Below are 57,671 nucleotides of genomic sequence, written 5' to 3' on the forward strand. Positions count from 1 at the left end.
CGACTGCCTCATCTTCGCCACCGGCTTCGAAGTCGGGATCTCCGGGGTCATGTCGGGCACTCTGCCCGTCACCGGTCGCGGCGGGCGCACTCTGCTGGAGGCGTGGGCGCGAGGCCCGCGGACCCTGCACGGGTTCTCCTCGCACGGCTTCCCGAACCTCTTCCACCTCAGCGGCATCCAGAACGCGAACTCCGTGAACTTCGCGCACATCCTCCTCGAGCAGGCCGAGCACATCGCCGCCGTCATCGCCCGCGGTCGCGAGGTCGGCGCCCGCTACCTCGAGCCGTCGGCCGAGGCCGAGGAGGCGTGGGTGCGCACCGTCCACGAGACCGCCAGCGACACCCGGGCGTTCCAGGCCGAGTGCACGCCCGGCTACTACAACGGCGAGGGCACCCGCTCGATCGCCGGCGCCGCGTACAGCCCGGGACCGATCGCGTTCCACCGACTTCTGCGCGAGTGGCGCGAAGACGGCATGCGGGACGTACTCGTCGGCGCGACGGTCGGAGCCTCCCGATGAGGCGCGCGCTCGTCTCCCTGGCGGTGCCGTCCGTGCTGCTACTCACGGGGTGCACGGCGGCCGCAACCCCGGACGACACCGACGCGCCAATAGCAGCGGAACAGATCGCTGAACGCGTCATGCAGGTGACGGACGTCCATGAGGCAACCGGGATGACCCTCTTGGAGGGGCCGACCTTCGGCCCCGACGGGAGCCTGTATGTCGTTGACGTGGTGGCGCCGGCGGGGGAGGGCAAGGTTCTTCGCGTGGACGTCGAGGACGAGAGCGTCGAGACCGTCTATACCGATGACACGAGCGTGTTGACCTCCGCGCAGTTCGGCCCGGCGGACGGCCGCCTCTACGTGACCGACTTCGTCGGCGGCGCGGTGCGCAGCATGACCACCGATGGCACCGATGTCCGCGAAGTCTTCGCCGGCCCGGTCGACGGGGCGCCCATGCAGCCCGACGACATCGCGTTCGGTCGCGACGGCGCTCTATACGTCACCGATGCGGCAGGTGCGACGGCGCCCTACTGGGAGGCGAGCGGTCGTGTCATCCACATCGATCCGGTGACAGCGCAGGCGACCGTGCTGGCCTCGGAGCTGCCCTCGCCGAACGGCATCGGCTTCTCACCCGAGTACGACGCACTCTGGGTGGGGCTGAACACCGGCAACCGCATCGATCGGCTGACACTGTCTCCTGGCGGGTTGGAGGTCGCTACTGCTCACCCCGCGATCTTTGCTTCCGCGGGCGTGGGCCAAGTCGATTCGATCGCGGTGGATTCGGACGGCAACCTCTACGTCGGGGTGCACAACCGTCCGGAGATCCTGATCTACAACGTCGACGGAGCCCTCGTGACCACGGTGGTGGTGCCGGCGGGGGAGGCATCAGGCCTCAGCTCCGCGACCAACGTCGCTATCGCGCCCGGCACTACTGATGCCTACGCGTCGGTCAGCGGCTCCGATGGCGGCTTCCTCTACCGCTTCGACGCTCTTGCGGAGGGGATCCCTCAGTCGAACGGAGGCTGAGCAGAGAAAAGGCTCATGCAGACCACCGCCGTGGTCGGCCAGCTGGCGCCGGGGTGCATCGACACGTTTCGGTTCGCGAAGGGCTAGTCCGTGGTGGCGTCGGGCGGCCGGCGCATACCCCGAGTAGAAGAAGGGTGACGGACAGGGGTCCCTCGCGCGCTCCAACTCTCCGACCCTCAGCGCTCGGTCTGACGAAGGACTTCGAGCCGACCGGCCCCGATCCGGCTGAGGAGACCAAGGCTCTCAAGCAGCGCTCCACTGATGATCGAGGCCGACGAGATCGCGATCAGGACGTGCTGAAGCGCAGCACGACCAAACGAAAGAGACCGTGCAGGAGCAGCGGGCGACGTGCTGGTGAAGGTGCGAGTGACGAAAGGGCTGGACATGGACATCGTGGCCTCCTGGGCTGCGGGGCCGGGCGCTCCGCGATGCCTTCACCCTCTCGCGGTCCGGCGGCCCGGTCGTCGTTCCGGTAGAGCGTTCGCTGTCGTCTCGCTGCAGTAGAGCACGCGGACGGCGATCGACAAGAGGACGGGTCTACTTCGAATGTAGTAGAGGTGACGGTCTCAGGGGACGACTCCTGGGAGAGCACTCAGCGGGACTCTGGATGCAGGCGGCGCTTCCGCTATCCCTCCCCGTCCTCTCTTCTCCCAGGAGCCACTATGTCCACATTTCTCGCCCGCCTCGGGCGGTACAGCGCACGTCACCGGTTGGTGGTCGTCGGAGCCTGGATCGTGATCTTCGCGGCCCTGATCGGCACCCTGGTCATCGGTTCCCAGAATGGCGGGAGTGAGGCCGCCAAGACATCGGTCCCGAACTCGCCCGCCTCGCAAGCTCTCGACCGGATGAACGATGAGTTCCCGGCCGCCGGCAACTCATCGGCCGCCGCGCTCCAGCTCGTCTTCCAGCCCGCCGGCGGGAACGTCGCAGACCCGGCGACATCGGCCGAGATCACCGCTTTCCTCGCTGAGGCCCGAACGCTGCCCGGAGTCGTGTCTGTCACAGACCCGTTCGACCCCGCCCAGCCCTACGTCTCCGCCGATCAGACCCTCGCCGTCGCCACGCTGGCCTACCCCGATCTCTCGGAGGACGACCAGAAGACCGACTACGAGGCGGCGCTCGCCCTGCAGGAGAACGCGCCCGCAGAGCTCGGCGTCCAACTCGGCGGCAATCTCGTCCCGATCGGCGCCCCTGCGCCGGGTCTCGGCGAGCTCGTCGGCGTCGTCATCGCCTTCCTCGTTCTGATCCTGACCTTCGGCTCGCTCCTCGCGGCCGGCGTCAACCTGCTGATCGCGGTGTTCGGTGTCGGAGTCGGCCTCGTCGGCGTCCTCGCCTACGGTTCGCTCTTCCCGATCGGCGACAACGCGATCATCCTGGCCTCCATGCTGGGGCTGGCCGTCGGCATCGACTACACCCTCTTCATCCTTTCGAGGTTCCGGATCGAACTGAGAGCCGGCAAGAGCGTGGAGGACTCCGTCGCTCGCGCCACCGGCACCGCAGGCACCGCTGTGGTCTTCGCCGGTCTCACCGTCATCGTCGCCCTGGTGGCACTGCTGGTCGCGAACCTCAGCTTCGTCACCGAGATGGGCTTCGCCGCCGCTGCCGCCGTCCTGGTGGCCGTGTTGCTGGCACTGACCCTCCTTCCCGCGCTGATGCGCACGATGGGCCTGCGCGCCCTGTCGAAGAAGCAGCGCGCCGAGGTTCTCGCGGGGCATTTCATGGTCGAGGGCGGCGAGCAGAAGCGCGGTGTCATGCGCGGCTGGGGCAGCTTCGTTGTCAACCGCCCGGTCATCTCCGCTCTTGCCGGCATCATCATCCTGGTGATCGTGGCGTTGCCGATGTTCAGCATGAAGACCGCGTTCAACATCCCCGGCGGCTCCAGCCCCGACTCGACCGAGCGCACCGCTTACAACCTGATCGTCGACGAGTTCGGCGGCACCCAGAGCCCGCTCATCGTCCTCGCCGAGGGCGACAACATCGCCGCGAAGACCGACGGCGTTCAGTCCCGCCTCACCGAGCTCGATGGTGTCCTCCAGGTCGCTCCGGCCGAGATCTCGGCCGATGGCACGATGGCGCGCTTCATCGTCATCCCCGACGGCAGCCCGATCGACCAGGAGACCAAGGACATCGTGCACACCCTGCGCGACGACGCGGACACTCTGGCCGGCGTCCATCTCGAGGTCACCGGCGAGACCGCGATCGGGATCGATCAGGATGCGGCGCTGATGAGCGCGCTCGTGAAGTACATCATCGTGATCGTCGTCATCTCGCTGCTGCTGCTGATCGTGATGTTCCGCTCGCTCGTCATCCCGCTCATCGCCACCCTCGGCTACCTGCTCTCGGTAGGCGCGTCGTTCGGCGCGAGCACCGCGGTGTTCCAGTGGGGCTGGCTCGACCCCTTCATTGCGGCTCCCCAGGGGGACCCCATGCTGAGCCTGCTGCCGCTGTTGCTGGTCGGCGTGCTCTTCGGTCTCGCAATGGACTACCAGGTGTTCCTGGTCTCGCGGATCAAAGAGATGCACGACAAGGGCATGGCACCCAAGGAGGCGATCCGCGAGGGCTTCGCCCGCTCCGGTCCTGTCCTCGTCGCGGCCGCGACGATCATGACCGTCGTGTTCGGAGGATTCGCCACCGGCGAGTTCGCGATCGGCGCCTCGATCGCCTTCGGCCTGATGGTCGGAGTCATGGCGGACGCCTTCATCGTCCGCCTGGTGCTCATGCCGGCCCTGCTGAGCCTGCTCGGCACGTCGGCCTGGTGGCTGCCGAAGTGGCTCGACAAGATCGTTCCCCACGTCGACACCGAAGGCCACGCTCTCGACGCGGAGCCCACCGCGAAAGAGCGCGAGCTCACGAACGCCTGACCCGCTCGATCCGAGGGGCCCGTCACCGAGAAGGTGACGGGCCCCTTCGTGCTTCGGTGAGAGAACCCCGGACCGCCGAGGGAGCTTGCTCCCGGAGGTCCGGAATTTCCTCACCGCTCGCTCACTCGTTTGACTGCGTTTCCCACTGAATTCCTCTGGGTGCGTCCTGCGCCCGGACCAGAACGAGGGCGACAACGTGAACAGCGACTCGAGCATCTCTCTGGCTCGTCGCTCGCTGAGCGCGGCGCGACTCAGTCAACCTCTCCCGGCGCTGAACACCGACATCGACCTGCTGGACTCGCTCCGGCTCACGTCGTTCCGCTGCGGCATCAAGTACGCGCGAATCGAGCCCACGCGATGTGACTTCCCACGTGCAGAGCCGGCGCACGAGCGCGCGATCATCCAATACTGCCTCGCGCAAGGCATCGAACCGGTCGTCACGTTGCACCACTTCTCGAGCGCGCTGTCGTTCGCGATGTCTGACGGCTGGAGCTCGGAAGCGGCTGTCGGTCGCTTCGGCGAGCGTGCCGAGGACGGCCGCACCGGTCCTCGGGGGCGCCACCTACGTCGTCACGATCAAGTAGCCGGACATGTTCGCCATGATGCAACACATGGCGGTACCGCTTCAGTTACCTGGATCCCGCGGCCGTAGTGGCGCGCAAGGGAGCGGGCCGCGAGGTCGGCATCAACGCGTTCTCCCTGCCGGAACCGAAGCGCGAGGCGAGGGACACCATCATCCGCGCGGGTGTCCGCGTCCGCGAGATCCGTCGCGAGAAGACGACCGTCGAAGTCGGCTGGCCCATCACGGTCCGAGTCTCCTGCCCGCGAGGGCTATGAAGACAGGCTCGTCCACTACGAGCGGATCCGGGAGGACACCTACCTCGAGACCTCCCGCGACGACGATTGGGGCGGCGTACAGTCGTACACGCGTCAGCTGGTCGGCCTGGAAGGGGTACCCGAGGGCGCCGAGCTGACGCCGACCGCCTAGGCCTACCGCACTGACGCCCTCAAGATCGCCGTCCGTCGCGCGTGAGCCGTGACCGGAAGCACCCCGATCCTGATCTCCGAGAGCGGCCTTGCCGCCTCCGACGAGGATCGCTGCTGCATCGCCTACACGGCGGGCGCCCTGCTAGGACTGTCGTAGGCGAGCGCCGACGGGATCGACGTCCGCGGCTACCTGCACTGGACCTCCTCGACAGCCTCAAGTGGATGCACGTCTTCGACATCACCTTCGGTCTCGTCGCTGTCGGCCGCGAAATAGTTGAGCGCACCCTCAGGGCAGCGCCTCTGGCCCTGCGCCCTGGCGCAGCGCAGCGGTGCGGGGCTGTGACCGCCTCGCTCAATGCGGGGTCATCACCAGCAGAGCCCCGGGGTCGACCCTCGCGCTGAAGGTGCTTGCCAGGCCCTCCGTGTCTCCGTCGAGCTGGTAGGCCATCGGCCGGTCGAGCTCGATGTCGACTTGTCGGCCGCGGAGGCGTCGGAGCGGTGCGTCAGGTGAGTCCTTGCGGGTGATGCTGAGCACCAACCGCAGCAGTCCCCGGAGGCCGCCTTCGCCAGAGGCGACGAGCACGTGCAGCAGTCCATCGTCGGGCTCCGCGGCGGGGAGCAGCGCGAGTCCGCCCTGGAGGTGGCCGACGTTGCCGACGAGCACCATGACCGCGTCGGAGTCGTGGATCTGCTCGCCGTCGATCGTGACCGTCGCTCGGAACGGGCGCATGCGACGCTGCTGCACGGCCGCCACGACGTAGGCGCCGGCCTTGATCACCTTCTTGAGGCGAGCATCAGTGTCGCGCATGATCTGCGCATCCAGTCCGACTCCGGCCATCACGGCGAAAGGAGCGTCCACTCCGTCGACGCTCCAGTGGACCATGTCGATCTCACGGACGCGTCCGTGCAGCGCGACGTCGAGGGCCTCGTCCTCGTCGAGGGAGATCCCAAGGTTGCGACCCAGCAGGTTGCCGGTTCCTGCCGGGATCAGCGCGACCGGAACACCGCTACCGGCGATGGCGGCGCAGACGGTCCGCGCCGTGCCGTCGCCACCCGCGACGAGGACACGGTCGACGTTCTGCGAGAGGGCGTACTCAGCCATCGCGCGCCCGGGGTCGTCCTGTCGCGTCTCGATCCAGAGGGGCGGATCCCAGCCGCTGCGGGCGAGGGCAAAGATCACTCGACGGCGGAAGAGGTCGAGGTCGAGGACCTTCGTCGGGTTGAAGATCACGGCGGCCCGGCCACCGGACTCGGGCGGAAGCTCACGAAGGCGCCAGGCGCGACCGATGGCCTCCACTCCGCTGATCCAGAGCGCACCCGTCGCGATACTGGTGCCGAGCAGAAGTCCGCCGATCAGATCTGTCAGCCGATCCGTCCCCATCGCCCACATGCTCGTGCCGACGAGGGCGACGAACAGCATCCCGAGGAGGCGGCGCTCGCGCTGGGCGCGCCGCGATCGGCGTCGAGCGTTGGCGAGGGTGACGACGACCCACGTAAGGACCGTCGCTCCGACGATGTGTCCAGAGGGGTAGGCCGCCCCGAGAGCCGAAACGGAGTCGTGGTACTCGGAAAAGGGATGAGGGCGGCCGATCAGGTTGCGCTGCAGCTCCCAGAACACGAGCCCGAGGGCGGCGATCGTCAGCGCCAGCGCAAGTCGGCGCTGACGCTGACGGAGGGACCTCAGTGCGGCCAAGACGGTGACCACTAACACCACGTAGGGGTGGGTCAGGAGCGCGAAGGCCTCGACCGACTGCCCTGCGGCGGAGCGCGGCGGCAGCGACGGCGTCCGGAGCAGGGAGTCCAGAGAGTCACCGGAGCCGTTCACGACGCCGAAGGTCCACCCGCTGTACAGCGCGAGGGCGCCCAGGAACACGACGAGCTCTGTTGTGCGGCGGGCTCTGGACGTCGTCACCTCGGTGAACTCGTCGGGGAGGAGTGCGGGCGGTTTCGCGGTCACGGCGGTTCTTCCGAGGGAGGAGGCGGGAGGAGTCAGTCGTTCTCGACGACGACCGAGCCGGTGCCGCGGGTGAGAGTGCGCTCCCCGAGCGGCTGAGCGGGTCGGGTGTTGCCGGGGTGGGCCTTGTCAACCTCTGCCAGTTGCTGGGCCGAGAGCTCGATCGGGGTGCTCAGCACGATCCATTGCACCCCCTCGCTGCAGGGCGGCGTGGTGAGGCTGCCCTCGTAGGCGTAGTGGTCGAGGGTGGCCGGCAGCATCGCGGCCACGTCGACGTCGATCTCGGGGTCGGCGTCCGTGCCCGAGGCCTTGGCAGCATTCTCGGCGAAGGCGTCGTAGGCGCTCGACTCCGCGCCCTCGACCGCGAGGACGCCCGCGACGAGCCGCTCGCCCGTCTCGCTCTGGTGCACGAAGTGGAACTCGGCGTCGGCCGCGACTCCGTCGACGGTGTGCTCGGACGGGGTGTGCACGTGCATCTGCGCGAGCTCATAGGTCATCCCGTCGTACTGCACCTCCGAGGCGTCCTCGGCGCCGACCTGCACCGTGTGCCCGGTGTCCTCGATCTCACCCTCCGTGCGCTCGCTGTCGAGCGTCAGGGGGAGGCCGGCGAGTGCGGTCGAGGACGGGAGGTCGATCGGCGACTGCTGCGTGCCGGTCGCGCAGGTCGCGAAGCCGTCCTCCAGCGCGCCCCAGCCGCTCGGGCCGGAGTCGCCCTCGTACGACCATTGCGTCGGCTCGGCGGCGGTAGTCGGGGTCGGTGTGGAGGCTGCGGTGCCGGAGCCGGAGGTGCATCCCGCGAGCAGGAGCGCGGCGGCCGCGGAGGCGGTGAGCAGGGGCAGCGTCTTGGAGAGGTTCATGCGCCGGGTCCCGTCTATCGCGCGGTGGTTGAGAGGCCGGCGAAGAAGAGCTCGATGGAGTCGCCGAGATCGATCGACGACGATCCGCGGGGCGAGTTGTCAAGAAGCATCACCGGCAGAGCAGCGGCGATGCGGGGCTCGGAGGGGGCGGTGCGCTGGGGCATGACGTGTCCTTCGGTAGGGCGATGCGGGGTGCGTCGCTGTCCTTCGAGGTTCGCGGAACCGGGAGCCGCGCTCGTCATCCAGCCGGACCGCCGGATCTACTGCGGATGGATGACGATGACCGCTCTGCGCACTTCAGGCGTCGCGTGATCGGGCGGTGAAGACCCTCGAGCGCGGCGAGTCAGCCGTCGTGTTCGAGATTGCGAGCGACGTCGTCGCGACGACGAGCGAGCTGCTCACCTCGCGGTCGGCGCGCCAGGTTGCAGTCGAGACCGTCGATGCGAGCATCTCGGCGCTCTTCGACTAAGCGATGACACCCCGGCCGGGTCATCTCGGCCAGGGTGCGCGTCTATGCGGTCAGGCCGGCGCGGTAGGCGAACGACACCAGCTGCGCTCGATCGCGCGCGCCGACCTTGGCCATCGCCCGGTTCGCGTGTGTCTTCACGGTGAACGGCGAGACGAACAACTGCTCGGCGATGGCCGAGTTGTCGAGCCCGGTAGCAATTGCTGCGACGATCTCGCGTTCGCGCGGAGTGAGGGCCGAGAAGCGGTCGAGCATCGCGGAGTCGACGGCTGGCGCCGCGGCCTGCGCCGAGACCTGGCCGATGAGCACAGCGCTGGCCGCGCTCGAGAGGGCGCCGCCTCCGGCAGCGACCTCGCGGATGCCGTCGGCGAGGGCCGTGGGCCCCACCCCTTTGCTCAGGAAGCCGTTGGCGCCCGCCCGCAGCGCCGCGAGGACGTTCTCGTCGTTGTCAAAGGTCGTCAGCACGACGATACGTAGGTCCTCCGCGGCGTAGCGCTCGCGGAGGCGGCGCGTGGTCTCGACTCCATCGATACCTGGCATGCGGATGTCCATGAGCACGACATCCACCTCGAGTGCATCGATCGCGGTCAGGGCCTCGAGTCCGTCACCGGCCGACCCGACGACGTCGATCCCCTCCTGCTTCGCGAGGATGGCCTGCAGCCCCTCGCGGATCATCTCCTGATCGTCGACGATCATCACTCGCACCATCAGATCCTGCTTCCCTCGATGCGCAGCTGTGCCACGACACGGTAGTCGTCATCGGTCTCCTCGATCCGAAGCGTGCCTCCGGCCGAGTGGGCGCGCTCGCGCATGCCGATCAGGCCGAAGCCTCGTCGCCCGGGTGCCCGATCGGGACGTCTGCGGTTCGAGATCGAAAGAGTGAGGAGCCGCTTCTCGGCGCGCACCGACACCGCGGCGGGGCCGGCTCCGTGCTTCTGTGCGTTCGTCAGCGCCTCCTGGACGATGCGGTACGCCGCTGTCGAGACCTCAGGATCGAGATCCGCTGGCGGGTCGATCAGCTGGGCCTCCACGACGACTCCGGCGGCGCGGTACGACTCAATGAGTGCGGGGATTCGCGCGAAGTCGGGCGTCGGGGCCGAATCGGTCGAGGACCCGGAGTCGGAGCGGAGAACGCGCAGCACCCGCTGCGTCTCGTGTAGGACTGACTGCACGTTGGCTCTGGCCTTCTCGAGCGATGCCCGAGATGTTCCGGCTTCGTCGGGGAGGTTCACCTCGGCGACCCCCAGGTGGATGCCGAGCACCGCGATCTCGTGTCCGACGACGTCGTGCAGGTCGCGGGCGATGCTGAGCCGCTCTTCCGCGACGCGCCGATGGGCGTCGGCGTCCCGCGCGGCGATCGCCTCGACCGCGCGGTTCTCGACCTCCTGCTGAAACTGGGCGTAGCTGCGCAGAGCCGTACCGGCGGAGGCGAAGGCGAACGACATCGCCAGCGCGACGCCCGCCGTCGGGTTCACCCAGCCGAGACCTTCGAAGAGCACGACGGAGGCGTAGCTAACCACGCCAATGAACGCGCCGACTACGGGCCCCGAGAGACCGCGCAGCGCGATCGCGAAGCTCGTGAAGACCGCCAGGTTCCACGGCACCAGCGGATCGGTGCCCAGCATGGCGGAGGAGACGGGTCCAAGGACGAGCACGACCGTGCCTAGCCAGAGGCGCGCGCGGTCGTCGGCGATTCCGATTGGGAGGAGGTCGCGGACGATGGCGACTCCCACGAGGGACACTCCTAGTCCTACATATCCGCCGATCCCCTCCTCAATCCCGCGGCCGTCGACGAAGCCGTTGACCACGAGCGCGACTAGGGCTGTGGCGCTTGCCCCCGCAGTGATGATGAGGCTTGCGAGATCGAGCCAGCGGAGGCGGCGTGTCGAAGCGCGGCCGCGCGCGCCGAGATCGAGGAGGAAAGTGGCCACGTCTCATGCTCACAGGTGCAGGGTCGTCACCCGTACTCCCAGCGCAGTAGTCGCGGCTACCGCACCACCACCCGTGCGCGCGCAACATTGTCGAGCCGCGCGTGGGGGCTTTCCGCCCGCCCCTCCGTCTGCGCGGTGACGCGGACGGCGAGCAGGTAGATGCCGGGGGTGTCGAATGAGCACTCCTGCACGGTGGCGATCGCGGCGGCTGGAGTCACCGGCTGAACCGGGGAGAAACGTCCCGATCCCATCAGATCGGCAGCCACCTCGACGAGGACACCGTGCTGGGTGGTCGCCTGGGCGCTGATCGCGACCTGGACTACCTGACCGACCGTGACTTGCGCCGACTCGGCGCCGTCGACCAACAGCGAGACGATCGGCTGAACGCCACCGCGCGCAGGGTTGGAGGAGTCGAGGGTGACCTGCCCGTCGACCACCTCGTAGACGGTGGAAGTGCTCGGCGCGATGCCGTCCTCGACCCACGCGCTGAGCTGACGCAACGCGGTCTGCAGCGCGCCTGCGTAGCTGACGGTCCGCGTCTCGTGCTCTTGCACGCCGCTCTCATCGCCGTGCAGCGCGTTGTCGGTGTACCAGAGGCGGAAGCGGTCGTCGGCGGCATCGCCGAGGAACTCCGCGACGCGGGAGCGGTACCAGTCGGCCTGCCAGGGGAAGGCCTCCCGGTCGAGGAGGGAGGCGACCACGATCATCCGGCCGCTGATGCGACCGGTCGGGACGGTGCCGGAGGCGCCCTGCGCGAAGAGCGGACCGAGCAGCAGGGGTCGCTGCGGCAGGACCGGCTCGCCGTCGGCATTCCGGAACTGGTCCCAGACGCGGTAGTCGGCGGACGGCACCTGGTGGCGGTGGTAGGTCTGGGCGGCGAGGAAGTTCGAGTTGTCGAGGGTCATCGCGTCGCCGACGGCGAGGACGGCGTCGCCCTGGCCCGGCTCGAGGAGCACCTCGTCGCCGTCGACGCCGGCGACGCGCAGCACACGACCGGTCGAGGGGCCGGAGCGGATCACGAGCTCGGCGCCCAGCGTCCAGCCGCGGGGGACGTCCGCGAGGCGGACGCCGATGACCGAGCGCCCACCGGAGACGGTGGCCTTGTACGACTCGTCGACACCTCCCGTGACCGTCGCCGTGCCGGTGTCGGCGGTGAGCAGCTCGACGACGGTGGTGTCGAGGCGGATGCGGTCCCGGTGCACGGAGGCGTCCGGGTCGCTGCCGAGGTAGCCCTCTGCGCTCCAGAAGTCGACGGCGTAGCCCGGGTCGGCGGCCATGATCCCGGGGTAGAGCACGCTGAAGGCGTGCATGCCCATGGTCTCCCAGCCGAACCAGGAGCGGAGCGGGAAGCCCATGCTGGTCACTTCGTCCAGTGCCGCGCGCTCCTCGTCGGTGAGCTCCAGCGCAGCGGGGTCTCCGCCGGCGTCGTAGGCGTCGACGATCCGGGGGAGCGCGTCGCGGAGGATCCGCTGGGCGTGCATCCGGACGGCGAAGACGTTGGGGATGGCCATCGGGCTGCCGATGACGTAGGGCACGAAGCCGTCCCAGACGCCGTCGGTGTTCTCGGAGGCGCCGATGGTGCGGTAGCCGCCGCCGCTGCCGCCGTAGAGGTAGCCGAAGATGCGCTGCTCGCCGAAGACCGCGCTCGCGAGCCGGCGCGAGAGCCGGGCGACGGCCGCGTTGGCGCGGTAGGCGCCGATCGTCGGGTCGACGCCGGACATCGGGCCGCCGGACGCCGAAGGGCCGCCGCCGTTGGTCTCGAGGTAGTAGCCGCCGCTGGCGAGGGTGAAGGGGATCGGGTTCTCGTCGTCGAAGCGCTGCTGCGCGAGGTTCTCGCTCTGTGGAACGGGGGTGACGTGCTGGAAGAACCTGCCCTCGAACTGCTCGACGGTCGGGAGGTAGAGGGAGAAGCGCGTGTCGCTGTCGTGGAAGCCGCCGTGCAGGTAGCGGTGGCGCACCGGCTCGTCGCGCCACTCGTCGATGTCGACGTAGGGCTGGGCGAAGGCGTCGTCCACCGGGTCGCGGTCGAGCGGCCGTCCGGCGAGCGAGTCGGTCGTGGCGGGGGAGGGGCGGCGGGTCATCGGGCGTCCTTCGGTTCGGGGGTGACCACGGCGAGGCCGGCGGTGATGGTGGGGAGCATCTTCTCGAAGCTCCGGTAGGAGCGCATGGCGAGCGCGACGCCGATCCAGAGGACCGCGGGGAAGGCGCCGGCGAGCAGCACGATGCCGGTGAGCGCTTCCGGGGTCTGGGTCGCGGCCTCGCCGTCGTAGCCGACGATCCCGAGGACCCAGCCGGTGGCCGCGCCGCCGAGACCGCCGCCGAGCCGGACGGCGAACGCCGTGATCGCGCCCATCGTGCTCTCGAGCCGTCGGCGGCCGCTCCACTGGTTGTAGCTCGCGTTGTCGATGACCAGCACCTGGAGGAGGAAGGTGATGGGGAGGATCCCGAGCCCGCTCAGCGCGCTGGAGATCAGGATGACCGCCAGGTTCCCGTTGGCGATGATCATCAGGACTCCGGCGAGGACTCCGCAGAAGGCGCCGGCGGTGATGATCGTGCTGACGGCGAAGCGCTTCATCAGCCGGGGGAAGAAGAGCATCAGCGGGAGGATCAGCACGGGCACGAGGCCGGTGAGGCTCATCAGGGAGATGTCGCCGACGACGTACTTGAAGTAGTAGACGGCGATCCCGGTGCCGCCGGCGAGGGCGCCGACGAAGCTGATCCCGGCGACGATCCAGATGTAGCGGTTCGAGACGAGGACCTCGCGGATATCGCGGAAGGTGACCTTGGGAGCGTCCGCGGCCTCCGTCTGGTACTTCTCCTTGAAGAAGAGGAAGCGGCCCAGCCCGATGAGGGCCAGCGGGATCGCGAGGAAGAGCGCGAGCATCGACCACGCCGAGCTGCTCGTGCCCGCCTGGGCGATGAAGAGCGGCAGGGCGACGTTGAAGGCGACGACTCCCACGGTCGTGAAGAAGCCGGTGCGGGTGGCGACCTTGGCGACGAGGACGCGGGAGTTGAACGTGCGGGCGAGGTAGAGGTAGTCGTTCGCTCCGAGGAGGGAGGTGAAGACGACGTTGGCCAGGAGGAGCCAGACGAAGAGCCACGCCGTCTTACCGGCATCGGGGAGATCGGGCGTGGAGAAGAGGAACCAGGTCGAGACCCAGACCCCGATGATCGCCAGCTCGTACGGCCGGGCCTTGCCCCAGCGAGTCTCGGGGGTGCGGTCGACGAGCCAGCCGGCGAGGACGACGACCGCCGCCTCGAGGAGCTTGCTCACCAGGGCGAGCGTGCCGAGGACGGCCGGATTCAGGCCGAGGACGTCGGTGCCGTAGAACACCCACATCGCGAGGAACAGGTAGTTGACCGCTCCGGAGAGCCCGGTGGTGGTCCACGCCAGGCCCGCTGCGGCGGAGAGGCGGTCGGGGTCGCTGCGCCGGTCGGCCTTGCGGGCGGCGCGGGCGCTGGCGGGTCGTGACGTCGTCGTCATCGGGGGGTCCTTTGGAGGAGGAGCGCGGAGATCTGGAGGGCGGCGTCTCTCGGCGCCGGATCTGAAACCAGAGTGAAGCACAGAGTTCAGGACGTCCACAAGAAGAACACTGCTCCTTCGCGAATCGAATTCCGAGTGCTCGGATAACTTCACTCGCTTAGGCTGGTCGCGTGACAACGACTGCACCGACGAAGCGCGGACCGTACGCCTCGACGCGGAAGCGCCGCGAGACGATCGTCGCCGCGGTGGTGGGGCTCGTCGACGAGCTCGGCCACGAGGGCGTGACCACGTCGCTGGTCTCGCAGCGCTCGGGGGTGAGCGAGACGACGGTGCTCTACCACTTCCCCTCGAAGGACCACCTGCTCGTCGCCGCTCTGGGAGCGATCGAGGACGAGCGGGGCGCCGAGTCGCAGCTGGACCTGGACGACACCGTCATCGACGCCCGCGCCTTCCGCCGGCTGCCGAACCCCGATTCCGCCGATCCTCGCTTCCGGCTCCTCACGGTGCTGCGGGGCGCAGCGGCGTCGCCGGAGCATCCGGCCGCCGAGTACTTCGCCGCGCGCAACGCCCGCCTCGTCGAGGTGTTCGCGCGCCTCATCGAGCACAGCCAGCAGAAGGGGCTCGCTCACCCCGCTGTGGATCCACGCATCACCGCACGTCAGGTCATCGCGGTCTGGGACGGGCTCATGCAGTTCTGGATCTCCGACCCGACGTTCGACCTCGGTGCCGCGGTCGAGGACGCGATCCGCCGATTGACGGGTCAGAATCTGATGGAGATCCAGCAGCTGCTCGGAGCTTCGTTCGACACGCCTCCCTCGCGGTGACGCCGAGGAACCCCTGATCCGTCGACACGCTCTCTCGTGTCGGCTGTCGCGACGGTCCAGGGGGACCGCGAGGCAGTCGGCGTGGCCGGCAGCGAACATCAGATCGGCACGGGCGCATCGCCCTGAGCCGCCCATGGCGACCGGAAGCTCGCCCTTCATGCTGACCATCGCCACTGGTGAGCTCGTTGCAGCTACTGCGGATGGACTACACCGGCCGCTCCTGAAGCACGACGGCAGCGCGATGGCGAGCCGGGAGAGTGGACCTACATCGCCCGGCGACAAGCGCGGGGCCTGATCGAGGAGCACTTCATGAGCGCAACAGCCCCCACCCGAACCATCCTCGCCGCGACCTTCGCTACGCCGGACGGCGCAGCGCGAGCCGCCGCGGCCGTCGTCGGCGCCGCTCCTGAGAAGATCGCCAACACCGCAGTCCTCCATGTCAAGGCCGACGGTACGCCCACGTTCACCGAGACCAAGGACTGGGGTGCGGGGCGCGGCGCTCTCGTCGGCGGGGCCATCGGCCTCATCGGCGGACCGCTCGGTGTCCTGGCGGGAAGTGGTGTCGGGATCCTGGCCAGTCGCCTCCGTGACGTCGGCTTCAAGAATTCGCAGCTCCAGGAGCTCGGTGAGACGCTTCAGCTCGGCGAGTCCGCCGTGGTGTTCGAGATCTCGAGCGACGCCGTTTCCCAGGCGTCCGAGCTTCTCGGCTCGCTCTCGGCGCGTCAGGTGGTCGTCGAGCCGGTCGATGCCGACGTGTCGGCGCTCTTCGATTGACCGTCAGCGTCGACCTGAACCTGGCCGGGGTCCGCTGATCCCGGTGCATCACCGTCTGAAGGAGAGAACCGATGGATCAGAACCCTGCGGGCGGTGATGAAGTGGTCCAGGCCGCGCAAGGCGGCTCGATCGGTGTCGACACCGCTGCCGCCCGTGCCCAGGCCTACATCTACGGCAATATCGTCGTCCTGGGCACCCTGGCGGTCATCGGTCCCGCCGAAGCGGGCACCGCCGAGAACCTGCTCTTGCTGATCGGCACCGTGGTTTCGACGTTCGTCGCTCATGTCGTCGCGGAGTCGTACGCGACACGGATTCGGACGAATCATCGGCCTGACCGGGCGGCACTTCGGCACTCGCTGCGCGACGGTCTGCCCGTGCTCAGCTCGGGCGCGATACCCGTGGTGCTCCTGATTGCCGCAGCCACCGGGCTTCTCGGCAGTACTGCGGCTTTCTCGCTCGCCGCGCTCTCCGTTGTGGCGAGGTTCCTGCTTCTCGGCTTCACGATCGGCCACCTCCGCGGCACTCAGAGTTCGTGGCGCACGGTGGGCACCGGAGTAGCACTGGCGGCGGCGGGAGTCGCGACCGCGGGGTTCAAGCTCGTCGTCGGGCACTGAACGCAGTCCGTCAAAGTCGCCCGTCAGGTCGTCCCGCCGACCACCAGCTCGAGCTCGAGAGCGTTGACCGGGCCATCGGGCGCCCGTGTTTCACCGAGGACCGACAGGAAGTTGGCGATCATGTTCTTCGTCGGCGCGGTGACGTCGTAGGAGATCGTCGTCAGCCGGGGCACGGTGACCTGCGAAAGAGGCGTGCGGTCCATGCCGATGATCGCGACCTGCCCGGGCACCTCGAACGAACGGATCCGGGCGGCCGAGAGCAGGCAGGTCGCGATGTCGTCGTTATAGCAGGCGATCCCGATCCCGGGAGGATTCAGGCTGTCGAGCGCCCCCACAGCCTGGTCCAGATCCACACCGAGGTGCACCACATCCGGATCGGCGAGGCCGGCTCGGCGGCACTCCTCACGAACGCCCTCCTCGCGGCCCTGACCGAACGGGTCCTGCCGCGCGTCCTGGAGGCGAGCCACTGCCAGGCGGATGCTGCCCCGCTCGATCAAGTGGCGCGCCTGGAGGCGGCCGATCTCCCGGTCGAACTGATCCTCGGAAGAGAGGTGGGGCTCGAACGCGCGCACCCCTCGGCGCTCGAGAAGCTCCCTCTCCTCGTCGGAGAACGGCGTCAGCGAGAGGATCGCCCGCGGGGCCATGCTGCCCACCAACCGCCCCAGCGCGGCGGTCGTCGTCGTTGCGAGCCGGAGGACGAGGGTGAGACCCTGCTCCGCGAGCTGCTCGGTCGCGGCGCCGAAGATGTCCTGCAGGTTGCCGCCGAACGTGGTGTTCGGAATGAGCGCGATCACGAAGTCGCTCGAACCCATGGCGAGGGCACGGCCGGCGGCTGAGGGCTGGTAGTCGAGCTCGAGGGCCGCCTCCTTGACGCGCTCGATCGTCGAGGCGGAGAACCGCTCGCCCCGCCCGTTCAGGATCTGACTCACGGCGCCACGCGACACTCCGGCCAGGCGGGCGACGTCCTCGCTCTTCACGATCACGCGGCTCCCCTTTCCACTCCGGCGACTGATCTTGCTCAGCAATTCTAGAACGGGTGTTGACGCGCGTTACCCGCTGTGTTTAGCTCTGTAACGCGCGATACCGGCGTGTCTTTCCCGCAATGAAGTGGAGTTCTCGATGACGAGCCTGACCGATCCCGCTACCCGCGACGACGATCGCGTCGCCACGCAGCGAATCACCGCACGTCCGAATCGGTCGCTCTTCAATCAGGGATGGTCCTTCCGCACGAAGGTCACGGCGTTCGCGGAGCTCGGCGGCTCCAGCGGTGCCGGGTGGACCGACGTGCACCTCCCGCACGACGCCCTGATCGGGCAGACCCGCCACCCGGACGCCCCGCGCGGCGAGACCAACGGCTACTTCCCCGGCGGCGCCTTCGAATACCGTCGCACGTTCGCGGCGCTCGAACAGGACGCCGGGTCGCTCGTCCTCCTCGAGTTCGACGGCGTCTACCGGGACGCAGCCATCTTCGTGAACGGGAATCTGGCCGGCACGCACGCCTACGGCTACTCACGCTTCACCGTCCGGATCGACCCGTTCCTCCAGTTCGGCGCCGACAATGAGATCCGCGTCGAATGCCGCACCTCTCTCGACAGCCGCTGGTACGCCGGCGCCGGCATCTATCGCGATGTGCACCTCGTCGTGAAGCGACCCGGGCGCATCGTGCACGACGGTGTGCGCATCACGACGCCCGAGGTCACCGCGGGCGAGGCGCTCGTCGAGGTCGAGGCGCTCGTCGAGAACGCGGGCCCGCTCACCCGCACCTACCGGCTGGAGGTCGCCCTCCGCGACGACGCCGGCGTCCCGGTCGGCAGCAGCGGCTCGCCGATCACCCTGCTCCCCGGGACGACCGGCACCGTCCGCCGCCGCCTCCACATCGAGGACCCCGCCCTCTGGAGTGTCGACAGCCCGGCACTGCACCACGCCCGTGTCACCCTGCACGACGGCGACGAGATCGTCGACACCGAGCAGGTGACCTTCGGCATCCGCTCGCTGCAGCTGGACCCGGCGCACGGCCTGCGCATCAACGGCGAGAGCGTGAAACTCCGTGGGGCCTGCATCCACCTCGACAACGGCCCGCTCGGGGTGGTGTCGATGCGGCCCGCGGAGGAGCGGAAGATCGCGATCCTCAAGGAAGCAGGCTTCAACGCCGTCCGTAGCTCGCACGCCCCGATGAGCACGGCGCTGCTCGATGCCTGCGACCGGCTCGGGATGCTCGTGATGGACGAGACCTTCGACGTGTGGACCCAGGCGAAGTCCGACAACGACTACGCCTTCGACTTCCCCACCTGGTGGGAGCGCGACGTCGAGGCGATGGTCGCGAAGGACCGCCACCACCCCAGCGTGATCTTCTACTCCATCGGCAACGAGATCCCCGAGACCGGTTCCCCGATCGGCTCGATCTGGGGACGCCGTCTCGCCGAGAAGGTCCGCTCGCTCGATCCGACCCGCTACGTCACCAACGGGGTGAACCCCTTCGTCTCGATGATCGACACGATCGTGCCGCAGATGAAGGCGCAGCGCTCCGCGGCCGCCGAGCAGCCCGGCGGCGGCGTGAACACGATGATGGCCGGCTTCGGCGCCATGATGGGCCGGATCCAGGCCTCTGAGCAGGCCACCCAGCGCACTGAGGAGTCGTTCGCCGTCCTCGACGTCGCCGGCATGAACTACGCCGACGCCCGCTACGAGCTCGACCGCGAGCTGTTCCCCGACCGGATCGTCGTCGGCAGCGAGACCTGGCCGTCCTCGATCGTCGCCAACTGGGCGCTCGTCGAGGCCGACTCGCGCGTCATCGGCGACTTCACCTGGACGGGCTGGGACTACCTCGGCGAGGTCGGCATCGGCGTCAACCGCTACGTCGAGCCGGGTGCGGAGGCTGTCTCCGGCTTCAGCGGCGCGTACCCCGCACTCACCGCAGGCTGCGGCGACATTGACATCATCGGCGAGCGACTCTCGGTCTCGTACTTCCGCGAGATCGTCTTTGGACTCACTTCGACGCCGTACATCGCCGTGAGCCGCCCTGAACGCCACGGGCAGGAGCTCGCCGTCGCCACCCCATGGGCGTGGACCGACTCCCTGGGCAGCTGGTCCTGGCCCGGCTTCGAGGGCCGGCCGATCCGCGTCGAGGTCTACAGCGACGCTGAGCAGGTCGAACTGCTGCTCGACGGCTCCTCGCTGGGAGTCGCGGAGGTCGGCGCAGAGCTGCCGTTCCGCGCGGTGTTCGAGACCTCCTTCGCGCCCGGTGAGCTCGTCGCCGTGGCTTCCGCCGGCGGAGCGGAGGTCGGCCGTTCCGCTCTCCGCTCCGCCGGCACGCAGGTCGGGTTGAACATCGTCGCGGATCGCGCGGAGGTGCGCGCCGATGGCTCCGACCTCGCCTTCCTCGCGATCACCCTCGTCGACGACTCCGGGACGGTGCACAACGCGAAGTCCCACGTCGTGACGCTGGCCGTGGACGGCCCTGCCGTCCTCGAAGCACTCGGCACCGGAGCCACCTCGACCAGCGAGCCGTTCACAGCCAATTACTGCACGACCTCCGACGGCCGCGCTCTCGCGATCGTTCGGCCGACCGGCCCCGGTGTCGTGACCGTCACCGTCTCAGCCAAGGGCCTCGCTCCTGTGGTCACGGCGATCGTCGCCGGCTGACCGATGGTGTCGACGACACGATGGCCGGCGTCCGCCGCGCTTCACGACAAGTCCGGCGTCGACCGGAGAACGCACCCGACCCGCATCGCCTCGAGGAGGATCACGTGAGTGACCGACCGGCACTGGCGGACGACGTTTCTGCGCCGACCGCCTTCGAGGCCGCGACGACGCGCGTAGTGGCCGGCGCTTCGCTCTACGACGCGACCGAGGCCTTGGTCGATGAGCTCTCCGACGAGGAGATGCTCGGTCTCCTGGACGGCGACGGCGAGTTCTGGTCGGGCATGAGCGAGATGGGTCGGCAGTACAACGCCACCCCTGTCGTGATGGGCGAGGTCGCACGCTTGGGTGTTCCCGGCCTGCGCTTCAGCGACGGACCGCGCGGTGTCGTGATGGGCGAATCGACCGCGTTCCCGGTGTCCATGGCTCGCGGAGCGACCTGGAACCTCACCCTCGAGGAGGAGATCGGCCGGGCGATCGGTGCTGAGATGCGGGCGCAGGGTGGCAACTTCTTCGGCGGGGTCTGCATCAATCTGCCGCGCCACCCCGCGTGGGGTCGGTCGCAGGAGACCTACGGCGAGGACCCCGTCCTCCTCGGCGAGTTCGGCGCCGCCCTCGTACGCGGTGTGCAGCGCCACGGAATGGCGGTCGCCAAGCACTACGCCCTCAACTCCATGGAGAACGCGCGGTTCGCAGTCGACGTGACCGCCGATGACGCCACGTTGCACGAGGTCTACCTGCCGCACTTCAAGCGTGTCGTTGAGGAGGAGGTCGCCGGGATCATGACCTCCTACAACAGCGTGAACGGCGAGTGGGCCGGCCAGAACGAGGCACTTCTCGAGGGCGTGCTGCGCGAGCAGTGGGGCTTCGAGGGCATCACCCTCTCGGACTTCATCTTCGGGCTCCGCGACCCCGCGATGTCCCTCCGGGCCGGTCTCGACGTCGAAGCGCCGTTCCGGCAGCAGCGGGCCAGAGCCCTCCCCGGGGACCTCGAAGCGGGTCGCGCATCGTGGAATGACGTCCGACGAGCGGCACGACGGATCATCGCGACGCAGCTGCGCTTCGCCGCCTCCGATCTCGACCCGCAACCCGAGCTCTCGGTCGTCTTCTCGCGAGAGCACCGCGCGCTGTCCCGCCGCGCCGCCGGCGAGTCGATGGTCCTTCTGCAGAACGACGCACTCGATGAGGTCCCTCTCCTCCCGATCGACCGCACGGCGGTCTCGTCGATCGCCGTGATCGGACGCCTTTCCGACCTGGCAAACACGGGTGACAAGGGCTCCTCGAACGTGCATTCACCGCGGGTGATCACCCCCCTCGAGGGTGTTCGCAGTGCCTTCCCCACTGCGATGGTCCTCAGCAGCGTCGAGGACGATCCGGTCGCCGCCGGGCACATCGCCGCGGATGCGGACATCGCCGTCGTGGTCGTCGGCTACACGGCCGCCGACGAGGGCGAGTACCTCGGCGACACCATGCTCTCGGCTCCAGGCCTCCTCAAGGTCTTCCCCCCGCTGCCACCCGGGGTCACGATGCCGACCGGCGACGACCGCAACGAGAACCTCATGGGCTCGGCGGCTGGAGGTGACCGGGCGTCGCTCAGGATCCGTCCCGTCGACGTGGAGATCATCCGAGCGACCGCCGCGGCGAACCCACGGACGGTGGTCGTGATCGTGACCGCCGGCGCCGTGATCATCGAGGAGTGGAAGGACCTCGTCCCCGCGATCCTCGTCAGCTGGTACGCGGGCAGCGAAGGCGGGGATGCGCTCGCTGACGTGCTGCTCGGCGAGGTGGATGCCTCCGGTCGGCTTCCCTACTCGATACCGCGGGACGAGTCGCACCTCCCCTTCTTCGACGTCGCCGCCACGTCCATCGTGTACGACCGCTGGCACGGTCAGCGGCTCCTTGATCGCGATGGCATCGAGGCCGCCTACCCCTTGGGTTTCGGACTCTCCTACACACGATTCGCCATCCGGGACCTCGAAGTGGGACCTGTCGACGAGGAGTCGGGCTCGTTCGAGGCGACGGTCGATGTCGTCAACATCGGCGAGCGGGCGGGGCGGCATGTGGTGCAGCTCTACGGAGTGGTCGACGCCGACGACTTCCCCGAGCGCGTACTCCTCGGATTCGAACCCATCGCCGTCCGTGCGGGCGAGTCGCGACGCGTCCGCATCACCGGGTCGACTGCGCCGCTGCGTCGGTGGACGTCGACCGGATGGAGTCTCGCGGCATCCCGAGCACTCGTCGAGGCCGCAGCGTTCTCGGGTGATCCCACCGCAGCGACCGTCCCGCTCGACCTCGCATAAACCACCACACCACGACCACTGATCACTGAACCAACGACGAAGGAGTCACCATGAGAGACCAGGACGCCCAGCACCCCCTTCCGAGCGGAGGAGCTTTCCCGATCCCGGGAGCCCTCGCCCCGGAAGACGCCGCCCAGCAGAAGGCGGCGGCCGACCTCGGAAGCACACCCGAGCCGCCGAAAGTCAGCGCGGGGTGGATCACCCTGCTCGCGCTCGGTCTCTTCGGCGCCTACCTGGCGTTCGTCACCCCGATCGCGATCTCGCTCGCCATCCAGGTGCAGGCGCTCGCGCCCGGGAACGAGGAGTACCTGGGCGTCCTCCTCGGCGTCGGCTCGCTCGCCGCACTGCTCGTCGGGCCCCTCGGCGGTCAGCTCAGCGATCGCACGCGAACCCGTCTCGGGCGCCGGAGGCCGTGGATCCTGATCGGCACGTTCATCGGCCTCGTCGGCCTGACCGTGATGGCAGCAGCACCGAACGTGCTGGTCCTCGGTATCGGCTGGGTCATCGCGCAGATCGGCTGGAGCCAGACGGTCAACAACTTCACCACCCTCCAGGCCGACAAGCTCCCCGAGAGCCAGCGCGGCAAGGTCGGAGCGATCACCGGCTTCGCGACGATGGTCGCACCCGTCTTCGGCGCCGTCATCGGAGGAACGCTCGCGAGCCAGCCGTTCCTGCTCTTCCTGGTACCCGGCGCGATCGCCCTGGTCCTCGTCCTGGTCTTCGTCGCTTTCATGAGGGAGGACGACAGCCGGAACGCCCCGACCGAGCAGACACTCACCGCTGGGATCGTGCTCTCGAAGTACGTCTTCAACCCGCGCAAGTACCCGGACTTCTCCTGGAACTGGCTGGGCCGCTTCTTCTTCTTCTTCGGCCTCACGCTGAACACCTCCTACACCGCGTTCTTCTTCTCCTCGAGACTCGACATCCCCGTCGACGAGATCGGCGGCACCGTCGCCACGGTCGGACTGCTCGGCATCGTCGGCACCATCATCGGAGTCTTCGCGGGCGGCTTCCTCAGCGACAAGCTGCGCCGGCGCAAGGCCTTCGTCCTCGGCTCCGGCATCCTCTTCGCCGCCGGTTCTCTGGTGATGCTCCTCGCCAACGATCTGCCGCTCCTCATCGTGGGCGCGTTCATGGGCAACCTCGCGATCGGCGTCTTCTCTGCCGTCGACCAGGCGCTGTTCCTCGACGTGCTCCCCGAGCGGGCGACCGAGGCGGGCCGCTTCGTGAACCTCACGCAGTTCGCGACCACCATCCCGCAGGCGCTCGCTCCCCTGCTGGCCTCGGTGATCCTCGCGATCGGCGCGGGTTCGGACGGTGCTCGCGACTACTCGATGCTCTACATCCTCGCGGCGGTGTTCACGCTCCTCGGCGGGCTCGTGGTCCTTCGCGTCCGCTCTGTGCGCTGAGCCGCATCCGCTCGATCCGACCTCGAAGAAAGCACGTCATGACAGCACTCCGTTCCGGTTTCCTCTGGGGCGCCTCCACAGCCCCGCACCAGACCGAGGGAGGCAACGTGAACAGCGACTGGTGGGTGTACGAGCAGCGCTCTGCGCACTTCGCCGCGAGCGGGGACGGGGTCGACTCGTACCACCGCTACGAGGAGGACATGCGTCTGCTCGCCGACGCAGGGCTCACCGCCTACCGCTTCGGGGTGGAGTGGTCGCGGATCGAGCCGCTTCCCGGGCAGTTCTCGCGGGCCGAGCTCGCGCACTACCGGCGGATGATCGACACCGCTCTGGGTCTCGGGCTCACACCGGTCGTCACCCTGCACCACTTCACGAGCCCGCGCTGGTTCGTCGAGGAGGGCGGCTGGCTGGGTGAGACCGCGATCGACCGCTTCAGCGCTTACGTGCGCGAGGTGTGCGGGATCCTCGACGGAGTCGAGTGGGTCTGCACGATCAACGAGCCCAACATGTTCTCGTTCATGATCCTGATGAGCCGGATGATCAATTCCACTGCGGTGCCGCCCCTGGAGACGCCGACCATCCAGCCGGAAGGCGGCTTCACGCTGCCGTCCCCGTCATCTGAGACGACGGCGCGGCTGGTCGAGGCGCATCACGCCGCCCGGGCGATCGTGCGGGAGCTGACCGGCTCGAAGGTCGGCTGGACCGTCGCGAACCTCGCGCTCTACCCGCTGCCCGGCGGTGAGTCGAGACACGCCGAGGAGCAGCAGGTCCGAGAAGACGTGTTCCTCGAAGCGGCGCGCGGCGACGACTTCCTCGGCGTGCAGGCCTACTCGACCCAGGGCGTCGACGCGAACGGCCTCGTGCCCAACCCGCCGAGCCCCGATAACACCATGGTCGGCACTCCGTACCGCCCCGACGCGCTCGGCATCGCCCTGCGGCACGCCTGGGAGGTGAGCGGAGGCGTCCCGCTCCTCGTCACCGAGAACGGCATCGCCACGCCCGACGACGCCCGGCGCATCGCCTACACGGAGGAGGCTCTCCGGCACCTCCGCGAGGCCGTCGACGACGGGATCGACGTTCGCGGCTATCTGCATTGGAGCCTGCTCGACAACTTCGAATGGGGCCACTGGGAGCCGACCTTTGGCCTGATCTCAGTCGATCGCGACACCTTCGAGCGGCATCCCAAGCCCAGCCTCGCCTGGCTCGGCCGGACCGCCACCTCACTCGGCTCCTGAGGCTTCGCGAGTCCGACATCCGCCGACCTCGACAGTGGAAGAGCACAGCATGACCGACGACAAGACCGCCCTGACCGCCAACAGCACGATCGGCGCATGGCTCGATCACCCCGCGGGTGCCGCGATCGTCCGCGGCATCGCGGAACAGGCTGGTATGGATGAGCACGCGCTCACGGTGCTCCGCAAGGTGACCCTCGGTCGCCTGATCGCATCGTCGCCGAACGCGCCGGCCGGACTTGCCGATTCGCTCGTCGCAAAGGCTAACGGCGGGCGCGTGCCCTCAGACGAGGAGGCGGCAGGTCTTGCCTGGGTCGAGAAGATCACTCCCGGGCGCTTCGAGGGCTCTACCGTGATCGTGACGGGCGCGGCCTCCGGAATCGGCCGGGCCGTCGCCTCGCGAGTGGCCCGCGAAGGCGGGCGGGTCATCGCCGTCGACATCTCAGCCGACCGGCTCGCCGGTCTCACTGACGAGCTCACCGGTCACGACGTCGTCCCCGTCGCCGGCGACATCACTTCGGAGGAGGGCGTCGCCGCGATCATCGCTGCAGCCGACGGGCGCGTGGACGCGCTTGCCAACGTCGCCGGGCTGAGCGACGACTTCGCTCCGCTGCACGAGGTGAGCGATGCCGTGCTCGAGCGGGTCTTCGCTGTCAACGTGTTCGGAGTCATCCGCCTCACCCGCGCAGTACTGCCGCTGATGATGGCGGCCGGCCGCGGATCCATCGTGAACATCGCCTCGGAGGCGGCGCTTCGCGGCTCCTCGTCCGGGCTCGTCTACACCGCGTCCAAGAACGCGGTCGTCGGCATCACGAAGAGCACCGCCTTCATGTACGAGCCGCACGGGATCCGCACGAACAGCGTCGCTCCCGGCGGCACGCTCACCGGGATGCGGCCGGTGAACACGAGCACGTTCGGCCAGCAGCGGATCGACAGCCAGCGAGCCGATGTACCCATCTCGGTCCCGGAGGCGCTGGCGGCGTCGATCACATTCCTCCTGAGCGACGACAGTGTCAACATCAACGGCGCGATCCTGCCGTCCGACGGCGGCGAGTCCGTGTACTAGGGCACGTCACGCCTCACGCCTCCGTCGCTCTTCACCCGCAGAATCGGCCGCAATCGGCCGGAAGGACCCATGCCATGACCACGCACACTGAACCCGCCGCCTTCGTCGGAGCCGACCGCACGTCAGAAGAGGGCGACCCCGCGGTGTACTTCCGCCGAGGTTTCACCGTCGGTGGCGGGCTCCGCCGAGCCGAGCTCGTCGTCACGGCGCTCGGAGTCGTCGAGGCGTACGTCAACGGCACTCGTCTCGGCGACGAGGTGCTCGCACCCGGCTGGACCTCGTACCGGCACCGGGTGGTGGCCCGTCGCCATGACGTGACGGAGCTTCTGGTTGCAGGGGAGAACGTGCTCGGCGCGATCGTCGGCGAAGGCTGGGCGGTCGGCGCGCTGACCTGGGAGAACAACCGACACAACTACGCCGATCGTCCTGCGCTCTTCGCGCGAGTCGAGTTGACCTACGACGACCGAGTAGAGGTGATCGGCACCGACGGTGATGTGCGAGTCGGCACGGGCGCGGTGCTGTCTTCCGGGATCTACGGCGGCGAGTCGTACGACGCGCGTGCCGAGCCGATCGGCTGGGCCGAGCCCGGTTTCGACACGTCGTCGTGGTCGCCGGCGGTCGAGGTGCCGTGGGATCTCGCGACGGTCACGGAGGACGCCACTCCGCCGATCCGTCGTTCCGAGGAGCTCGCTCCCGTCGCGGTCACCATCAGTCCATCCGGCCGAACCATCGTCGACTTTGGTCAGAACATCTCGGGCTGGGTGCGCTTGGCCGTGTCCGGTGAGGCCGGCACGACGATCACTCTCCGTCATGCCGAGCTGCTGACCCCGGAGGGGGAACTCGAGATCGAGACGCTGCGCAGTGCCGCCGCGACCGATCGGTACACCCTCGGTGGCGGCGGGCCGGAGTCGTGGGAGCCGCGGTTCACCTTCCACGGCTTCCGTTACGCGGAGGTCGACGGCTGGCCGGGTGAGTTCGCGCCCGACGCTCTGCGAGCGGTGGTCGTGCACAGCGAGATGACCCGCACCGGCTGGTTCGAGACCTCGAACCCGCTGGTGACGAAGCTGCACGAGAACACGGTCTGGTCGATGCGCGACAACTTCGTCGGAGTGCCCACCGACTGCCCGCAGCGCGACGAGCGTCTCGGCTGGACGGGCGATCTCAACGCGTTCGCGCCGACCGCGACCTTCCTCTACGACGTCCAAGGGGTGCTCGGCTCGTGGCTGCAGGACCTCGCGGTCGAGCAGGCGGACACCGGGACCGTCCCGTGGACGGTGCCGGACGTGCTGCCGACGGGCTCCTCCGCGACCGCGCTGTGGAGCGACGTCGCGGTGAGCCTGCCGTGGGAGCTGTACCAGGAGTACGGCGACCTCGCGATCCTGCGCACCGCGTACCCCTCGATGACAGCGTTCGTCCGCGAGGTCGAGGCCGCGCTCGACGAGAACGACCTGTGGGGGAGCGGCTTCCAGTTCGGCGACTGGCTCGACCCCGACGCGCCCGCGGACAACCCCGCCGGCGGGAAGACCGACCGCTACCTCGTCGCCTGCGCCTACCTCTGCCGGACCACCCGCCAGATGGCCGAGACCGCCCGACTGCTGGGTGAGGGTGCCGACGCCGAGCACTTCGTCGCGCTGGCGAAGCGGGTCCGCGCGGCCTTCCGGCGCGAGTTCGTCACCGAGACCGGGCGAGTCGTCAGCGAGTCGGCTACCGGCTACGCGCTCCCGATCATGTTCGACCTGCTCGACCCGTCCCAGAAGCGGAAGGCCGGCGCGAAGCTCGCCGGGATCGTCGCGCAGTCCGGCTTCACCATCTCGACCGGATTCGCCGGCACCCCGCTGATCACCGACGCCCTCAGCAGCACCGGCCACCTCGAAGAGGCCTACGAGCTGCTGCTGCAGACGAAGAGCCCGTCCTTCCTCTACCCGGTGACGATGGGCGCGACCACGATCTGGGAGCGCTGGGACTCCGTCCTCCCCGATGGCACGATCAACGCCACCGGCATGACCTCGCTGAACCACTACGCCCTCGGCGCCGTCGCCGATTGGATGCACCGCGTCATCGGCGGCCTCACCCGCACCTCCGCGGGCTGGCGCACCCTGACGATCGCCCCGCAGCCCGGTGGAGACCTCACCTCCGCCCGCGCCGTGCACGACACCGTGCTCGGCCGCGCCGAATCGCACTGGCGCGCCGAGGGCAGCGAGATGCTCTTCGACGTCGTCGTGCCCGATGGCGCGACCGCGACGGTCGTGCCCCCGCTGCACCCGGACCGCCTCAGCATCGAGGTCGGCCCCGGCGCCCACTCCTGGCGCTACCCGCTGCCCACCGGCTTCGGCGAGGAAGCGGTGCTCTCGCTCGAGACCCCGATCAAGGACGTGATGAAGCACGACGCCCTCTGGCAGGCCGTGCTCGACGTGATGCGCGCCTACTTCCCCGGCGTTCCCGTCGAGGCCGCCGGCAGCCACATGGGCGACCTCCCGCTCGGGATGCTCGCCTCGCGCCTGCCGCAGAACGGCGAGGCGATGGAGCGCGACCTCCTCGCTGTCCTGGAGACCGCACGATGACCGCCGAACCGACGGACGACACCGCGATGACCCAGACCTACGACTCCTTCCACCCCGGCCAGGTATGGCTCGACACGAAGGGCGAGCGGATCCAGGCCCACGGCGGCTCGATCCACTACGAGGACGGCGTCTACTACTGGTACGGCGAGAACAAGGAGAGGACCGTCCCCGGCAGCGGAATCTGGCACTGGGGCATGCGCGCCTACTCCTCGACCGACCTCTACAACTGGGAGGACCGCGGACTGATCGTGCCTCCCGTCCTCGACGATCCCGAATCGCCGCTGCACCCCTCGAAGGGCGCCGACCGGCCGCACATCCTCTTCAACGAGAAGACGAGCAAGTACGTCTGCTGGATCAAGGTCATGGACGAGGAGGCGAAGACCCAGTCCTCCGCCGTCCTCACCGCCGACGCCTTCCTCGGCCCCTACGAGATCGTGCGCACCGGACTCCGGCCGCTCGGCATGGACGCCGGCGACTTCGACCTCGTCGTCGACCCCGCCACCAAGAAGGCCTACTACTACTTCGAGAAGGTCCACACGGAGCTCATCTGCGCCGAGCTGACCGACGACTACACCGACGTCACCGGCGAGCACACCAGCCACTTCCCCCACCCCGGCCCGCCCTACACCCGCGAGGCGCCCGCCCACTTCGAGCGGAACGGCAGCCACTACCTCATCACCTCCGGCACCACCGGGTACTTCCCGAACTTCTCCGAGACTGCGAGCGCACCCGGCTTCCACGGACCGTGGACCGTCCTCGGCGACACCCACCCGACGGACGCCTCGCGCACCTCGTTCCGTTCGCAGATCACCTCTGTCTTCCGGCACCCGACCATCGACGACCTCTACATCGCCCTCGGCGACCGCTGGCTTCCGCAGCTGCCCGAGGACATGCCGAATGTCTACGACTCCGTCGCCGCGATGACCGCGGGCGGCGGCGAGGCGCGCGCCGGGGACGCTCGCGAGACGACCCCGGAGGACCGGGAGCGGATGGGTGCCGTCATGGCCGCCGGCCGTGGCGAGAACACGGCGATCGCTGACTACGTCTGGCTACCGATCAGCTTTGACGGGCCGTATCCCGTCATCCAGTGGCACGACGAGTGGCGCCTGGACACGAAACGCTGACGCCAGCGCGTGGTGCGGCTCGCTCTGGGTTCGCCGGTCCAGCGTGAGCGTCGCTGCGCTGGAGCCGACCGTCAGGCGTGGCGGACGTGGAAGACCGTCTTGAGGAGGTCCTCGTCTCGAGAGCTGCGTCCGACGAGGAGATCGAACGCGCCGAGTTCGACACGGCGGTCGCCGTCGGCGTCGACGAGCGAGCAGTCGGAGGCGGCGATCTCCAGCACGGTATCGACTGATTCCCCGGGCGGGACTGTCATCTGCACGAAGCTCTTGAGCTCCCGCTCGGCCCAGGTGACGCTGGTGATCTGATCGGCGATGTACGCCTGAACTGTCTCGAGCGCCGGCCGGTCTCCGGTGTTCGTCAGCGTCACGGTCGCCCGGATCAGTCCGTCGACGGGGACGGAGTCGCTCTCGAGCCGCAGATCGGAGTACTCGACAGTCGTGTAGCTGAGCCCTTCACCGAACGCGAAGAGAGGGTCCTGGGTGAGGTCGGCGTAGCGATCGCCGTGCTGCCCGCGGATCTGGTTGTAGTAAACGGGCAGCTGCCCGACGTGGCGGGCGAACGTGATCGGCAGGCGGCCGGAGGGTTCGATCAGGCCGAGGAGGAGTTCGGCGATCGCGGTCCCGCCCTGCATGCCGGGGTTGAAGGCTTCGACGATCGCGGCCGACCCGAGGACGGAGTTCGGCAGGGTCGACGGCTTGCCCTGAATGAGGACGACGATCACGGGAGTGCCGGTGGCGACGAGTGCGTCGACGAGCGCGACCTGGCCGCCCTGAAGCTCCAGGGTCGCGGTCGATTTCCCCTCTCCCGTGAGCGCGACGGTGTCGCCGATGACCGCGACCACGTAGTCCGCCTGCTCGGCGGCGGCGACGGCCTCGGCGATCAGATCCGCGTCAGGTGCTGCCGCTCGGAAGAGCGGCGGACGCGGCTGCCCGTCGGGGTAGGTCGCGCCGGCGGGGTCGGGGACGAGGTCGCCGATGTCCGCGCCGCGGGTGTGAGTGATGGTCCAGCTCTCGGGCGCGATGTCGCGGAGACCGTCGAAGACAGTCCGCGTCATCTCCCGCGGGTGGCCGTCGCCCATCCAGTCCACTTGGCCGGAGAGGCCGGCCCAGTCGCCGAGCTGCGCATGCACGTCGTCGGCGTTCGGGCCGACGACCGCGACACGGGTCGGCCTCGTCGGATCCAGGGGGAGCGTGCCGTCGTTGCGGAGGAGGACGAGAGAACGGCGGGCGGTCTCGAGGTTGATCGTCGTGTGCTCGTCGGAGCCGATCACGGCGGCTTGGCGCGCCGTGTCGGGGGAGCGGGGGTCCTCGAAGAGTCCGAGCTCGAACTTCAGCGCGAGGATGCGACGGACCGCGTCGTCGATGAGCGCCTCGTCGAGGTCGCCACGGTCGACGGCCTCCTGAGCTGCGTCGAAGAACTGCGGGGTGTTCATGATCAGGTCGTTGCCGGCGCCGACCGCGACGGTCGCCGCTTCGACGTCGTCTGCGGCGACCTTCTGCTCCCAGACCATGCGGCCGACGTTGTCCCAGTCGGTGACGAGGGTGCCGGCGAAGCCCCATTCGCCCTTGAGGACCTCGTTGAGCAGCCACCGGTTCGTGGTGATGGGGACGCCATCGATGGCCTGGTAGCCGAGCATGAACGTCGCGACGCCCTCGCGGGCGGCCTTCTCGAACGGGGGCAGGAACCAGGAGCGGAGCTTGCGGCGGCTGAGGTCCGCCTCGGAAGCATCGCGGCCGCCCTGGGTCTCGGAGTAGCCGGCGAAATGCTTTGCCGTCGCGAGCACCGCGGTGCGGTCCGTCAGCCCATCACCTTGGTAGCCGCGGATCATCGCTGCTCCCAGCTCACCGATGAGGTGCGGGTCTTCTCCGAACGTCTCATCGACTCGCCCCCACCGCAGGTCGCGGGTGATGCAGAGAACGGGGGAGAACGTCCAGTGCAGGCCGGTGGCGGCGATCTCGATCGCTGCGGCGCGGGCACCTCGTTCGAGCAGTCCCGGATCCCAGGTGCAGGCCATGCCGAGCTGGGTGGGAAAGATCGTCGCGCCGGGCCAGAACGAATGGCCGTGGATAGCGTCATCGGCCATGAGCAGCGGGATGCGCAGTCGCGTGGTTGCGACGAGATCGCGGGCCTGCAGCATCCGCTCGGGAGAGGCGTGCAGCAGCGACCCGCCGAGTTTGCCGGTGACGAGGTCGGCGAGATCGCCTCTCGCGTCGAGCTGCAGCATCTGCCCGACCTTCTCGGCGAGCGTCATCTGCGCGAGGAGGTCGTCGACGCGCTCGCCGACGGGCAGTGCAGGGTCGAGATAGGGGGCGCTCATGTCGATTCCGTTCGGGGTGTCAGAGGGCGCTGAGCCGGTCGGCGATACCGTCGAGTACGCCGGCGGGAACGCCGTCGAGCTCGGTGCGGAGGGTGCGCTGAGGGACCCACCGGGTGCGGTGACGGATCCGATGTACTGACTCCGGCGCGTGGGTGGTCAGCTCTTCGACGAGGACGTCGTAGGCGCCCGGACGGTCGATCACGTCTGAGAGGGCGCTGTCGGGGGAGACGGACGGTACCGGTGAGGACTGTCCCGCGGCGATGCGCCAGGCGTGGAATCCGGAACCGACCTCTTCCGACTCCAAGCCGGGAACGTCGACCTCAGCGACGCAGTTCGCCGGGACGGTCACCTCGAGGATGACGTCGCCGCCGTCACGGCGCCACGAGACCTCGGCGCGACCGTAAGGGGTGTCGTGGACGGCCGCGGCGTGGTCGAAGCTCGCGAGCAGGACCGGGGCGATGCGCAAGCGCCGGTATCCGGGCGCTGCAGGGGCGAGGCCGGCGAGGCGGCGGTGCAGCCAATCGGCGACGGCGCCGAAGGCGTAGTGGTTGAACGAGGTCATCTCGCCCGGGTTCACGCTGCCGTCTTCGAGGAGCGAGTCCCAGCGCTCCCACACCGTCGTCGCGCCCATGGTCACGGCGTACAGCCAGGACGGGTTCTCGGTCTGCAGGAGCAACCGCTCGGCGACGTCCGCGCGGCCGGTGTCGACGAGGGCGTCCTGAACGAGGGGGGTGCCGACGAAGCCGGTCGCCATGCGATAGCCCTCACGGCGCAGCAGCTCGGCGAGGCGCCGACCCAGTGCGGCCCTGATCGAGGGGTCGCGGACGATGTCGTAGCGCAATGCGACGGCGTAGGCGGTGGGCGCATCGGACATCATGCGGCCGGAGGGGGTGAGGTATTCGGCGCAGAACGCATCACGGGCGCGCTGGGCGAGGGCGCAGTAGCGGTCGGAGTCGTCGAGGTGTCCGAGGATGTCGGCGGCGGACGCGACCAGGTCGAGCGCACGGATGAGAGCGGCGGAGGCGACGAGGTCGGGGTCGGCGCGGACGTCCTCGGGGTGCTCGGGAGGCGCGGCCGGGTCGAGCCAGTCGCCGAACTGGAACATGCCTTCCCACAGCATCCGGTCTCCGGCGACTCGCAGCAGTGCGTCGGCCCAGGCTCGCATCGACTCGTACTGCTCGGCCAGGGCGCGTCGATCGCCGAAGCGCTCGTGGAGCACGCTCGGGACGACGACGGCAGCGTCTCCCCAGGCAGCGGCGGGGTAGGGGTCTCCGGGGAGGACCCAGGGGACGACGACAGGGCAGACGCCGTCATGGGCGGTCTGCTCCGCGGCGACGTCGCGCAGCCAGGAAGCGAGGAAGGCGTCGCTGTCGTAGAGGAAGGAAGCAGTGGGGCTGAACACCTGGACATCCCCGGTCCAGCCCAGGCGCTCGTCGCGCTGGGGGCAGTCGGTGGGGATGGCGAGGAAGTTGCCTCGCATGCCCCAGACGATGTTCTCGTGCAGCCGGTTCACGAGCGGGTTGGAGGAGTCGAACCAGCCGGTGCGGCGCATGTCGCTGCCGATGACGACCGCGATGACGTCGGTGGGATCGAAGTCACCCGGCCAGTCGTCGATCTGGGCGTAGCGGAAGCCGTGGAAGGTGAACTCCGGCTCCCACATCTCCGCGGCGTCGCCGGCGAGGACGTAGCGGTCAGTGGCGGCCGCGAAGCGGAGCGGCCGGACACCGAGCTCGTCGTTCTCGAGGACTTCAGCGTGACGGAGGGTGATCACGTGTCCTTCCGCTCCGGAGACGGTGATCCGGAGGCGGCCGACCAGGTTCTGACCGAAGTCGAGGATCAAGCGGCCGGTGGGGGAGGTGAGCACCTCCTTCACGGAGACCTCTCCGGTGCGGCGGACGGGTTCCGCGAGCATCGCCTCCGGAGCCCGGCCGACGCCGGAGCTGGCCACCTCGGTCCACGCGGAGTCGTCGAACCCCGCGGTGCTCCAGCCGTCGATTCGGCGGCGGGCGTCGTAGTGCTCGCCCGCGTAGATCCCGCTCGAGACGATCGGCCCGTCAGCGGTCGCGCGCCAATGAGTTCCGGTGGTGACGACACTGGTCGAGCCGTCCGCGTGCACGAGCAGCAGCTGCGCCGCGACGGAGGGCTGCTCGCCGTAGACGCGTCGGCCCTCGCCCGCGAAGCCGTACTCCTCGGTCCACCAGCCGCCGGCCAGGCGGATGCCGATGGCGTTGCGTCCAGGGGTGAGGAGCGCGCTGACGTCCACGCTGTCGTGCACTGTCCGGTACTGGTAGGACGACCAGCCTGGTTTGAGTACGGAGTCATCGACGTCGGCTCCGTTGAGCTCGATCTGGAAGACGCCTTCGGCGGTCGACGAGAGGTAGGCCGCGGTGATGTCCGGCTCTGCGTCGAACTCGGCCCGCAGCAGTGCCGGCGTCGCCGGGGCTGACGGGTCGGTCAGGGCGATCCGCTCGGCGATCCATTCCCCGTTCGCGAGGAACGTCGTGCGGAAGGTGAGGGGGTCGCTCCACGGTGTCGTCTCGCCGGTCGTGCTGGTCGCCTGCACCTCGAGGGTGTGGACGGTGTGCGGGAGAAGCTTCGCGAAGGGCCAGTCGAGGAAGGAGGACTCGTCGCTGTCGATCTCTGCGACGTCTTCTCCGTTGAGTCGGATCCTGGCCGAGGCCTGCCACCAGTTCGGAGCATCGGCCACGGTCCAGCTCACCTGCGGGAGAGGGGAGTCGGCGTAGGCGCCGTCGGTGCGGCGGTCGATGCGGACGGTGTCGATGCGGGCGGTGGTTGCGGACATGGTTCTCCTCGGGGAGGACGAGCGACGGCGGCGTCGCTGTGCGGTGAGCGGCGAGTCAGCCCTTGACGGCGCCCGAGGTCATTCCCTCGGTGATCTGACGGTTGAAGAACACGTACATGACCAGCGGAGGGATGGTGATCAGCAGGATGTCCATGAACAGCAGGTTGAATGCGCTCTGGGTCTGGCTCTGGAAGTTGTAGAGGGTGAGCTGCACGGTCGCGTTCTCATCTCCCGGCAGGAAGTAGAGGGGGTTGGTGAAGTCGTTGAAGACGGCGACGGACTGCACGACGATGACGGTGACGACGACGGGCTTGAGCAGCGGGAGCACGACGGTGAAGAACAGCCGCAGCGGGCCGGCTCCGTCGATGATCGCCGCCTCGTCGAGCTCTTTCGGGATGGTGGCGACGAAGGCGCGGAACAGGAGGACGCAGAAGGAGAGGCCGAAGGTCGCCTCGATCAGGATCAGGCCTGGCAGGGTGCCGAAGAGCTCCATGCCCTGCAGGACCCAGATCGTGGGGACGACTGCGGGCGGGACGATGAGGCCGGCGAGGACGAAGAAGTTGATGACCGAGTTCAGCTTGGAGGGACGTCGCTGGAGCACGTATCCGACCATCGCCGCGAGGACGACCATCACCAGGACGCTGGTCACGGTGAGCACGGTGCTGTTGAGGAATGCGCGGACGATCAGGCCGTCGCGGGTGGTGAGCACCGCGATGAGGTTGTCGAAGAAGACCCATTCCTCGGGCCAGGAGAACTGCAGCGCCGACGCGTCGGTGGAGGTCTTCGACGAAGTGAGGACGATGAAGATGAAGGGGACGATGAAGACGGCGAAGGAGACGACGATGGCGATGCCGCCGACGGTCCAGCGCTGGAGGGTGGCGCGTTTCACTGGTTCGCCTCGCTGCGGTTGAGCAGGCGGGAGATCGGGATCATGATCGCCGTGACGACGACGAAGAGGATCACGTTGCCTGCGGTGGACAGGCCGTAGAAACCGGCCTGGTACTGCTTGTAGATGACGGAGGCGATCACGTCGCTGGTGAAGCCGGGGCCGCCCTTGGTCATCGCCCAGATCAGGTCGAAGGACCGCAGCCCGCCGATGAGGGACAGGATGATCACGGTGCCGGTCGCCGGCGCGGCGAGTGGCAGGGTGATGTTGCGGAATCGCTTCCAGGAGGAGGCTCCGTCCATCTCTGCGGCTTCGTAGTACTCGCCGGGGATCGCGACGATGCCGGCGATGAAGATGAGCGTCGCGATGCCGACGCCCTTCCAGACGTCGACTGCGGCGACCGAGAGCAGTGCGAGCGACGGGTCGGTCAGCCAGCCCGGTCCCTCGATGCCGAAGACGCCGAGCGCGCCGTTGACGAGTCCGTCGAAGGGGTCCAGCAGTGCCTTGAAGGTGAGTCCGACGCCGATGGTCGAGACGAGCACGGGGAAGAACACCACGGCGCGCAGGTATCCGCGGCCGATGAGCTTCGAGGTGAGCAGCACGGCCAGGGCGAGGCCGAGGACGACCTTCGCGGCGGAGGTGAGGAAGCCGTAGACGAAGGTGTTGATGAAGCCCTGGACGAGCTGAGGCTCCTGAAAGAACTGGACGAAGTTCCCGAAACCGATGAACTCGATGTCGAACAGGGTCCAGCGGGTGAGGGAGAAGTACAGCGACGCGAACGTCGGCACTGCGAAGAAGACGATGAACAGCGCCGCGGCCGGGATGTAGAACCAGGACGGGTAGATGCTCTTCATCTTGCGGGGCGGGCGGTTGCGCTTTCCTTGCTTCGCAGTCGCCTCGAAGGGCACCAGCGGCGTCGTTGTCGTGGTCATTGTTCTCCAAAGAGGCCGGAGGCGGGCGATGGAGCGCCCGCCTCCGGGGTTCGAGGGGAGGGGAGGTGGTGAGCCGAGCGGGTCGTCCGCTCAGCTCACCGGCCGGGTCACCAGCCTTCGAGGCCGAGCTGCTCGGCCTGCTTCTTCACGTCGTCGTCGTACGTCGCGGCGCCCTTGGCGGCGTCGCTGATGCCGGAGCCAACCTCGACCGCGATGTTCTCGAGGTTCGGTCCCTTGATGGGCGAGAGGAACTCGAGCGCGGTTCCGGTGTTCTCGGCGTCGACGTAGGTCTGGATGTCGGAGACGATCGTGGGAACGTCTTCCGGCAGCGCGCAGGCGCTGGTCGAGAACGGTCCGTTGATGCCGAGGTTCTCGCCCTGGAGGGTGCAGCCCTCGGGGGAGTTGATGAACGCGACGAACTTCTTCGTCGCCTCGAGCTCTGCGCCCTCGACGCCCTTGGGGACGTAGACGGCGGCCGGCTCGAAGAGGGTCAGGGTGGTGTCGTCGGCGTCGTCGGCGGGGATCGCGAAGAAGCCGATGTCGTCCACGGTGTCGGGGTTGAGCGCCGTCAGGTTCGCGACGATGAAGGACAGGGTCGGGTACTGGGCACCGGATCCGTCGGAGAGCATCGCGGCGGCGTCGTCGAACGTGGCGGAGGCGAAGTCCTCGTTGAAGAGGCCGGCGTCGGCGACGTCCTGCAGGTGCTGCCAGCTGGCGAAGGCGGGCTCGTCGGCGTACTTCGCCTCGTTGTCGGTGTACTTCTGGGCCCAGTCGGAGTCCACGGCGGTCACGTTGGCGAAGTCCGCGAGGATCATCAGCTGGCTGGTCCAGGTGTCGCCGTAGCTCTGGATGACGGGAGCGGCAGTGCCGGCGGCCTTGATGGCCTCGCTGTTGCTGACGAACTCGTCCCACGAGGTCGGGACCGAGAGGCCCAGCTCCTCGTAGATCTTCTTGCTGTAAGCGATGCCGCCCGCGTTGCCGGTACCGATCGGCGCGCCGTAGAGGCCGTTCTCGCCGGAGGCGACGGTCTTGAAGCCGTCGGTCAGGTCGCCCACCCAGGCCTCGTCCGACAGGTCGGTGAGGGTCTGGTCGGGGTTCAGGGCCTGCAACAGCGAGCCGGTGTTGTAGCTGAACAGGTCGGGGATGTCGCCGGTGGAGAGGCGGGTCTTGATCAGGTTGTCACCCTCGGTGCCGCCAGGTCGCGTGTCGACCTTCACGGTGATGTCCGGGTTCTCCTTCTGGAACGCGGCGATGGTCGCGTCGGCCATCGACTGCGGCTGGTCGCCACCCTCGATCAGCCAGGTGATCTCGGTCGAACCGCCGGACGTTTCGCTGGAACCGGAGCAGCCGGTCAGGGCGAGAGCAGATGCGACGCCGAGAGCGACGGCGGCGCTGATTCGGATACTCGTGGTGCGCTTGCTGGGCATTCTTTACCTCCTCGTAAAGACACTGAAGTGTGCTGTGTAAACCGGTTGACGTTCGGGGTGAACCTCAGCGGCGGAACTCAAAGTAGCTGCCGCCCGGACGGTGTGTCAACTGGTTTACGAAACCGTGATCAGGCCACGGCGGTCCTGTTAACCAGTTCACGTCCTCGGTACTCTTGATCCGCCGGCATCGACGTCGGCGGAGAAGGAGTGGGTGATGACTCTCGACCAGCAGGAGCGCGCAAGCTCCTTCCGCCGACCCTCGATGGACGACGTCGCGGCGGAAGCGGGCGTCTCCAAAGGTGCGGTGTCGAAGGTGATCCGCAACGCCTACGGAGTGTCCCCCGCGATGCGCGAGCGGGTCGAAGGGGCGATCGCCCGTCTGGGATACCGTCCCCGGATCGCGGCCCGATCTATGCGCGGTCCGAGCTTCACAATCGGCTTCGAGCTTCCGCAGCTCGGCAACGACTTCTTCAACCAGGTGATGCAGGGCGTCGGCGACACGCTCGCCGGCTCGCAGTACCAGCTGATCATGGCGCCGGGGATCGGCGAGCTCAGGGGTGCACCGGTGCTCGACGCCCTGGCGGACCGGCAGGTGGACGGGATCCTCGCGATCTCGCCGGAGGTGACACCCGAGTGGCTCGAGAACCTCGCCCGCACCATTCCCCTCGTTCTGATCGGACGCCACGACGCCTCTGCCGCGTACGACACCGTGACGAACAACGACGCTGCTGGGGTCGGCCTGGTGATGGACCACCTCCGCGCCCTCACCCACACCAGAATCGCCCATCTGACCGTCCGGCCGGCGATCGATCAGGAGGGCGCTCGAGCGCCGCACGCGATCCGCTTGACGACTTATCTGGATCGGATGCACGAGGACGGCCTGTCGCCTGACGTCGTCTACTGCGACGCTTTCGAGATGGACGCCTACCGAGCGGCGAAGACCCTCATCGAGAAGCCCGATCCTCCGACCGCGATCGTCGCTGGGAACGACACTCTGGCGGTCGGGGCGCTGCGCGCTGTGGCGGAGGCTTCGGGAACTCGTCGAGCGATTTCCGTCGTCGGCTACGACGACATCGACCTCGCCAGTCATCCCTTCTTCTCCCTGACGACGGTGGATCAGTTCGGCGTCGAGGCAGGTCGGGCGGCGATGACGATGCTGCTCGAGCGGATCCAGGGCGGCCGCAGTGAAGCGCGCCACTTCCAGCTCGAACCGGAACTGCGGATACGGACGTCCTCGCGCGTCGCCTCTTCCTGATCGGCCCCGGCGCTGCCGCGCACTCTCAAGCGGGGTCGAAGGGGTTGGAGTTCTGCCCCAGCCGTTTCGGTGCATTGGCGGGGGAATGGGTGAAGGGGGTGGTGAGCACTGGCTCGCCACCCCCTTCGGGTCTTACGTCGTCCGGTTAGCGTCTGACGACGATGACCGAGACGCCCTTCGCTGATGCGACGGTGTCACTTCCTCCGTAGGAGAGGGTGATCTTCTTCGTGCCCGGGCTGAACTTCCCGATCGGGATGGAGACCTTTCCGTTGGAGAGCGTCCCGGTGAAGGTCTTGCCGTCCACCTTGACGGTGACGGTCCCTTCTGCGGTGACGTTCTTCGCGAGCGGCTGGACCCTCACGGCGAGCGTGAAGGACGTGGAGGTCGTCCCTGTGAGCTTGTTCGGCACGCCGATGACCAGTGCGGCCGACTTCACGAACACTGCCGCGCTCGTCGCTGTGCCGGCGGGCCCCGAAGCAGGAGTCGCCGTCACGGAGACGGTGAGGGACTTGCCCTGATCGGCCAAGAGCACACGGTAGGTGGACTTCGTCGCACCGGGGATCGCCGTGCCGTCTCGCAGCCACTGGTAGGAGTAGCTCAGACCGCTCTGGTTCCACTCGCCGGGGTTCGCGGTGAGGGTCTTCCCGACCTGGGGGTCACCGGAGATCGAGGGCGCCGTGGTGGCGACCGGAGCGGTCTGCGGCGCGGCCGTGAAGCTCATCGACTTCTGCAGCGGCAGGTCACGAGAGGACGATCCGACAGAGAGGGTGTACTCACCGTCGACCGTGGTCCACGAGTCGGTGTCCACGTCCCAGATCGAGAGGGGGTGGTTGCTCGCCTCGGAGTCCACGACCACTTCCACCGTGCGCTGCTCACCGGGGGCGAGCTCGAGACGGTCGAATCCGATCAGGCGCTTGCCGGGTTCGTCGGCCGCCTCGGGGAAGGTGAGGTAGACCTGCGGGATCTCCGCTCCGGCGACGTCGCCCGTGTTCTTCACGGTGAAGCTGACGGTGGCGCGAGCGGTGCCAGCGGTCTTGTCGACCTCCGCCTTCGCGCTCAGGTTCGAGTAGGCGAAGTCCGTGTAGGACAGGCCGTGACCGAATTCGAACAAGGGATCGATGCCCTGCTCGTCGTACCACTTGTAGCCGACTTCGAGACCCTCGGTGTAGTCGACCTGACGGATCTCGTCCGAGCCTTCGACGCGGGTGGTCGAGCCGTCTGCGAAGACTCCCGGGTACTGCGCGTTGTCGCCGGTGCCGGTAGGCAGGTCGGTGAGGGCCTTCGGGAAGGTCACGGGCAGCTTGCCGGAGGGGTTCACGTCGCCGAAGAGCAGACCGGCGATGGCGTCGCCGCCACGGTCTCCAGACCACCAGGTCTCCAGGACCGACGGGACGCTGTCGAGCCAGGGCATGAGGACCGGTCCTGCAGTCTGAAGCACGACGGCGGTGTTCGGGTTCGCGGCGGAGACGGCTTCGATGAGCGCGTCGCCGTCCTTGAACAGGTTCAGCGAGTCGAGGTCGAAGAACTCGCCCGCGAAGTTGAAGCCGAAGACGATGACGACGTCGGCGTCCGCAGCCACAGCTGCCGCGGCGGCCGGGTCGCTGCCGTTGTTGTAGACGACGGTGCTGCCGTTCTCGGCTGCGCGTGCCTTGATGGCGTCGAGGGGAGCGACCTGGTGGCAGTCGATGACGGTGGAGGCGAACGTGTTCCCGTAGAGCGGTGACGTGCACGTCGTGCGGGCGCTCACGCCTCCCTGCGCGTAGGCCGGGTCCGCGGTGATCTCATTCGAGGCTGTCGGGCCGATCACGGCGATGGTCTGCGGCTCGTTGCTCAGCGGAAGGAAATCGTCGTCGTTCTTGAGGAGAACGGAGCCCTTCTCCGCCATCTCGAGTGCGACCTCGCTGGAGCGGGCGGTGCGGACGTCGCTGTACCGGCCGGAGTCGGGAAGCTGGAAGTCCTGGATTCCGCTGGCGAACTTCGCGCGGACCACCCGGAATGCCGCGGTGCGGATCTGCTCCGCCGTGATCTCACCGGAGGCGAGCGCGGCGTCGAGAGCGGGGGGAGCGAAGTACTTCGGCAGGCTGAGCTCCTGGTCCAGGCCCGCGTCGAGGGCGGCGACGGTCGACTTCTGAGCTCCGTTGTCGGTGACGGCGAAGCCCTTGAAGTCGAGCTGGTCGCGCAGGATCGTGGTCAGCAGCTCCGGGTCCTCGCAGGCGTAGACGCCGTTGAGCTGATTGAAGGAACACATGACGCCGGCGGGATCGGCGTCGAAGGCGATCTCGTAGGGCTGCAGGTAGAGCTGATGCAGAGTGCGCTCGTCGATGTTCGACGAGCTGGTTCCCCGGTCGAGTTCCTGCTGGTTGCCGACGAAGTGCTTGAGCACGGAGGCGACGGGCTGACCGGGGTTGCTCTCGCGAAGGGAGGTGACCCATTCGGCGGCGAGGGAGCCGGCGAGCAGCGGGTCCTCGCCCAGGTACTCGGCGTTGCGGCCACCCCAGGGGGTGCGCACGATGTCGATGCCGGGCGCGAAGATCGTGTTGTACTGCTGCTTCCAGGCCTCGTCGGCCATCACGGCGCCCTTGTCGGCGGTGAGACCGAGATCCCAGCTCGAAGCCTGCGAGACGGGAACGGGGAACGCGGTCGTTCCAGTGCCGTAGGCAATGCCCCAGGGCCCGTCGATGTCGGCGTTGAACTGCACGCAGTCGGGGTGCTCGGGGTAGGTGACCGGGGGTCCGGGCGGCTGCCCGAGACCGCCGGCGGTGTTGAACTCCGTGAAGCCCACGTCGTTCGCCGAGGCCTCGTTGAGCCACCGGTACTGCTGCTGGATCGTCGATGCGTCCAGGAGCAGGTTGGCGCGGTCCTCGGGGGAGCGAGTCGGGTCCGTCCACGGGCAGTTCGGGTCGACAGCGACCGGAGTCGCGCCCTGCGCCGGGGCCGCGAGGAGCGACTGACCGGAGAGCAGCACGACGGCGGTGGCCACGATGGCGGCACCACGAGTGAGCGCGGAGCGACGGGCGGATGCCCGGAGGGAGCGGTATCGCCGCGAGGGCGGTGGGGAGTCGGCGGCGAACGCCGACTTTCGGGGAGCACGGAACATGGGTATTACCTCCTTGTAATGACCACCAGGGTTCGAAGACGCCGCCAGGGTGCGGGCGCGCCGAGGGAGCGTCGCGGGCTGGCGACGGGGAGAGAGCGAGCGGACCGTCGGGGTTTTACGGCGCTCGGCTGGGGTAGCAGGCCATACCGTACGGACCTGAGCATCTCCTCGTCAACTGATTTACACTTTTAGTGTGAACTGGTTGACGCTCGGGTCCTCGGCGAGAAGAGTGGGACCTGTTCGGCGGGGGTGCCGTTCGACGGATGTCGATACAGAGCCTCCGACGTGCTCATCCGATCAAGGAGGATCATGAGGAAGTATCTATTCCCCGCCGCGCTCGCTGCGGCCGCGCTGGTCGTGGGCTCGGTGGCGGCAGTGTCGCCGGCGTCCGCCGCCTCACTCACCTCGGCGGACTTCATCAAAGCCAGTGGGAACGTGCTGAAGACCGGCTCCGGGGCCGGAGACACCGTCAATCTGCGCGGCACCAACGTCGGCGGATGGCTCACCCAGGAGGACTGGATGTCCCCCCTCGGAGAGTTCGCGACCGATCGCACAGGTTGGTCGGTGAGCGCCTCCACAGGAAGTGGCTCCGAGGCGATCGACGGATCGGGGTCCTCCGAATGGACGACCGCCTCGGGCAAGCGCAACCCGGACTGGCTTCTCCTTGATCTGGGCGCGCCCACCCGCTTCAACCGGCTGACTCTCGACTCGAGCTCAGCAAGCCAGTATCCCCACGCGTTGAGGGTCGAGACGTCCTCGGATGCGACCACGTGGCGCAACGTCGCCGAACAGCCCGGCACGAGCGGGCGCACCACCGTCAAGTTCGTTCAGCAGGACGCGCGGTATCTCCGGCTCACGCAGACGGCCTCCGACGGAGCGGTGTGGTCGGTCGGAGAGCTGAATCTCTTCTTCGATGCGGTTCTCGCGAATCGCCCGTTCACGGCGACGGCCAGCTCTGCGAGTTCCTCTGCTCCACGAGGTGTCGACGGCGATCTGGCGACGACCTGGCAGAGCGGCACACCTCAATCACCGGGGCAGAGCTACACCGTCGACTTCGGCCGCACAGTGGAGATGGACCGGGTCTTCCTCGACTCAGGCGCCGCAGCCTCGAACGACTTCCCTCGACAGTGGGAGATGGCCACCTCCGACGACAACGTGAACTTCACCCCGATCGCCAGCGGGTACGGCACCAACCGCATCGTGGAGGCCGACTTCAAGGCATGGAAGTACGGCCGCTACCTCAAGATCACCTCGAACGGGACTGCCGCCCAGTGGTGGACGATCGCCGACCTCTCGATCGCCGCAGGCAGCAACCTCGACCGCAACGGCTGGTCCGTGACCTCCTCCGTCGGCAGTGACATCAAGAACGCAGTCGACGGGAATCCCGCCACGCGATGGAGCACAGGAGTCGCGCAGGCGCCAGGTCAGTCCGTCCGGATCGACCTCGGATCACTGCAGACCCTGAACAACCTCTCGATCGACACGGCGAAGAACACCACCGACGAGGGTGACTGGGCGCGTGGATACCGGCTGGAGCTCTCGCGAGACGGCGCCAACTGGAAGAGCGTCGCAACGGGAATCGGCGATGTGAAGGTGACCACGATCGGATTCCCCGCTCAGGCCACCCGCTACCTCCGCCTCACGCAAACCGGTTCGGCCCTGCAGTGGTGGTCGATCGGCGAACTGACCGCCGGCCTCTACAGCGACGACTACTCCCTGAACAACACCCTGACCTCGCGCTTCGGCACCGCCGGCGCACAGAAGGTGCTCGACGCCCACCAGGACGCCTGGATCACGGAGAGCGACCTCGACGCCATCGCCGCGACCGGTCTGAACTTCATCCGCGTCCCCATGGGCTGGAGCACCTTCCTCAACCTCGACGGCACCTGGAAGGCCGACCCCTGGAAGAAGGTCGACTGGATCACCCAGGAAGCCTCCGAGAGAGGGATGTACGTCCTCCTGGACCTGCACACCGTCCCCGGCGGCGGATGCCCCTGGGGAAGCTGCGGACGCATCGGCCCCGCACCCAACGGCTTCTGGGGCAACGCGACCTACCAGGACTGGGTCGAGGACATCTGGACCGCCATCGCGAACCGCTACCGCGGCAACCCCGCGGTCGCCGGCTACGACCTCATCAACGAGCCACTGATCGACGCCTACGAGGACGCCGACGACCTCAAGAAGAAGAACGACTACTTCGACCGCCTCTACGACGCCGTCCGCGCAGTCGACCCCGACCACCTGATCGTGCTCGCGGCCTTCCTCGGCATGGACTCCATCGCCGACCCGGAAACCTACGGCTGGACCAACGTGATGTACCAGCTCCACCCCTACGACATGTCCAGCCCGAGAGACTGGAATGCGCAGAACCGGCTGGTCGAGAACGAGCTCGCCGCTGCACCCTCACGCCTCGCCGACCCAGGAGTCCCGCTGCTCAACGGCGAGTACTCCCTGTACTACAACGACGATCTCTGGGCGAAATGGATGGCCGGCATGAACGCGTCGAACATCTCCTGGTCGAACTGGACCTACAAGGTCCGAGGAGCGGCGAAAGACGCCTTCGGCTACTGGGGCATGTACTACGACAACCAGGCCCCCGTCCCGGTCATCAACAGCGACGATCCTGCGACATTCATCGCGAAACTCAAGCAATTCACGACCGACCACTTCACGAAGAACACCGGCTTCGTCCAGACGGTCAAGAAGTACGCCGGCGGCTTGTCCACCTTCTCGCCGGTCGCCATCAGCCACAGCGGCTGGACGGCGACAGCGTCGACATCCGCGAACGGGACGCCGCCCTCGGCAGGCATCGATGGCCTGAACGGCTCGGCCTGGTACAGCGGTCGTTCGCAGAGCGGAGCGGAGTGGTACCGGATCGACATGGGATCCTCCAAGCGGCTCGCCATGGTGACCCTCGAAACCGCCGCTGGGTCACCCGACGACTACCCGCGCAGCTTCACCATCGAGGTATCGACCGACGGGACGAACTGGAGAACGGCCACAAGCGGCGTGGGCTACGGCTACAAGCGCCCCATTTCGATTCCGCCGACGACGGCCCGGTTCATCCGCATCACCCAGACGGGAGCTGCCACCAACTGGTGGAGCATCGACGAGGTGACGGCGTACTCGTCCTACTGAGACACGTAAGAGGGGGTTCTGCGTCCTCCGCGGGGCAGGGCCCTCTCAGCGTGGTACACCAAGCCATCTGGGGGCGAAAAGGTACTGAAGCTATGGCAAAAAGATCCGTAGTCGCCCGGGAGTGTCATTGCTCGCAGCTTCGATTGGTGAGGAACATTAAGCGCTCACCCGCGACAGAAGTTGTCGACCACCGAGCATCGCGGACGACATCGCGCTGCTTGTGCGGGGCCGCCATATTCAGCGGCCGAGGAATTGGACGACGCGAGTTGAGGATTCCGCGTAGGACTGGAAGATACTGCCGTGCCTGGAGTCGAGGTAGCAGACGGGCTCGGAGTCGGTGATCCGTCTGCACGAATCGGTGAACAGCACTGAGGGCACTATGCGGTGGTAATCGCCGTCGGCGATCAGCATGGGCAGGGTGAAGACCAGGAGGTCAGTTGAGCCGCCCATAATGATGTTGACGAGGACGATGACGTGCCGGCGTTCGGTGATCAGGTCGATATGCGGGGGTCATTCTTCACAGGCGTCCCTGTAACGTCACGAGGAAGACCACGAGGAGGCCGCTCCTCGGACTGAGCTCTCGGTAGGCGGAAGAGTCGCTGCCTGTTGACGGTCCTGTCCGTTGCTATGCGATTCAGGCTCAGCGTTTCAACTCGGGGTAGAGGGCCTCGACGGGGGCACTCAGGGCGGCCTTGACCGAGGCCGTGATCTCGTCCGCGATCACCTCGTACTCGCCTGCTTCGACAGCGTCGAACACCTGGGCAACGAGGTCGGCGGGGAACATCTTCGGGCCGTTGGCGTGGGCGGCCATGGCGGTGTCGACATAGCCGACATGCACGCCGACGACGAGAGTGCCCTTTGGTTCGAGTTCCAGACGCAACGAGTTCGTCGCCGACCAGAACGCGGCCTTCGAAGCGCTGTAGGCGCCGCCGAAGGCATACCAGCTCGCGACCGAGTGCATGTTGATCAGCACCGACTCTCGATTCCCGGTCAGCACCGGGACGAAGGCTTTCGTAAGCAGCACGGGGGCGAAGAAGTTGATCTCCATCGTGGCCCGGAGGTCATCGACCGAGAGGTCGAGAAGATTCGCCGTCGGCGGCAGCATGCCGGCGTTGTTGATCAGCACGGTGACATCGCGAGCAGCAGCAACCGCCGCGTCTACAGAGCGCGGGTCGGCGACGTCGAGCGCGAGCGGCACGACCCGGTCGTCGTCCCATTTGCGCGGGTTGCGGGCGGTGGCATAGACCTTGGCGGCGCCGCGGGCGAGGGCGCCGGCAACGAACTCGGATCCGATCCCGCCGTTGGCTCCGGTCACCAGAACGACGGCTCCGAGAAGTGAGTGCATGAACTGCTCCTTGACGAGGGATGGGATGTGACGAGGTGGGGACGGACTGGGCGGAAGTGACTGGTTTGATCAGTCGTCCATGGCGATGACGATCTTGCCGCGCAGGCCCCCGCGCTCGAGGGCGGTGAGCGCAGCGGGGGTCTGCGCGAAGGGGAACACGCGGCCGACAACGGGATGCAGCACTCCCGCCTCGACCAGCGCCGCGATTTCGGCAAGTTGGCGGCCGTCGGCGTGCATGAACAGGAAGGTGTACTTCACGCCGAGTCGCCGCGCCTGCCAACGAATGGACGCGCTGAGGCCCCCGATCGCAAGCCGAAGGCCTGGGTTGAGGCCGAGCGCGCGAGCGAACGCCGGGTCTGGGGGTCCGGCGATGCCGATCGCGCGCCCGCCCGGGCGCAGCACCCGCAGCGACTTCTCTAGGTTCTCCCCTCCGATACCGTCGACCACGAGGTCGTAGCCCTGAAGGACCTGCTCGAATCGCTGCGAGCGGTAGTCGATCACCTCGTCGGCACCGAGCTCGCGGAGCCACTCGGCGTTCGAGCCGCTCGCAGTCGTGGCGACGTACGCTCCAAGGCCCTTCGCGAGCTGGATGGCGATTGAACCGAAGCCGCCTGCGCCGCCGTGGATCAGCACACGACTGCCCGCAGTGACGTCACCGCTTTCCACCAGCGCCTGCCATGCGGTGAGAGCGACCAGCGGCAACGATGCGGCGTCGACCATGGACAGCGACGCGGGCTTGAGTGCTACGTCGGCATCGGCGATCGCGATGCGCTCAGCGAAGGTTCCAATGCGAAAATCGGTAGGACGGGCGAAGACCTCGTCACCGACCGCGAACTGGGTGACGGCCGGGCCGATGGATTCGACCACTCCGGCGACGTCGTGGCCGAGAGTCAACGGCAGCTCATAGCGGAGCATCGCCTTGAACTCACCCTCAGCGAGCTTCACGTCGAGGTGGTTCACGCCAGCAGCGTGTACGCGTACCAGCAGATCGTGCTCGCCCAGGATCGGCTCGGGAACATCCGTTTCTGTGACCTCACCCTTGTACCGGGTAATCGTGTAGGCCTTCATCGGGTTCATCTCCTCAGTTTTTATGAGCGTACTCATTTACGAGTGCGATCGCAAGTGACTGAGGTGGGTCAGCGCTGTAGAATGGACTCCTGATGACCTCCCCCGCCAGCTCAGCTCCCGGCCGCCGCGAACGCAACAAACAGCAGAAGCTCGACCGCATCACCGCGGCCGCCGACGAGCTGTTCAGTCGTCGCGGCGTCGACGACGTGACAACGCAGCAGATCGCCGACGCGGCCGACATCGGCACCGGCACCCTTTTCCTCTACGCCCGCAACAAAGCCGAGCTGCTGCTGCTGGTACAGAACACCCACTACGCCCAAGCGATCGAAGTCGGCGTTCAAGCCTCCGCAGCGGCTTCATGTCCACTCGACGCCGTCATGGCCCTCGTCGAGCCCGTCGTCGAATGCAACCGTAGGCAAATCGAGAACGGTCGTACCTACCTCCGCGAGATCGTCTTCGGCGACGCTGAAGAACCACACCACCGCGTCGGGCTCGAACTCATGCAGCGGGTCGATACCGCCTACGCCGACATCCTTCAGCGCGACGGCCGACTGACAGCAGAAGATGCGGCGCTGCTCGCTCGTACCATCTCGGCCACCGCCTTCGTGAGCCTGGCATCGCCGATGCACGTGCACTCCACCAACCAGGAGATCTGCGACGACATCCGCGAGCAGATGCGAGTCGTCCTTCGCACGTGACTGACAGTGCGGAGGAATTGGTCTCTGCATGACCCTCCACAGCGCCGAGGTAATACAGCTGCGAAGGACGTCGCGGTCGCAGCGGGCCGGAGCCGTGCAGCTACACCCAGGTCTCGGCGCGGTACTCCGCCTTGACTCGGCGCACCGTGCCGGAGCGGCCTCGGAGGATGATGCTCTCCGTCTGGATCAGTGATCCCTTGCTGCGGACGCCACGGAGAAGGCCTCCGTCAGTGACCCCCGTCGCGACGAAATAGGTGTTGTCGCTGCGAACGAGGTCGTTCGCGTGGAGCACCTGGCCGAGGTCGTGTCCTGCGGCGAGGGCTCGCTGGCGTTCCTCGTCGTCCTTGGGCAGGAGGAGGGCCTGGATCACTCCGCCGAGCGCCTTGATCGCGCAGGCGGTGATGATGCCCTCGGGAGTGCCGCCGGTTCCGACGCACATGTCGATCCGGGAGTCGTGGCGGGCGGCGTTGATGCCGCCGGCGACGTCTCCGTCGAGGAGGAGGCGCGTGCTCGCCCCGGCGGCACGGATGTCGTCGATCAGCTGGGCGTGGCGGGGTCTGTCGAGCACGGCGACGCGCATCTCCTCGACGTGCTTGCGCTTGGCGCGAGCGAGCGCCCGGATGTTCTCGCCGATCGGACGGCGGATGTCGACGACTCCCACTCCTTCGGGGCCGGTGACGAGCTTGTCCATGTAGAAGACGGCGGACGGGTCGAACATCGATCCGCGGTCGGCGACGGCGATCATCGAGAGCGCGTCCTGCCGTCCGGCTGCGGTCAGGGATGTCCCGTCGATGGGGTCCACGGCGATGTCGCAGGCGGGGCCTGATCCTGATCCGACGATCTCGCCGTTGAAGAGCATCGGCGCGTCGTCCTTCTCGCCCTCGCCGATCACCACGAGGCCGGAGAAGTCGACGGTGCCGAGGAACGCGCGCATCGCGTCGACGGCTGCGCCGTCCGCAGCGTTCTTGTCGCCCTTGCCGATCCAGGGGCTCGAGCGGATCGCTGCCGCTTCGGTCGCTCGCACCAGCTCCATTCCCAGGTTGCGGTCGGGGTGCTGGTAGACGGGGGCGCTGTCGGAGGTCACGTCGTCGGTCCTTTCGAGGTGGCTGAGGTACGAGCGGCGGCCGATCCGAACGCGTCGTTTTGTATCACCAGTCCTCATGGTACTGTCTGTACGTACAGACCGTATGTTGCTGGCAAGCGCATCGGTGACGACGCCGGCGGGACCACCCGCGGCCGGCCGCTCTGCTGCGCAGGCGTCCACTTCCCCCTTCCACGCATTCGTGACCAAAGGATTCGTATGTCAGCGACGACGAGCATCCGCGCTCAAGGACCCGAGCCGCATTCGTTCATCGAGAAGATCGGTCTGCCCAAGCCCCTGGTCTGGGGATTCGTCGGCCTGCTCCTGTTCATGATCGGAGACGGCGTCGAGTCGGGTTACATCGCCCCCTACCTCGCCGACAACGGCGCAGGATCCGAGACCAATGCCGCGGTCATCATCACCGTCTACGGCCTGATGGTCACTCTCGGGTCCTGGCTCTCCGGTGCCCTGTCCGACGTCTGGGGACCTCGGCGGGTGATGATCATCGGCCTGGTCCTCTGGGCCGGTCTTCAGGTCGTCTTCCTCGCGGTCGCGCTGCCGTCGGAGAACTTCACGCTGATGCTGATCGTCTACGGACTCCGCGGCATCGCCTACCCGTTCTTCGCCTACGGGTTCCTCGTCTGGGTCCTCGGCGCCAGCCCCGCACACCGCCTCGGCTCGGCCGTCGGCTGGTTCTACTTCGCGTTCACCGGCGGCCTGCCGACCCTCGGCTCTCTCGTCGCCTCCGGCACCGTTCCTCTTCTCGGTGCCTATGAGACCTTCTGGATCTCGCTCGGCCTCGTCGTCCTCGGTGGACTCGTCTCCCTCGTGGGGCTGCGCAAGGCTCGCGGCGGCGGCCGTCTCGCCGCCCCCGGCGTGAGCACGGGTCGCAGTCTCGTGAACAGCGTCGCGATCGCCTTCACCCAGCCCCGCGTCGGCCTCGGCTGCCTGGTCAGAGTGGTCAACACCGCCCCGCAGTTCGGGCTGTTCGTGTTCTTCCCCACCGTCTTCGCCGTCGACCTCGGTTTCGGCACTGCCGGCTGGCTGCAGCTCGTCTTCATCCTCGGAGCGGCGAACATCTTCGCGAACCTCTTCTTCGGCGTCCTCAGCGACCGGCTCGGATGGCACCGCACGCTGCGCTGGTTCGGCTGCATCGGCTCGGCCGTCAGCGTGCTCGCCTTCTACTTCCTCCCCATGTACGTCAGCGACCAGTACTGGGTCTCCGCCCTGTGCGCAGCACTGTTCGGGATCACCCTCGCCGGATTCACCCCGATCTCCGTCCTGATGTCGCTGATGGCCCCCGGCCAGAAGGGCAACTCGATCGCGGTGCTCAACCTCGGCGCCGGAGCCGCCACGTTCATCGGACCGCTGATCGTCGCGCTGTTCCTCGCACCCCTGGGTGCCGGCGGCGTGACCATCATCTTCGCGGCGCTCTACGTCCTCGCCGGAATCTCCGTCCGCTGGCTCCGAGTCCCGGAGGAGGCGCAGCGCGTCGTCGCCGAGGGCAGGACCCTCGACGACATCGCCGAGACCACCACCCCTCCCGCCGGTCGATAGCAGGACCAGGGGCAGGCGGCACTCGCGCCTGCCCGATCACAGGACCGCCGTCGCGGCGGCATCCCACCTCTCGCCGCACCCGGCGCCACATCGTGAAAGGACACTCTCATGCCTCTCGTCAGCGGTATCGACGTCATCAACGAATGCACCTCCCGAGGCCTCGTCGCCGGAGCGTTCAACACCACCAACATCGAGACCACGATGGGGATCGTCGACGCCATCGAGCGCGTGGGCGTTCCCACCTTCATCCAGGTCGCCCCGACCAACGTCGCCCTCTCCGGCTACGAGTACATCTACGACATGGTCAGCCGCCGCCTCGCGACGACCGACGTCCCGGTCGCGCTTCACCTCGACCACGGCAAGGAGCTCTCCGCCGTCGAGGGCGCTCTCGCCGCCGACTTCACCTCGGTCATGATCGACTACTCCGAGTACCCCTACGAGGAGAACGTCGCCGTCTCCGCCCAGGCGCGCGCACTGTGCGCTCCCGAGATCGCTCTCGAGGCGGAGCTGGGCAGCATCGGCGGGAAGGAGGACGACGTCGCACCGGAGCACGCGAGCACGACCGACCCCGACCAGGTGAAGCACTTCATCGATGCCGTCGGCTGCGACATGCTCGCCGTGTCCGTCGGCAACCAGCACGGCTACGTCCCCCACGCGAAGATCGACTTCGACCTGCTCGCTCGGGTCCGCGCCGCCAGCAGCGTCCCCCTCGTCATCCACGGCGGCTCGGGCCTCCCCGACGAGCAGCTCGCGCGGCTGCACGAGTTCGGTGTCGTCAAGGTCAACGTGGCCAGCGACCTCCGCAACGCGATGATCCGCACCTTCGGCGAGGCGTACAACGCCAACAACAGGGAAGCCTCCCTCATCCGGGTGTCCACGAACGCCGTCACCGCCATCTCGGACGTCGTCGAGCGCCGCATCCGCACCCTCAACCCCTCCGCCGCGTAACGAGGTACCGAAGTGCTTCCCACGATCACGGTCGACGTCGGAACGACGAGCGTCAAGCTGTGCCTGTTCGACGCCGCGGGTGCGCTGATCGCCTCCGCGCGACACAGCACACCCACGACGAAGGACACGTGGGGAGAGATCTACGACGTCGAGGCACTGCAGGGCATCGTCTCCGCCTTCATCAGCGAACTCGATCCCCCTGACCGCGCGAGCGTCGCCCGCATCGCGATCACCGGGGTGGGGGAGTCCGGGGGACTCGTCCTCCCGGACTGCTCCCTCGCCTCACCGATGATCCTCTGGCACGACCACCGCGGCGCCGACCGCCTCAGCAGGCTCACCGATTCCGACCGGACCCTCGTCTACCGGGCGACAGGTCTGCCGGTCAACGCGAACTACGGCCTGTCCAAGGTCGCGTGGGCGGTGGAGGAGGCGGGCGAGAACGCCTCGACCGCTCACTGGCTCAACGTCGCCGAGTTCCTCGCCGCGACTCTGACCGGGCAGCGCTGGTCGGAGTACTCCCTCGCCAGCCGCACCATGGCCCTCGACCTGACGGAGAAGACGTGGTCGCCGGAGATCGCGGCGCTGCTGGACCTCGACGTGGACGTGTTCCCGGAACTGCGCACCGCTGCCCACGGCTCGCCCCTGACCGCTCGCGCCGCTCGGGACCTCGATCTCGCGGAGAGCGTCGTCGTGCACGTCGCCGGCCACGACCACATGGTCGGAGCGATCGGCGCCGACCTGCGCGAGAACGAGCTGCTGAACTCCACCGGCACCACCGAAGGACTGCTCTTCAACCGGAGCGTCCCCGATCTCGACGACGCGGCTGCGCTCGCCAAACTCGCCAACGGCATCTCCTGCACGGGTGCCGAGTACACCCTCTTCGCCTCCATCCCCACGGGAGGCTCCGCGTTCGCGACGCTGCAGTCGATGCTCGCGATCGACGCCGCCGACCTGACGGCCGGCATCGACGCCGCCCACCGCCGTTACCTCGCCGGCGACGTGGACCTCGACAGGATCCCCCTCGTGCTCCCTCGGTTCCGGGGGAGCCCCCCGCCCACCAAGGACGCGGCCGCGCGCGGGATCATCGCCGGCCTCCGCACCGATACGACTCGCGACGAACTCGTCCTCGGCTGCTTCCTCGGGATGGTCCGGCAGTTCCAGGACGTCCTCTCACTCTTCCCGCTGCGACCCGAGCGCATCAAGGTCATCGGCCCGGCCGGCCGCAACCCGCTCTGGCTCCAGCTCAAGGCCGATCTGCTCGACACGACCCTCAGCGTCTCGCAGTTCCCCGAAGTCGTCTCCCTCGGCGCCCAAGCGCTGGCCTCCGGGACCACCGCCCGGTGGGAGGACTGCGACCCCCGGGTCGTGCTCCCCGACTCCCCTCGGCACGACCTGCTCGCCCAGTGGTGCGAGCGGACCGCCCCCCAGTGGGAGCACCTCAAGGGAACCCCCGCATGAGCCCGCGCACGCCTGCGCGCAGTGCACCCCGTTCGACGACCCAGAAGCGAGGCGACGATGCTGATCGCGGGAATTGACTCCTCCACGCAGGCCTGCAAGGTCACGGTGCGCGATCTCGCGACCGGAATGCGCGTGCGTGAGGGGAAGGCCTCTCATCCGCCGCAGACCCTCGTCCACCCCGACGCCTGGTGGACCGCGCTTCTGACCGCGGTGCGTCGCGCAGGAGGGCTGGACGACGTCCTCGCGATCTCGGTCAGCGGCCAGCAGCACACCCCGGTCTTCCTCGACTCGACCGGAGCGGTCGTCTGCGAGTCACCGCTGTGGAACGACACCGGCTCGCACGCCCAGATGGTCACCCTCAACGCCGAAGTCGGCCGAGACGAGTGGATCCGGCGCACCGGCCTGCCGATCACGCTCTCCGACACCGTCGTCAAGCTGCGGTGGCTGCGAGACACGGATCCCGACGCCGTTCGCCGCACCGCGGCCGTGGCGATCGTGCACGATTGGCTGACCTGGCGCCTCCGCGGCTTCGGCGCCGGAACCGGCGGGCTCGATGCGCTGGTCACCGACCGCTCCGAAGCCAGCGGGACGGCGTACTGGTCCGGAGCCACGAACGAGTACGACAGGGGGCTCTTCGAGCACGCGTTCGGGAAGACGGCGCTGCTGCCCGAGGTCCTGCACCCCCTCGCCACCGCCGGCGTCACCGGCCCCGGCATCCCCGGCATCCCCGCCGGACTGCCCATCGGCGTCGGCAGTGGCGACAACGCTGCCGCCGCCCTCGCTCTCGGACTGGACAACGGCGACGCCGTCCTCTCCCTGGGCACCTCCGGCGTCGTCTACACCCGCTCCGCCGTGCCCGTCCACGACTACGCCGGCTACGTCTGCAACTACGCCGACGCGACCGGCGAGCACCTCCCGCTCGTCGCTACGCTCAACGCCGCCAGGAACTTCGAACTCGCAGGAGGACTGCTCGGCTGCACGTACGCCGAGCTCTCCGATCTCGCTCTGGAAGCGGAACCCGGCGCGGGAGGGCTCACTCTGCTGCCGTACTTCGAAGGCGAGCGCACACCGGACCTCCCTCACGCCCGAGGGTCTCTGCATCAAGCCTCACTGACCAATCTCACCCGTCCCAACTTCGCTCGAGCGGTGATCGAGGGGACACTCGCCAGCCAGGTCGAGATGCTCGACGCCCTGCGCGACTGCGGCATCCGGCCCCAGCGCCTCCTGCTCATCGGAGGCGCCGCACAGAGCCCGGCCGTACAGCAGATCCTCACCCAGATGGTCGACGTTCCCGTCGTCGTGCCGGACCTGGACGAGTACGTCACCAAGGGCGCCGCGATGCAGGCCGTCGCAGCGCTGTCAGGCTCCTTCCCGACATGGGCTGCCGTCTCGGCGGAGCTCGCCCCTTCCGCTCTGCATCCGCAGATCGTCGAGCAGCACAACGCCGCGAAAGCCGCCCTCGGCTACGACGACACCGCTCCCGCTGCCAGCCTGACCGGAGGCGTGGCGCGGTGACGTCCCCGCTCTCGTCGCCGCGACGACCGGCATGACGCCTGGAACGAGCGCGCCGGTTCCGGGCCCTCACCGCGGAGGCCCTGTCCCGCGCTCCGAGCAGGGAGCGGGAAGAATGGGGACAGGAAAAGGGGAGGTGGCGCCTGTGCGCAGCACGGGGCGGACAGCCGTGGCCTGCGGTGTCGACATCGGCAGCACCAACATCAAGATCGTCGCGATGGACGCGGACGGTCATGTCGTGGCACGCGCGAGCCGTCCCACTCCGCGCGGTGCCCGGACGCCGTCCATCGATGCCGGGGCCCTCTTCCGGTCGATCGAGCAGATGATCGTCGCCCTCTGCGCGGAGACGCTCGAGGTGCATGCGATCTGTGCCGCGGGAGTGGGGGAGGACGGTGTCCTCGTCGACTCGGCACTCGCTCCCCTGACCGAGGCGCTGGCCTGGTTCGACCCTCGCCGGCAGAGCATCTTCCGCTCGCTGCGACCGCGTCTCCACGCCGATGACACGTTCGATGCCGAGACCGACCCCGTCCGAACGCTCGTCGGATGGAGATGGGCGAGGGCACAACCGTCCGGGAGCGACGCCGCGCACTGGATCGCCCTCGCCGATTACGCCGGCGTCGTCTGGAGCGGTCGACCGTACCTCAGCGACACCCTGGCCTCCCGAACTGCGGCGTGGCGCTCACGGGACAGGACCTGGGCGAGCGATCGAGTCGATCTGACACTCGGATCAGCGGATCTGCTGCCGGTCGTCGTCCGCACCGGCGACGTCGTCGGGGATCTGCGGTCCCCGCTGCTGCGCGCCTCCGGGGCGCTCGCTCCCGATGCGATCGTTGTCGCCGGCGGCCACGATCACCCCATCGGAGGATGGGGCGTGGATCAGATCGCCCCCGGTGCCGTGCTCGACTCGATGGGGACGGCAGAGGTCGTCGTGATCCAGTCGCCCCGGAAGGGCGCGAAGCGCCACGACTACGTCGACGTCGCGCCGGGGATCCGCTCCGCCGGCACGACGCTCCTCCGAGTCGAGGAGCTCGCCCGGAACGTCGCGTGGGCCTCCCAGGATCCCGCGGTCGCCGCTCAGATCCACGCGATCCTCACCGACGAGCTCCGCCCGCTCGCCGTCCTGGACTCGGGGTACTTCGTTCCTGGACGACGAGGGGGAGGGCGGCCGTCCTATTCACTCGACGCTCCTCGCGACCCACGCGCTCGCGCTTCGGCCGTGCTCGGTGCCCTCGCCCTCGCTGGACGGGACGCCGTCGACGCCGTCCGCAAAGACGCCTCCGAGCCGACGGAGGTCCGACTCGCCGGAGGATGGGTCCACTCTCCGGGCTGGGTGAGGATCAAGACCGACATCAACGGGTACAGCACGACACCGGTCTACGAGCCGGAAGTCACCGCCGTCGCCGCAGCTCTCCTGGGTGCGCATGCACGTGGATGGACCCCGAATCCGTCGATCGTCTTCGGCGGGTCGGCCGTCCGGTTCTGACCGGTCCGGGCGGCCGGCTCGTCAGCTCGCGGAGACCATCACCTCGAGCGGGACGACGTCCGTGAGGACCCAGGTCTCGTAATAGTCGAACCGGAACTCGTTCTGATCCCACGACCAGGAGCGGACCCGCAGCACGGGGTCGTCGGCGCCGATCCGCAGGTGCGAGGCCACGTGCTGCGGCGCCCTCATCGAACGGATGACCCGGTGCGCGCCGCTGGTCGTGAACCCCGCCCGGCGCAGAGTGCTGTCGACGGAGCCGGTGCCGTCGAGGACGTCGTCCGCGTTCGAGATCGTCCGGGCCACCTCGTCAGGGAACCAGTTCGTGCTGAACATCGCGAGAGCGCCGTCCAGAGAGCGCACCCGCTCGAGCGCGAAGACCGGAGTGCCGGCGTCGATCTGCAGCGCCTCGGCGGCGTGCTCCGGCGGCACCAGGAAGCGCGCGTCCACCACCTCGGTCGTGATCCCGGTGCGGCCGTGACGCAGCTGCGAATCGAGGAATCCCTGGGTGTCCTGCACGGTCCACCCCGAGGTCTTCTCCGGCGCGGCCGCGAAGACCCCTCTCCGCGCGACCCTCCGCGCAAAGCCCTCGTTCTCCAGCTTCGTCAGGGTCTGGCGGACGGTCGCGCGCGACAGCCCGAACTCCCGGCCCAGCTCGAGCTCGCTCGGCAAGCGCTCGTCGGTGGGGATCTCACCGGCGGTGATGCGTCGTTTCAGGATGCTGAACAGCTGCTCGTAGTAGGGCACCGGCGATGCGCGCTCGATGATCTGCGCCATCACGTTCTCCAATCGGCGTCGACGGCCCGCTGAACGCGGTCCTCGGACAGTAACGCACGGACAGTCTCAACATGCCATACAAAAAGCTTTTCCTGTCTGCACGAGGAGGCGCGGGAGCTGTTTCCGCGTCCCTCGCGCAACGGATGGCGTCGGACTGTTGACGCTGTGAATGTACTGACCGTATGATTCGTTCCGTTCGGCCAGTACGTCCTGTACGTACCAACTCCTGAAGCACCGTCGCTCATCTGGAAGGTTCAATGATGCACACCCGACCACAGCACCGGAGG

43 protein-coding genes (2 of these 43 running past the window's edge) are annotated in these 57,671 nt (G+C 68.1%); 24 read left to right on the forward strand and 19 right to left on the reverse strand.

The features are described 5' to 3' along the window. Together EDF43_RS10360 and EDF43_RS10365 are read left to right on the forward strand one after the other, a co-directional pair. On the forward strand, positions 1–517 hold the 3' end of the coding sequence (locus tag EDF43_RS10360) for an NAD(P)/FAD-dependent oxidoreductase (protein ID WP_132436663.1). 1,295 nt of this gene lie to the left of the window's left edge; only the last 517 of its 1,812 coding nucleotides appear in the window; its start codon lies off the left edge, out of view; it ends in the stop codon at positions 515–517. Further along, entirely contained in the window at positions 514–1,524 is a 1,011-nt protein-coding gene (locus EDF43_RS10365; protein WP_132436665.1) for an SMP-30/gluconolactonase/LRE family protein, read from the forward strand. The genes EDF43_RS10360 and EDF43_RS10365 overlap by 4 nt, the downstream gene beginning before the upstream one ends. A gap of 176 nt (positions 1,525–1,700) precedes the next feature. On the opposite strand, the gene EDF43_RS10370 is transcribed toward EDF43_RS10365, so the two are convergent. Then, positions 1,701–1,916, reverse strand: a complete 216-nt coding sequence (locus tag EDF43_RS10370; RefSeq protein ID WP_123737443.1) for a hypothetical protein — start codon at positions 1,914–1,916, stop codon at positions 1,701–1,703. A 270-nt stretch (positions 1,917–2,186) separates the two neighbouring features. Between EDF43_RS10370 and EDF43_RS10375 the strand changes: the two genes are divergently transcribed. Both EDF43_RS10375 and EDF43_RS10380 read left to right on the forward strand, forming a co-directional pair. After that, complete coding sequence (locus EDF43_RS10375) at positions 2,187–4,385, forward strand: MMPL family transporter (protein WP_132436667.1); 2,199 nt, start codon at positions 2,187–2,189, stop codon at positions 4,383–4,385. Positions 4,386–4,581: 196 nt separating this feature from the next. Continuing rightward, positions 4,582–5,037: a family 1 glycosylhydrolase gene (locus EDF43_RS10380; protein WP_165909072.1), complete on the forward strand. Its 456-nt coding sequence runs from the start codon at positions 4,582–4,584 to the stop codon at positions 5,035–5,037. Between the two features lie 687 nt (positions 5,038–5,724). On the opposite strand, the gene EDF43_RS10385 is transcribed toward EDF43_RS10380, so the two are convergent. The 3 genes from EDF43_RS10385 to EDF43_RS21790 are packed head-to-tail and all read right to left on the reverse strand — an operon-like array spanning position 5,725 to position 8,347. Further along, positions 5,725–7,329 carry a diacylglycerol kinase family protein gene (locus EDF43_RS10385; RefSeq protein WP_132436671.1) on the reverse strand — a complete coding sequence of 535 codons (1,605 nt, stop codon included), beginning with the start codon at positions 7,327–7,329 and terminating at the stop codon, positions 5,725–5,727. 32 nt (positions 7,330–7,361) lie between these two features. Continuing rightward, a complete protein-coding gene (locus EDF43_RS10390; protein ID WP_132436673.1) occupies positions 7,362–8,183 on the reverse strand; it encodes a carbonic anhydrase family protein in 822 nt (273 codons plus the stop codon). Between the two features lie 14 nt (positions 8,184–8,197). Next, the gene (locus tag EDF43_RS21790) at positions 8,198–8,347 is read right to left on the reverse strand and encodes a hypothetical protein (RefSeq protein ID WP_165909073.1); all 150 of its coding nucleotides are present in this window, start codon (positions 8,345–8,347) and stop codon (positions 8,198–8,200) included. 155 nt (positions 8,348–8,502) lie between these two features. On the opposite strand from EDF43_RS21790, the gene EDF43_RS21795 reads away from it, so the two are divergent. Continuing rightward, complete coding sequence (locus EDF43_RS21795) at positions 8,503–8,652, forward strand: hypothetical protein (protein ID WP_165909074.1); 150 nt, start codon at positions 8,503–8,505, stop codon at positions 8,650–8,652. Positions 8,653–8,694: 42 nt separating this feature from the next. On the opposite strand, the gene EDF43_RS10395 is transcribed toward EDF43_RS21795, so the two are convergent. The 4 genes from EDF43_RS10395 to EDF43_RS10410 all read right to left on the reverse strand — a co-directional run bounded on the left by EDF43_RS10395 (position 8,695) and on the right by EDF43_RS10410 (position 14,064). Next, on the reverse strand, positions 8,695–9,357 hold the full coding sequence (locus tag EDF43_RS10395) for a response regulator transcription factor (protein WP_123734157.1): 663 nt from the start codon (positions 9,355–9,357) through the stop codon (positions 8,695–8,697). Beyond that, complete coding sequence (locus EDF43_RS10400; protein ID WP_132436675.1) at positions 9,357–10,391, reverse strand: histidine kinase; 1,035 nt, start codon at positions 10,389–10,391, stop codon at positions 9,357–9,359. The genes EDF43_RS10395 and EDF43_RS10400 overlap by 1 nt, the downstream gene beginning before the upstream one ends. Positions 10,392–10,636: 245 nt before the next feature. Beyond that, complete coding sequence (locus EDF43_RS10405) at positions 10,637–12,661, reverse strand: hypothetical protein (protein WP_207901683.1); 2,025 nt, start codon at positions 12,659–12,661, stop codon at positions 10,637–10,639. After that, on the reverse strand, positions 12,658–14,064 hold the full coding sequence (locus EDF43_RS10410) for an MFS transporter (RefSeq protein ID WP_132436677.1): 1,407 nt from the start codon (positions 14,062–14,064) through the stop codon (positions 12,658–12,660). The genes EDF43_RS10405 and EDF43_RS10410 overlap by 4 nt, the downstream gene beginning before the upstream one ends. Before the next feature lie 170 nt (positions 14,065–14,234). On the opposite strand from EDF43_RS10410, the gene EDF43_RS10415 reads away from it, so the two are divergent. From EDF43_RS10415 to EDF43_RS10425, 3 genes are all read left to right on the forward strand, one after another. Beyond that, positions 14,235–14,888 carry a TetR/AcrR family transcriptional regulator gene (locus tag EDF43_RS10415; RefSeq protein ID WP_132436679.1) on the forward strand — a complete coding sequence of 218 codons (654 nt, stop codon included), beginning with the start codon at positions 14,235–14,237 and terminating at the stop codon, positions 14,886–14,888. Between the two features lie 309 nt (positions 14,889–15,197). Beyond that, positions 15,198–15,662 (forward strand): DUF1269 domain-containing protein, encoded by a 465-nt coding sequence (locus tag EDF43_RS10420; protein ID WP_123737434.1) that lies wholly within the window; start codon positions 15,198–15,200, stop codon positions 15,660–15,662. 71 nt (positions 15,663–15,733) lie between these two features. After that, the gene (locus tag EDF43_RS10425) at positions 15,734–16,276 is read left to right on the forward strand and encodes a hypothetical protein (protein WP_132436682.1); all 543 of its coding nucleotides are present in this window, start codon (positions 15,734–15,736) and stop codon (positions 16,274–16,276) included. A 23-nt stretch (positions 16,277–16,299) separates the two neighbouring features. On the opposite strand, the gene EDF43_RS10430 is transcribed toward EDF43_RS10425, so the two are convergent. Further along, a complete protein-coding gene (locus EDF43_RS10430) occupies positions 16,300–17,259 on the reverse strand; it encodes a LacI family DNA-binding transcriptional regulator (RefSeq protein ID WP_165909075.1) in 960 nt (319 codons plus the stop codon). Between the two features lie 136 nt (positions 17,260–17,395). Between EDF43_RS10430 and EDF43_RS10435 the strand changes: the two genes are divergently transcribed. The 7 genes from EDF43_RS10435 (at position 17,396) to EDF43_RS10465 (ending at position 29,607) form a co-directional block, all read left to right on the forward strand. After that, complete coding sequence (locus EDF43_RS10435; RefSeq protein ID WP_132436686.1) at positions 17,396–19,918, forward strand: glycoside hydrolase family 2 TIM barrel-domain containing protein; 2,523 nt, start codon at positions 17,396–17,398, stop codon at positions 19,916–19,918. A gap of 104 nt (positions 19,919–20,022) precedes the next feature. Then, on the forward strand, positions 20,023–22,215 hold the full coding sequence (locus EDF43_RS10440) for a glycoside hydrolase family 3 C-terminal domain-containing protein (protein WP_243646275.1): 2,193 nt from the start codon (positions 20,023–20,025) through the stop codon (positions 22,213–22,215). 50 nt (positions 22,216–22,265) lie between these two features. Then, a complete protein-coding gene (locus tag EDF43_RS10445; protein WP_123734165.1) occupies positions 22,266–23,624 on the forward strand; it encodes an MFS transporter in 1,359 nt (452 codons plus the stop codon). Between the two features lie 38 nt (positions 23,625–23,662). Continuing rightward, positions 23,663–24,859 (forward strand): family 1 glycosylhydrolase, encoded by a 1,197-nt coding sequence (locus EDF43_RS10450; RefSeq protein WP_132436690.1) that lies wholly within the window; start codon positions 23,663–23,665, stop codon positions 24,857–24,859. 49 nt (positions 24,860–24,908) lie between these two features. Next, positions 24,909–25,922: an SDR family NAD(P)-dependent oxidoreductase gene (locus EDF43_RS10455; RefSeq protein WP_132436692.1), complete on the forward strand. Its 1,014-nt coding sequence runs from the start codon at positions 24,909–24,911 to the stop codon at positions 25,920–25,922. Between the two features lie 74 nt (positions 25,923–25,996). Then, the gene (locus tag EDF43_RS10460) at positions 25,997–28,483 is read left to right on the forward strand and encodes an alpha-L-rhamnosidase (protein ID WP_132436694.1); all 2,487 of its coding nucleotides are present in this window, start codon (positions 25,997–25,999) and stop codon (positions 28,481–28,483) included. After that, on the forward strand, positions 28,480–29,607 hold the full coding sequence (locus EDF43_RS10465; protein WP_243646276.1) for a family 43 glycosylhydrolase: 1,128 nt from the start codon (positions 28,480–28,482) through the stop codon (positions 29,605–29,607). Before EDF43_RS10460 ends, EDF43_RS10465 begins: the two co-directional genes overlap by 4 nt. 71 nt (positions 29,608–29,678) lie before the next feature. Here the strand turns inward: EDF43_RS10465 and EDF43_RS10470 are convergent, their stop codons facing one another. The 5 genes from EDF43_RS10470 to EDF43_RS10490 all read right to left on the reverse strand — a co-directional run bounded on the left by EDF43_RS10470 (position 29,679) and on the right by EDF43_RS10490 (position 37,970). After that, positions 29,679–31,922, reverse strand: coding sequence for a glycoside hydrolase family 3 N-terminal domain-containing protein (locus EDF43_RS10470; protein ID WP_123737534.1), 2,244 nt, complete (start codon positions 31,920–31,922; stop codon positions 29,679–29,681). 19 nt (positions 31,923–31,941) lie between these two features. Beyond that, positions 31,942–34,725, reverse strand: a complete 2,784-nt coding sequence (locus tag EDF43_RS10475) for an alpha-L-rhamnosidase (RefSeq protein WP_123734170.1) — start codon at positions 34,723–34,725, stop codon at positions 31,942–31,944. Positions 34,726–34,780: 55 nt separating this feature from the next. Continuing rightward, complete coding sequence (locus EDF43_RS10480; protein WP_123734171.1) at positions 34,781–35,614, reverse strand: carbohydrate ABC transporter permease; 834 nt, start codon at positions 35,612–35,614, stop codon at positions 34,781–34,783. Further along, positions 35,611–36,465: a sugar ABC transporter permease gene (locus EDF43_RS10485; protein ID WP_123734172.1), complete on the reverse strand. Its 855-nt coding sequence runs from the start codon at positions 36,463–36,465 to the stop codon at positions 35,611–35,613. The genes EDF43_RS10480 and EDF43_RS10485 overlap by 4 nt, the downstream gene beginning before the upstream one ends. Before the next feature lie 185 nt (positions 36,466–36,650). Then, positions 36,651–37,970: an extracellular solute-binding protein gene (locus EDF43_RS10490; protein WP_123737533.1), complete on the reverse strand. Its 1,320-nt coding sequence runs from the start codon at positions 37,968–37,970 to the stop codon at positions 36,651–36,653. 262 nt (positions 37,971–38,232) lie between these two features. Between EDF43_RS10490 and EDF43_RS10495 the strand changes: the two genes are divergently transcribed. Continuing rightward, positions 38,233–39,225 (forward strand): LacI family DNA-binding transcriptional regulator, encoded by a 993-nt coding sequence (locus EDF43_RS10495; RefSeq protein ID WP_243646277.1) that lies wholly within the window; start codon positions 38,233–38,235, stop codon positions 39,223–39,225. Between the two features lie 145 nt (positions 39,226–39,370). Here the strand turns inward: EDF43_RS10495 and EDF43_RS10500 are convergent, their stop codons facing one another. Next, the gene (locus EDF43_RS10500) at positions 39,371–42,205 is read right to left on the reverse strand and encodes a glycoside hydrolase family 3 C-terminal domain-containing protein (RefSeq protein ID WP_165909076.1); all 2,835 of its coding nucleotides are present in this window, start codon (positions 42,203–42,205) and stop codon (positions 39,371–39,373) included. Between the two features lie 426 nt (positions 42,206–42,631). On the opposite strand from EDF43_RS10500, the gene EDF43_RS10505 reads away from it, so the two are divergent. Further along, entirely contained in the window at positions 42,632–45,460 is a 2,829-nt protein-coding gene (locus EDF43_RS10505) for a discoidin domain-containing protein (RefSeq protein WP_132436696.1), read from the forward strand. Between the two features lie 640 nt (positions 45,461–46,100). On the opposite strand, the gene EDF43_RS10510 is transcribed toward EDF43_RS10505, so the two are convergent. Together EDF43_RS10510 and EDF43_RS10515 are read right to left on the reverse strand one after the other, a co-directional pair. After that, positions 46,101–46,805: an SDR family oxidoreductase gene (locus tag EDF43_RS10510; protein WP_132436698.1), complete on the reverse strand. Its 705-nt coding sequence runs from the start codon at positions 46,803–46,805 to the stop codon at positions 46,101–46,103. Positions 46,806–46,874: 69 nt separating this feature from the next. Continuing rightward, on the reverse strand, positions 46,875–47,873 hold the full coding sequence (locus EDF43_RS10515; protein WP_123734179.1) for an NADP-dependent oxidoreductase: 999 nt from the start codon (positions 47,871–47,873) through the stop codon (positions 46,875–46,877). 92 nt (positions 47,874–47,965) lie between these two features. On the opposite strand from EDF43_RS10515, the gene EDF43_RS10520 reads away from it, so the two are divergent. Next, on the forward strand, positions 47,966–48,571 hold the full coding sequence (locus EDF43_RS10520) for a TetR/AcrR family transcriptional regulator (protein WP_132436700.1): 606 nt from the start codon (positions 47,966–47,968) through the stop codon (positions 48,569–48,571). A 100-nt stretch (positions 48,572–48,671) separates the two neighbouring features. On the opposite strand, the gene glpX is transcribed toward EDF43_RS10520, so the two are convergent. Next, the gene (gene glpX, locus EDF43_RS10525) at positions 48,672–49,655 is read right to left on the reverse strand and encodes a class II fructose-bisphosphatase (protein ID WP_132436702.1); all 984 of its coding nucleotides are present in this window, start codon (positions 49,653–49,655) and stop codon (positions 48,672–48,674) included. 216 nt (positions 49,656–49,871) lie between these two features. Here glpX and EDF43_RS10530 point away from each other — a divergent pair, with 216 nt between their 5' ends. The 5 genes from EDF43_RS10530 to EDF43_RS10550 all read left to right on the forward strand — a co-directional run bounded on the left by EDF43_RS10530 (position 49,872) and on the right by EDF43_RS10550 (position 56,610). After that, positions 49,872–51,209 carry an MFS transporter gene (locus EDF43_RS10530; RefSeq protein WP_132436704.1) on the forward strand — a complete coding sequence of 446 codons (1,338 nt, stop codon included), beginning with the start codon at positions 49,872–49,874 and terminating at the stop codon, positions 51,207–51,209. A 108-nt stretch (positions 51,210–51,317) separates the two neighbouring features. Beyond that, a complete protein-coding gene (locus EDF43_RS10535) occupies positions 51,318–52,157 on the forward strand; it encodes a class II fructose-bisphosphate aldolase (protein WP_132436706.1) in 840 nt (279 codons plus the stop codon). Positions 52,158–52,169: 12 nt separating this feature from the next. Beyond that, positions 52,170–53,615: an FGGY family carbohydrate kinase gene (locus tag EDF43_RS10540; RefSeq protein ID WP_132436708.1), complete on the forward strand. Its 1,446-nt coding sequence runs from the start codon at positions 52,170–52,172 to the stop codon at positions 53,613–53,615. 57 nt (positions 53,616–53,672) lie between these two features. Further along, entirely contained in the window at positions 53,673–55,130 is a 1,458-nt protein-coding gene (locus EDF43_RS10545) for an FGGY family carbohydrate kinase (protein ID WP_132436710.1), read from the forward strand. Positions 55,131–55,263: 133 nt separating this feature from the next. Then, positions 55,264–56,610: an FGGY family carbohydrate kinase gene (locus tag EDF43_RS10550; protein WP_165909077.1), complete on the forward strand. Its 1,347-nt coding sequence runs from the start codon at positions 55,264–55,266 to the stop codon at positions 56,608–56,610. 21 nt (positions 56,611–56,631) lie between these two features. Here the strand turns inward: EDF43_RS10550 and EDF43_RS10555 are convergent, their stop codons facing one another. Beyond that, positions 56,632–57,384, reverse strand: a complete 753-nt coding sequence (locus EDF43_RS10555) for a GntR family transcriptional regulator (protein ID WP_132436714.1) — start codon at positions 57,382–57,384, stop codon at positions 56,632–56,634. A gap of 260 nt (positions 57,385–57,644) precedes the next feature. On the opposite strand from EDF43_RS10555, the gene EDF43_RS10560 reads away from it, so the two are divergent. Then, positions 57,645–57,671, forward strand: partial view of a sugar ABC transporter substrate-binding protein gene (locus EDF43_RS10560; RefSeq protein ID WP_123734232.1) — the 5' portion only. Its footprint extends 1,359 nt past the window's final position; 27 of the gene's 1,386 nt are visible here — the first part of the coding sequence; the start codon lies at positions 57,645–57,647; its stop codon lies beyond the right edge, outside the window.

The sequence above is a fragment of the Rathayibacter sp. PhB179 genome (assembly GCF_004345345.1).
Taxonomy (GTDB): Bacteria; Actinomycetota; Actinomycetes; order Actinomycetales; family Microbacteriaceae; genus Rathayibacter; species Rathayibacter festucae.

Excerpts from the sequence above, each read along its gene's own strand:
- EDF43_RS10365 (WP_132436665.1), top strand. The coding sequence starts at position 514 with ATGAGGCGCGCGCTCGTCTCCCTGGCGGTGCCGTCCGTGCTGCTACTC.
- EDF43_RS10370 (WP_123737443.1), bottom strand. The coding sequence starts at position 1,916 with ATGTCCATGTCCAGCCCTTTCGTCACTCGCACCTTCACCAGCACGTCG.
- EDF43_RS10375 (WP_132436667.1), top strand. The coding sequence starts at position 2,187 with ATGTCCACATTTCTCGCCCGCCTCGGGCGGTACAGCGCACGTCACCGG.
- EDF43_RS10390 (WP_132436673.1), bottom strand. The coding sequence starts at position 8,183 with ATGAACCTCTCCAAGACGCTGCCCCTGCTCACCGCCTCCGCGGCCGCC.
- EDF43_RS21790 (WP_165909073.1), bottom strand. The coding sequence starts at position 8,347 with ATGCCCCAGCGCACCGCCCCCTCCGAGCCCCGCATCGCCGCTGCTCTG.
- EDF43_RS10395 (WP_123734157.1), bottom strand. The coding sequence starts at position 9,357 with ATGGTGCGAGTGATGATCGTCGACGATCAGGAGATGATCCGCGAGGGG.
- EDF43_RS10405 (WP_207901683.1), bottom strand. The coding sequence starts at position 12,661 with ATGACCCGCCGCCCCTCCCCCGCCACGACCGACTCGCTCGCCGGACGG.
- EDF43_RS10410 (WP_132436677.1), bottom strand. The coding sequence starts at position 14,064 with ATGACGACGACGTCACGACCCGCCAGCGCCCGCGCCGCCCGCAAGGCC.
- EDF43_RS10420 (WP_123737434.1), top strand. The coding sequence starts at position 15,198 with ATGAGCGCAACAGCCCCCACCCGAACCATCCTCGCCGCGACCTTCGCT.
- EDF43_RS10425 (WP_132436682.1), top strand. The coding sequence starts at position 15,734 with ATGGATCAGAACCCTGCGGGCGGTGATGAAGTGGTCCAGGCCGCGCAA.
- EDF43_RS10435 (WP_132436686.1), top strand. The coding sequence starts at position 17,396 with ATGACGAGCCTGACCGATCCCGCTACCCGCGACGACGATCGCGTCGCC.
- EDF43_RS10445 (WP_123734165.1), top strand. The coding sequence starts at position 22,266 with ATGAGAGACCAGGACGCCCAGCACCCCCTTCCGAGCGGAGGAGCTTTC.
- EDF43_RS10450 (WP_132436690.1), top strand. The coding sequence starts at position 23,663 with ATGACAGCACTCCGTTCCGGTTTCCTCTGGGGCGCCTCCACAGCCCCG.
- EDF43_RS10455 (WP_132436692.1), top strand. The coding sequence starts at position 24,909 with ATGACCGACGACAAGACCGCCCTGACCGCCAACAGCACGATCGGCGCA.
- EDF43_RS10460 (WP_132436694.1), top strand. The coding sequence starts at position 25,997 with ATGACCACGCACACTGAACCCGCCGCCTTCGTCGGAGCCGACCGCACG.
- EDF43_RS10465 (WP_243646276.1), top strand. The coding sequence starts at position 28,480 with ATGACCGCCGAACCGACGGACGACACCGCGATGACCCAGACCTACGAC.
- EDF43_RS10470 (WP_123737534.1), bottom strand. The coding sequence starts at position 31,922 with ATGAGCGCCCCCTATCTCGACCCTGCACTGCCCGTCGGCGAGCGCGTC.
- EDF43_RS10475 (WP_123734170.1), bottom strand. The coding sequence starts at position 34,725 with ATGTCCGCAACCACCGCCCGCATCGACACCGTCCGCATCGACCGCCGC.
- EDF43_RS10485 (WP_123734172.1), bottom strand. The coding sequence starts at position 36,465 with ATGAAGAGCATCTACCCGTCCTGGTTCTACATCCCGGCCGCGGCGCTG.
- EDF43_RS10490 (WP_123737533.1), bottom strand. The coding sequence starts at position 37,970 with ATGCCCAGCAAGCGCACCACGAGTATCCGAATCAGCGCCGCCGTCGCT.
- EDF43_RS10495 (WP_243646277.1), top strand. The coding sequence starts at position 38,233 with ATGGACGACGTCGCGGCGGAAGCGGGCGTCTCCAAAGGTGCGGTGTCG.
- EDF43_RS10505 (WP_132436696.1), top strand. The coding sequence starts at position 42,632 with ATGAGGAAGTATCTATTCCCCGCCGCGCTCGCTGCGGCCGCGCTGGTC.
- EDF43_RS10510 (WP_132436698.1), bottom strand. The coding sequence starts at position 46,805 with ATGCACTCACTTCTCGGAGCCGTCGTTCTGGTGACCGGAGCCAACGGC.
- EDF43_RS10515 (WP_123734179.1), bottom strand. The coding sequence starts at position 47,873 with ATGAAGGCCTACACGATTACCCGGTACAAGGGTGAGGTCACAGAAACG.
- EDF43_RS10520 (WP_132436700.1), top strand. The coding sequence starts at position 47,966 with ATGACCTCCCCCGCCAGCTCAGCTCCCGGCCGCCGCGAACGCAACAAA.
- EDF43_RS10530 (WP_132436704.1), top strand. The coding sequence starts at position 49,872 with ATGTCAGCGACGACGAGCATCCGCGCTCAAGGACCCGAGCCGCATTCG.
- EDF43_RS10535 (WP_132436706.1), top strand. The coding sequence starts at position 51,318 with ATGCCTCTCGTCAGCGGTATCGACGTCATCAACGAATGCACCTCCCGA.
- EDF43_RS10545 (WP_132436710.1), top strand. The coding sequence starts at position 53,673 with ATGCTGATCGCGGGAATTGACTCCTCCACGCAGGCCTGCAAGGTCACG.
- EDF43_RS10555 (WP_132436714.1), bottom strand. The coding sequence starts at position 57,384 with ATGGCGCAGATCATCGAGCGCGCATCGCCGGTGCCCTACTACGAGCAG.